This window comes from Thalassospira sp., from assembly GCF_048059015.1.
In the GTDB taxonomy this organism is placed as follows: domain Bacteria; phylum Pseudomonadota; class Alphaproteobacteria; order Rhodospirillales; family Thalassospiraceae; genus Thalassospira.
This window is the reverse complement of record NZ_JBLLNT010000015.1, coordinates 1-55,513: the sequence shown is the minus strand read 5'-3', so window position 1 is coordinate 55,513 and position 55,513 is coordinate 1. Positions and strand designations below refer to the sequence as shown.

Annotated in this window: 57 protein-coding genes and 1 pseudogene (1 of these 58 cut by a window edge); 32 read left to right on the top strand and 26 right to left on the bottom strand. The window is 53.5% G+C overall.

Annotation, left to right across the window (positions count from 1 at the left end; genetic code table 11):
- Positions 1-807: the 5' portion of a nucleoside recognition domain-containing protein gene (locus ACMZ66_RS18430; protein ID WP_416939437.1), read on the bottom strand. The gene continues 177 nt to the left of window position 1, outside the view; 807 of the gene's 984 nt are visible here — the first part of the coding sequence; the start codon lies at positions 805-807; its stop codon lies beyond the left edge, outside the window.
- 252 nt (positions 808-1,059) lie between these two features.
- Here ACMZ66_RS18430 and ACMZ66_RS18425 point away from each other — a divergent pair, with 252 nt between their 5' ends.
- The 9 genes from ACMZ66_RS18425 to ACMZ66_RS18385 all read left to right on the top strand — a co-directional run bounded on the left by ACMZ66_RS18425 (position 1,060) and on the right by ACMZ66_RS18385 (position 10,330).
- Positions 1,060-1,521 carry an Lrp/AsnC family transcriptional regulator gene (locus ACMZ66_RS18425; protein ID WP_416939436.1) on the top strand — a complete coding sequence of 154 codons (462 nt, stop codon included), beginning with the start codon at positions 1,060-1,062 and terminating at the stop codon, positions 1,519-1,521.
- Positions 1,522-1,620: 99 nt separating this feature from the next.
- Positions 1,621-1,962: a hypothetical protein gene (locus ACMZ66_RS18420; RefSeq protein ID WP_416939434.1), complete on the top strand. Its 342-nt coding sequence runs from the start codon at positions 1,621-1,623 to the stop codon at positions 1,960-1,962.
- A 137-nt stretch (positions 1,963-2,099) separates the two neighbouring features.
- On the top strand, positions 2,100-3,611 hold the full coding sequence (locus tag ACMZ66_RS18415; RefSeq protein WP_416939432.1) for a multicopper oxidase family protein: 1,512 nt from the start codon (positions 2,100-2,102) through the stop codon (positions 3,609-3,611).
- 25 nt (positions 3,612-3,636) lie between these two features.
- Positions 3,637-4,077 carry a DUF411 domain-containing protein gene (locus ACMZ66_RS18410; RefSeq protein ID WP_416939430.1) on the top strand — a complete coding sequence of 147 codons (441 nt, stop codon included), beginning with the start codon at positions 3,637-3,639 and terminating at the stop codon, positions 4,075-4,077.
- A gap of 375 nt (positions 4,078-4,452) precedes the next feature.
- Entirely contained in the window at positions 4,453-5,625 is a 1,173-nt protein-coding gene (locus ACMZ66_RS18405) for an acetyl-CoA C-acetyltransferase (RefSeq protein WP_416939429.1), read from the top strand.
- A gap of 251 nt (positions 5,626-5,876) precedes the next feature.
- Complete coding sequence (gene phbB / locus ACMZ66_RS18400) at positions 5,877-6,599, top strand: acetoacetyl-CoA reductase (RefSeq protein ID WP_416939427.1); 723 nt, start codon at positions 5,877-5,879, stop codon at positions 6,597-6,599.
- Between the two features lie 200 nt (positions 6,600-6,799).
- Positions 6,800-8,239 carry a mannose-1-phosphate guanylyltransferase/mannose-6-phosphate isomerase gene (locus ACMZ66_RS18395; protein WP_416939425.1) on the top strand — a complete coding sequence of 480 codons (1,440 nt, stop codon included), beginning with the start codon at positions 6,800-6,802 and terminating at the stop codon, positions 8,237-8,239.
- Positions 8,240-8,245: 6 nt separating this feature from the next.
- Positions 8,246-9,367 carry a GDP-mannose 4,6-dehydratase gene (gene gmd / locus ACMZ66_RS18390; protein ID WP_416939423.1) on the top strand — a complete coding sequence of 374 codons (1,122 nt, stop codon included), beginning with the start codon at positions 8,246-8,248 and terminating at the stop codon, positions 9,365-9,367.
- 3 nt (positions 9,368-9,370) lie between these two features.
- Positions 9,371-10,330 carry a GDP-L-fucose synthase family protein gene (locus ACMZ66_RS18385; RefSeq protein WP_416939421.1) on the top strand — a complete coding sequence of 320 codons (960 nt, stop codon included), beginning with the start codon at positions 9,371-9,373 and terminating at the stop codon, positions 10,328-10,330.
- 345 nt (positions 10,331-10,675) lie between these two features.
- Here the strand turns inward: ACMZ66_RS18385 and ACMZ66_RS18380 are convergent, their stop codons facing one another.
- The 4 genes from ACMZ66_RS18380 to ACMZ66_RS18365 all read right to left on the bottom strand — a co-directional run bounded on the left by ACMZ66_RS18380 (position 10,676) and on the right by ACMZ66_RS18365 (position 14,399).
- A complete protein-coding gene (locus tag ACMZ66_RS18380; protein ID WP_416939419.1) occupies positions 10,676-11,305 on the bottom strand; it encodes a nucleoside triphosphate hydrolase in 630 nt (209 codons plus the stop codon).
- Positions 11,306-11,336: 31 nt separating this feature from the next.
- On the bottom strand, positions 11,337-12,122 hold the full coding sequence (locus tag ACMZ66_RS18375; protein WP_416939417.1) for an ATP-binding cassette domain-containing protein: 786 nt from the start codon (positions 12,120-12,122) through the stop codon (positions 11,337-11,339).
- A complete protein-coding gene (locus tag ACMZ66_RS18370) occupies positions 12,122-13,204 on the bottom strand; it encodes an ABC transporter permease (protein ID WP_416939415.1) in 1,083 nt (360 codons plus the stop codon). The genes ACMZ66_RS18375 and ACMZ66_RS18370 overlap by 1 nt, the downstream gene beginning before the upstream one ends.
- A 166-nt stretch (positions 13,205-13,370) precedes the next feature.
- Positions 13,371-14,399, bottom strand: coding sequence for a sugar ABC transporter substrate-binding protein (locus tag ACMZ66_RS18365; RefSeq protein ID WP_416939413.1), 1,029 nt, complete (start codon positions 14,397-14,399; stop codon positions 13,371-13,373).
- A 226-nt stretch (positions 14,400-14,625) separates the two neighbouring features.
- On the opposite strand from ACMZ66_RS18365, the gene ACMZ66_RS18360 reads away from it, so the two are divergent.
- Positions 14,626-15,873, top strand: coding sequence for an ROK family transcriptional regulator (locus ACMZ66_RS18360; protein WP_416939411.1), 1,248 nt, complete (start codon positions 14,626-14,628; stop codon positions 15,871-15,873).
- Positions 15,874-15,886: 13 nt separating this feature from the next.
- On the opposite strand, the gene gloB is transcribed toward ACMZ66_RS18360, so the two are convergent.
- A complete protein-coding gene (gene gloB / locus ACMZ66_RS18355) occupies positions 15,887-16,657 on the bottom strand; it encodes a hydroxyacylglutathione hydrolase (protein ID WP_416939409.1) in 771 nt (256 codons plus the stop codon).
- A 153-nt stretch (positions 16,658-16,810) separates the two neighbouring features.
- Here gloB and ACMZ66_RS18350 point away from each other — a divergent pair, with 153 nt between their 5' ends.
- Positions 16,811-17,632 carry a methyltransferase domain-containing protein gene (locus tag ACMZ66_RS18350; RefSeq protein ID WP_416939407.1) on the top strand — a complete coding sequence of 274 codons (822 nt, stop codon included), beginning with the start codon at positions 16,811-16,813 and terminating at the stop codon, positions 17,630-17,632.
- A gap of 120 nt (positions 17,633-17,752) precedes the next feature.
- The gene (locus ACMZ66_RS18345; RefSeq protein WP_416939405.1) at positions 17,753-18,592 is read left to right on the top strand and encodes a substrate-binding periplasmic protein; all 840 of its coding nucleotides are present in this window, start codon (positions 17,753-17,755) and stop codon (positions 18,590-18,592) included.
- A 12-nt stretch (positions 18,593-18,604) separates the two neighbouring features.
- On the opposite strand, the gene ACMZ66_RS18340 is transcribed toward ACMZ66_RS18345, so the two are convergent.
- The 4 genes from ACMZ66_RS18340 to petA form a co-directional block, all read right to left on the bottom strand.
- The gene (locus ACMZ66_RS18340; RefSeq protein ID WP_416939403.1) at positions 18,605-19,237 is read right to left on the bottom strand and encodes a LysE family translocator; all 633 of its coding nucleotides are present in this window, start codon (positions 19,235-19,237) and stop codon (positions 18,605-18,607) included.
- 165 nt (positions 19,238-19,402) lie between these two features.
- Positions 19,403-20,176 (bottom strand): cytochrome c1, encoded by a 774-nt coding sequence (locus tag ACMZ66_RS18335; protein WP_416939402.1) that lies wholly within the window; start codon positions 20,174-20,176, stop codon positions 19,403-19,405.
- Positions 20,169-21,440, bottom strand: a complete 1,272-nt coding sequence (locus ACMZ66_RS18330; RefSeq protein ID WP_416939401.1) for a cytochrome b — start codon at positions 21,438-21,440, stop codon at positions 20,169-20,171. Before ACMZ66_RS18330 ends, ACMZ66_RS18335 begins: the two co-directional genes overlap by 8 nt.
- A gap of 8 nt (positions 21,441-21,448) precedes the next feature.
- Positions 21,449-22,000, bottom strand: a complete 552-nt coding sequence (gene petA / locus ACMZ66_RS18325) for a ubiquinol-cytochrome c reductase iron-sulfur subunit (protein WP_416939399.1) — start codon at positions 21,998-22,000, stop codon at positions 21,449-21,451.
- A gap of 441 nt (positions 22,001-22,441) precedes the next feature.
- Between petA and ACMZ66_RS18320 the strand changes: the two genes are divergently transcribed.
- The gene (locus ACMZ66_RS18320; RefSeq protein WP_416939397.1) at positions 22,442-22,915 is read left to right on the top strand and encodes a tRNA (cytidine(34)-2'-O)-methyltransferase; all 474 of its coding nucleotides are present in this window, start codon (positions 22,442-22,444) and stop codon (positions 22,913-22,915) included.
- Positions 22,912-23,775: an oxygen-dependent coproporphyrinogen oxidase gene (gene hemF, locus ACMZ66_RS18315; RefSeq protein ID WP_416939395.1), complete on the top strand. Its 864-nt coding sequence runs from the start codon at positions 22,912-22,914 to the stop codon at positions 23,773-23,775. Before ACMZ66_RS18320 ends, hemF begins: the two co-directional genes overlap by 4 nt.
- Positions 23,776-23,823: 48 nt before the next feature.
- Here hemF and ACMZ66_RS18310 read toward each other — a convergent pair whose 3' ends face one another.
- Positions 23,824-24,711: a choline sulfate utilization transcriptional regulator gene (locus ACMZ66_RS18310; RefSeq protein WP_416939393.1), complete on the bottom strand. Its 888-nt coding sequence runs from the start codon at positions 24,709-24,711 to the stop codon at positions 23,824-23,826.
- A gap of 270 nt (positions 24,712-24,981) precedes the next feature.
- On the opposite strand from ACMZ66_RS18310, the gene betC reads away from it, so the two are divergent.
- A complete protein-coding gene (gene betC / locus ACMZ66_RS18305) occupies positions 24,982-26,496 on the top strand; it encodes a choline-sulfatase (protein WP_416939392.1) in 1,515 nt (504 codons plus the stop codon).
- Between the two features lie 214 nt (positions 26,497-26,710).
- The gene (locus ACMZ66_RS18300; protein ID WP_416939390.1) at positions 26,711-28,339 is read left to right on the top strand and encodes a BCCT family transporter; all 1,629 of its coding nucleotides are present in this window, start codon (positions 26,711-26,713) and stop codon (positions 28,337-28,339) included.
- Positions 28,340-28,511: 172 nt separating this feature from the next.
- On the opposite strand, the gene ACMZ66_RS18295 is transcribed toward ACMZ66_RS18300, so the two are convergent.
- Complete coding sequence (locus ACMZ66_RS18295; protein ID WP_416939388.1) at positions 28,512-29,162, bottom strand: glutathione S-transferase family protein; 651 nt, start codon at positions 29,160-29,162, stop codon at positions 28,512-28,514.
- 123 nt (positions 29,163-29,285) lie between these two features.
- Positions 29,286-30,182: a branched-chain amino acid aminotransferase gene (locus ACMZ66_RS18290; RefSeq protein WP_416939386.1), complete on the bottom strand. Its 897-nt coding sequence runs from the start codon at positions 30,180-30,182 to the stop codon at positions 29,286-29,288.
- A gap of 113 nt (positions 30,183-30,295) precedes the next feature.
- Between ACMZ66_RS18290 and ACMZ66_RS18285 the strand changes: the two genes are divergently transcribed.
- From ACMZ66_RS18285 to ACMZ66_RS18275, 3 genes are all read left to right on the top strand, one after another.
- Positions 30,296-30,811 (top strand): MarR family winged helix-turn-helix transcriptional regulator, encoded by a 516-nt coding sequence (locus ACMZ66_RS18285; protein ID WP_416939384.1) that lies wholly within the window; start codon positions 30,296-30,298, stop codon positions 30,809-30,811.
- Positions 30,812-31,008: 197 nt separating this feature from the next.
- Positions 31,009-31,737, top strand: a complete 729-nt coding sequence (locus ACMZ66_RS18280; RefSeq protein ID WP_416939382.1) for a response regulator — start codon at positions 31,009-31,011, stop codon at positions 31,735-31,737.
- A 51-nt stretch (positions 31,738-31,788) separates the two neighbouring features.
- Positions 31,789-33,138 (top strand): ATP-binding protein, encoded by a 1,350-nt coding sequence (locus ACMZ66_RS18275; RefSeq protein WP_416939381.1) that lies wholly within the window; start codon positions 31,789-31,791, stop codon positions 33,136-33,138.
- 61 nt (positions 33,139-33,199) lie between these two features.
- Here ACMZ66_RS18275 and ACMZ66_RS18270 read toward each other — a convergent pair whose 3' ends face one another.
- Positions 33,200-33,895, bottom strand: coding sequence for a nitroreductase family protein (locus ACMZ66_RS18270; protein ID WP_416939379.1), 696 nt, complete (start codon positions 33,893-33,895; stop codon positions 33,200-33,202).
- Positions 33,896-34,081: 186 nt separating this feature from the next.
- A complete protein-coding gene (locus tag ACMZ66_RS18265) occupies positions 34,082-34,765 on the bottom strand; it encodes a GntR family transcriptional regulator (RefSeq protein WP_416939378.1) in 684 nt (227 codons plus the stop codon).
- Between the two features lie 305 nt (positions 34,766-35,070).
- On the opposite strand from ACMZ66_RS18265, the gene ACMZ66_RS18260 reads away from it, so the two are divergent.
- Positions 35,071-35,847 carry a ferredoxin--NADP reductase gene (locus tag ACMZ66_RS18260; RefSeq protein ID WP_416939376.1) on the top strand — a complete coding sequence of 259 codons (777 nt, stop codon included), beginning with the start codon at positions 35,071-35,073 and terminating at the stop codon, positions 35,845-35,847.
- 72 nt (positions 35,848-35,919) lie between these two features.
- Here the strand turns inward: ACMZ66_RS18260 and ACMZ66_RS18255 are convergent, their stop codons facing one another.
- From ACMZ66_RS18255 to ACMZ66_RS18230, 6 genes are all read right to left on the bottom strand, one after another.
- The gene (locus ACMZ66_RS18255; RefSeq protein ID WP_416939374.1) at positions 35,920-36,267 is read right to left on the bottom strand and encodes a tRNA-binding protein; all 348 of its coding nucleotides are present in this window, start codon (positions 36,265-36,267) and stop codon (positions 35,920-35,922) included.
- Between the two features lie 163 nt (positions 36,268-36,430).
- The gene (locus tag ACMZ66_RS18250; RefSeq protein WP_416939372.1) at positions 36,431-36,883 is read right to left on the bottom strand and encodes a phasin family protein; all 453 of its coding nucleotides are present in this window, start codon (positions 36,881-36,883) and stop codon (positions 36,431-36,433) included.
- Positions 36,884-37,083: 200 nt separating this feature from the next.
- Complete coding sequence (locus tag ACMZ66_RS18245; RefSeq protein ID WP_416939370.1) at positions 37,084-37,800, bottom strand: TetR family transcriptional regulator; 717 nt, start codon at positions 37,798-37,800, stop codon at positions 37,084-37,086.
- A 34-nt stretch (positions 37,801-37,834) separates the two neighbouring features.
- Positions 37,835-38,650, bottom strand: a complete 816-nt coding sequence (gene proC, locus ACMZ66_RS18240; protein WP_416939368.1) for a pyrroline-5-carboxylate reductase — start codon at positions 38,648-38,650, stop codon at positions 37,835-37,837.
- Between the two features lie 363 nt (positions 38,651-39,013).
- Positions 39,014-39,520, bottom strand: a complete 507-nt coding sequence (locus ACMZ66_RS18235; RefSeq protein ID WP_416939366.1) for a YbjN domain-containing protein — start codon at positions 39,518-39,520, stop codon at positions 39,014-39,016.
- Positions 39,521-39,725: 205 nt separating this feature from the next.
- Positions 39,726-40,040, bottom strand: coding sequence for an accessory factor UbiK family protein (locus tag ACMZ66_RS18230; protein WP_416939364.1), 315 nt, complete (start codon positions 40,038-40,040; stop codon positions 39,726-39,728).
- 208 nt (positions 40,041-40,248) lie between these two features.
- Here ACMZ66_RS18230 and rfaD point away from each other — a divergent pair, with 208 nt between their 5' ends.
- The 10 genes and pseudogenes from rfaD to ACMZ66_RS18180 all read left to right on the top strand — a co-directional run bounded on the left by rfaD (position 40,249) and on the right by ACMZ66_RS18180 (position 50,160).
- Positions 40,249-41,235, top strand: a complete 987-nt coding sequence (gene rfaD / locus ACMZ66_RS18225; protein WP_416939362.1) for an ADP-glyceromanno-heptose 6-epimerase — start codon at positions 40,249-40,251, stop codon at positions 41,233-41,235.
- A gap of 124 nt (positions 41,236-41,359) precedes the next feature.
- Positions 41,360-42,196, top strand: a complete 837-nt coding sequence (gene lgt / locus ACMZ66_RS18220; protein WP_416939516.1) for a prolipoprotein diacylglyceryl transferase — start codon at positions 41,360-41,362, stop codon at positions 42,194-42,196.
- 2 nt (positions 42,197-42,198) lie between these two features.
- Positions 42,199-43,326 carry a class I SAM-dependent methyltransferase gene (locus ACMZ66_RS18215; RefSeq protein WP_416939514.1) on the top strand — a complete coding sequence of 376 codons (1,128 nt, stop codon included), beginning with the start codon at positions 42,199-42,201 and terminating at the stop codon, positions 43,324-43,326.
- A gap of 56 nt (positions 43,327-43,382) precedes the next feature.
- A complete protein-coding gene (gene pgeF, locus ACMZ66_RS18210; RefSeq protein ID WP_416939360.1) occupies positions 43,383-44,204 on the top strand; it encodes a peptidoglycan editing factor PgeF in 822 nt (273 codons plus the stop codon).
- A gap of 104 nt (positions 44,205-44,308) precedes the next feature.
- A complete protein-coding gene (locus ACMZ66_RS18205) occupies positions 44,309-45,322 on the top strand; it encodes a hypothetical protein (protein WP_416939358.1) in 1,014 nt (337 codons plus the stop codon).
- A gap of 304 nt (positions 45,323-45,626) precedes the next feature.
- Positions 45,627-46,560 (top strand): annotated as a pseudogene (locus ACMZ66_RS18200) (ribose-phosphate pyrophosphokinase).
- Between the two features lie 121 nt (positions 46,561-46,681).
- Positions 46,682-47,305 (top strand): 50S ribosomal protein L25/general stress protein Ctc, encoded by a 624-nt coding sequence (locus tag ACMZ66_RS18195; RefSeq protein WP_416939357.1) that lies wholly within the window; start codon positions 46,682-46,684, stop codon positions 47,303-47,305.
- Positions 47,306-47,320: 15 nt separating this feature from the next.
- Positions 47,321-48,106: an aminoacyl-tRNA hydrolase gene (gene pth, locus ACMZ66_RS18190; RefSeq protein WP_416939355.1), complete on the top strand. Its 786-nt coding sequence runs from the start codon at positions 47,321-47,323 to the stop codon at positions 48,104-48,106.
- Between the two features lie 67 nt (positions 48,107-48,173).
- Positions 48,174-49,277 carry a redox-regulated ATPase YchF gene (gene ychF / locus ACMZ66_RS18185; RefSeq protein WP_416939353.1) on the top strand — a complete coding sequence of 368 codons (1,104 nt, stop codon included), beginning with the start codon at positions 48,174-48,176 and terminating at the stop codon, positions 49,275-49,277.
- Positions 49,278-49,422: 145 nt separating this feature from the next.
- On the top strand, positions 49,423-50,160 hold the full coding sequence (locus ACMZ66_RS18180) for a glutamine amidotransferase-related protein (RefSeq protein ID WP_416939351.1): 738 nt from the start codon (positions 49,423-49,425) through the stop codon (positions 50,158-50,160).
- 12 nt (positions 50,161-50,172) lie between these two features.
- Here the strand turns inward: ACMZ66_RS18180 and ACMZ66_RS18175 are convergent, their stop codons facing one another.
- From ACMZ66_RS18175 to ACMZ66_RS18160, 4 genes are read right to left on the bottom strand one after another with little or no spacing between them, the layout of a single operon-like run.
- Positions 50,173-50,685 carry a DUF2478 domain-containing protein gene (locus tag ACMZ66_RS18175; protein ID WP_416939350.1) on the bottom strand — a complete coding sequence of 171 codons (513 nt, stop codon included), beginning with the start codon at positions 50,683-50,685 and terminating at the stop codon, positions 50,173-50,175.
- A 3-nt stretch (positions 50,686-50,688) separates the two neighbouring features.
- Positions 50,689-51,729, bottom strand: a complete 1,041-nt coding sequence (locus ACMZ66_RS18170) for a zinc-dependent alcohol dehydrogenase family protein (RefSeq protein WP_416939348.1) — start codon at positions 51,727-51,729, stop codon at positions 50,689-50,691.
- 39 nt (positions 51,730-51,768) lie between these two features.
- On the bottom strand, positions 51,769-52,740 hold the full coding sequence (locus ACMZ66_RS18165) for a rhomboid family intramembrane serine protease (RefSeq protein WP_416939347.1): 972 nt from the start codon (positions 52,738-52,740) through the stop codon (positions 51,769-51,771).
- Positions 52,741-52,799: 59 nt separating this feature from the next.
- On the bottom strand, positions 52,800-53,723 hold the full coding sequence (locus tag ACMZ66_RS18160; protein ID WP_416939345.1) for a LysR substrate-binding domain-containing protein: 924 nt from the start codon (positions 53,721-53,723) through the stop codon (positions 52,800-52,802).
- Between the two features lie 167 nt (positions 53,724-53,890).
- Between ACMZ66_RS18160 and ACMZ66_RS18155 the strand changes: the two genes are divergently transcribed.
- Together ACMZ66_RS18155 and ACMZ66_RS18150 are read left to right on the top strand one after the other, a co-directional pair.
- Complete coding sequence (locus tag ACMZ66_RS18155) at positions 53,891-54,418, top strand: peroxiredoxin (protein WP_416939343.1); 528 nt, start codon at positions 53,891-53,893, stop codon at positions 54,416-54,418.
- Positions 54,419-54,579: 161 nt separating this feature from the next.
- On the top strand, positions 54,580-55,116 hold the full coding sequence (locus ACMZ66_RS18150) for a carboxymuconolactone decarboxylase family protein (RefSeq protein ID WP_416939341.1): 537 nt from the start codon (positions 54,580-54,582) through the stop codon (positions 55,114-55,116).
- An 84-nt stretch (positions 55,117-55,200) separates the two neighbouring features.
- On the opposite strand, the gene ACMZ66_RS18145 is transcribed toward ACMZ66_RS18150, so the two are convergent.
- The coding region (locus ACMZ66_RS18145; RefSeq protein ID WP_416939338.1) for an alpha/beta fold hydrolase at positions 55,201-55,513 on the bottom strand (313 nt) is incomplete at its 5' end.

Below are 55,513 nucleotides of genomic sequence, written 5' to 3'. Positions count from 1 at the left end.
ATGTGATAACGACAGCCAACTGAGCGACAGGAACAATGTTCTGGGCGGGTAGTTGTTCTTGCGCGCTTCATCAATGATCAGCGCCCCGCCAAATGTCAGCCCCAGTAAAACGCCGATCGTTGTTACCGGTGCGACATCACGCGACAGGCCCGAGACGCGCAGGATCGGCGACAGGGCTAGCGTGAACTTGTCGGTCAGTCCGGTGGCCTTCATGGCATCAAGAACCACCAAAAGGGCGGTGATGACGGCAAAGCTTACGATCAGCGACTTGATGGTCTGAATGGTCCAGTCCCACCATCCCGCCAAACCGGTTGCGGCCGCCATGACATCACCACCAGCCATCCATGAAAAATCAACCGGCTCGGACAGCCAGCCTGTCATATTGCTGATCCAGGTTACCAACGCGCCATAGCCAATCGCCGCCCCAACGCGAAGGGCGGTGGTGGCAATCAGGCTGGCCCCAGCGCGTTTGACAATGGCCTGTTCGACCGGAAGTCCGTGGGCAAACAACATCATGGCGCAAAGTGCGCTTAACTGTGCCGCTGTCATATCAAGATGACCGGCAAGCCCGATAAAGGCACCGACGGCACCATACATGCTGACCAGCGCACAGGTGGCCCAGATAAGGCCGGCTTCGGGTGGTAAACCGATCAGGGCCATGACCGGGGCAAGCCAGCCCGATACGATGTCGATCGCGCCGAATTCTTCGGCGATCCGCACAACGATCATGACGGGCAGCATCACCTTGATCAGGGTGACGAACAGTTTCTGGCTGCGATTGATCAGATCAAAAACGTAACGTTGCATGGCGCGGGTCATCGGGGTGGCGTTCCAGTCCGTTTGGCAATTCGGCAGTTGGGGCGACCGAATAGATCAGGCATGCACAGCATCTGTGGGGCAAATACTCTGGCATGTCCATCGGGTTCTTCGCTGGTGGGCGAGGGTGACTTAACGCCGCAGATATTGGCATGGCTTTAATCGTGTTGTGCGGCGTATTTGCGCAAAGAAGCACAATATGGCAGCGTATAGTGAGATTATGACGCTTAAGGATTGCGCAATATGGCAGAGCTGGATCAGATCGATACGAAAATACTGCGCCATTTGCAGAAAGATGCCGATATCGCCAATGCGGATTTGGCCGACAAGATCGGTCTTTCGCCGTCGGCCTGTCTTCGCCGCGTCGCCAAACTGCGCGAGGCGGGCATTATCCGCAAAACCGTTGCGGTGATTGATCCATCGCTTGTCGGGCGGCCGTTGCGCGCGGTGATCAATCTTGAGTTCCATCGTCACGGTAATCGATATCGGCAGGATTTCATCCGCAAGACCAGGGAACTTGAAGCGGTCCGGCAATGTTATCTGGTGACGGGTGAGGTGACCGGCGTGATGATTTTGCACATGCGCGACATGGCCGAATATACAGCGCTTTGCGACACGCTTTTTGACGCAGATGAGAACATCGTCTGGTATCGCACCTATATCGTAACCGAGACGCTCAAGGATGAAATAAGCTCCATCTTGTAGTCAGCATGGATGTTTTGGGTAATTACGCCATGCAATGGCCACAGTTGGATATGATCAGGATCATGGACGCCAAAACTTGATCGGTATAACTTCGTTTTCATGAGAAATGTCTGTCACATCGTTCTGACCCTGTGTCTGCTGATTGCATCAGTGGTTGGTGTTGCGCATATGCCCACCACCGCGAACGCAATGCCAAGCGGTCATTATGTGATGTCAGCAAGCAGCATGGATCAAATGATGGCCGAGTGTGAGGATTGCACAAGCCCCGGTCAGATCGACGCGTCCTGCGATGTTATTTGTGCCGTGCCGTTTATGGTTGCGCGCAATGACCTGATTGAAAACACCCTCACCGAAACGCGCCTGCATATCTTGCCGGTGGCCAATCGCGCCGATGGCATGACGCGTTCGCCTGAACTTTCTCCTCCCCGACTTCTTTCCTGATCACCCGATTGCGCGGCGACCATTCGGCTATGCCCTGTTCTGTCCGCGCGGGTGATTGATGTCCATTCGGCGTTTGCCGCGTGTTTGATCCATCCCGACCATGTGTCGGATGTATGTCATCTGTCAGGAAAGTCACCATGACAAAATCCAATACCGCCCGACATCCGTCGCGGCGCCAATTCCTTCAAACTCTTGCTGCGGGCAGTGCCACGGCAGCGATCATGACCACCGTTCCAAACATGATGCCGGGTGTTGTTACCGGGCGAGCACAGGCAGCCTCGCCGGCCAATCTGCGTAACCTTGTTGCAGCACCATCAAGCGCAAATCTTATTCCCGGTGGGGCAATTCAAACACCGGTCTGGACGTTTAACGGTTCCGTTCCCGGAACGCTCCTCCGGGTCAAACAGGGTGAGGACGTCAATGTCGCCTTTGAAAACCGGCTTGATGAACCAAGCAGTATTCATTGGCATGGCGTGCGTCTTCCCAATGCGATGGATGGTGTGCCGGGACTAACACAAAAGCCGGTCGCACCAGGCGAAACATTTGAATATCGCTTCACCGCGCGTGATGCGGGAACCTATTGGTATCATCCGCATATCAATGCACCGACGCAACTAGCTCGCGGGATGTATGGGGCATTGATTGTTGAAGAAGACGATCCGATCTCTGTGGATCGCGAATTTGTCTGGTTGATCGATGATTGGCGCCTTGGTGCCAATGGCGAGATCGATCCGACATTCAACGGTGGTCATGATGTTGGTCATGCTGGTCGCTTGGGCGAGTTGGTCACCGTCAATAGTGTGCATAATCCCGACATCGCTGTTCGCCCCGGCGAGCGGATCCGTGTTCGGATGATCAACACGGCCAATGCCCGCATCTTTGCGATTGATTTCGCCGGGTTGGCGCCACACCTGATCGCGCTGGACGGGCATCCGATCACCCCGCATGTGCCCGATGAACCTGTATTTCTTTTTGCGCCGGGCACGCGTGCTGATTTCGTCATTGATGTGCCCGTCGATGCCACGGGTGGTTTTGCCCTACTGGATCGCTTCTTTGATGGTCTTGAAAACCCGCTTGTGAACTTGCGGGTTCAGGGCGATCGCATGCGCGACGAAATATCGACGGCACGTATGGCCTTGTCTGCCAATCCGCTTCCTGAACCGGATCTGCAAAACGCGCGGCGTGAACAGTTGCTTTATACCGGCGGGATGATGGGCGGTGGCGTTTTGCGTCATCTTGTGGAAACCGGCAAGATTGATCAGGGCTTCCTGGGTGGGGTGCGCAGCATGGCGCAATCCATGATGGGGATGATGACCGGTGGTGGCGTCTGGATGGTCAATGGCCGTGATCCGGAACGTGATGACAACGGGCCACTATTTGACCTGAAGGCTGGTGAAAGCTGTGTCTTCACATTGACCAATGCAACCGCCTGGTATCACCCGATCCATTTGCATGGCCATGCCTTCCGCGTGATTTCACGCGATGGTACGCCAACCCGTTATCAGGAATGGCAGGACACCGTTTTGATCGCACCTGCTGAGCAGGTCGAAATTGCATTCGTCGCCGACAATCCGGGCGACTGGATGCTTCATTGTCATATCCTTGAACATAAATTTGGCGGCATGTCGGGCTTTGTCCGCGTCGCCTGATGCCCCGTAATTTCGGAGAACGAAAATGAAAAAACTGATGACCCTTTTGGTGATGATGGTGATGGTTGCCGTGACCCTGCCGTCCCACGCCATGGCAGCGCCAATGAGTGCAAAGGTTTATAAGGATCCCAATTGTGGATGTTGTGCGGTCTATGCCGATTACCTTGCCAAACGCGAGGTTGAGGTCGAAGTGATCGAAACCGATCAGGTGGTCGAGATGAGCCGCATGATGGGCATTCCCGATAATATGCAGGGATGTCATCTGACCATGATCGACGGATACGCAATTTCGGGCCACGTACCGTTTGAAACCATCGAACGGTTGTTGGCGGAACGCCCGGACTTCAAGGCGATTACACTGCCCGGCATGCCGATGGGCTCGCCCGGTATGGGCGGGATTAAGAACCAGCCCTTCGAAACCTATCAGATCAGTGGTGGTACGGCAGAAATCTACGACGTGCGTTGATCACGTTCGATTGTTCCACACCCCGATGCCTTTGGTGTCGGGGTGTGGGGGCAACATAAAAGCATCGTGATGCCGTTTCGTTTTCGGTGTCACTGTGTCTGGCAAAAGTACATTCTTGTGAAATATCGAATGTAAATGAGGATCGGGGGTTGCGGTCTGCGGCGCTAGGGCACAAACTCTAACCTGTAGGTTATTTTTTAGGGTGATTGGATCTGCTTTTTGGTTGAGGCAGCATAAGCCTGTCTGAAAGTGGTAAGTATCAAAGCTTGGCAAATTGTTGCAGTGCGATAAGATCATCTTCGGACCATACAAAGGCATAAGAATGATCGTTGCCCGGTCCGGGGAAAACGTAATCAAGATTAATCGGAGGGTTTCATGACCGACGTCGTAATTGTGGGTGCAGCACGTACACCGATCGGCGCATTCAGTGGCACGCTGGCAAACACGCCAGCACATGAACTGGGTGCCGTCGCCATCAAGGCTGCTTTGGAACGCTCTGGCGTAGAAGGTGATGCGGTTGATGAGGTGATCCTTGGTCAGGTTTTGACAGGTGGTCAGGGTCAGAACCCGGCACGTCAGGCTGCTATTGGCGCGGGTATTTCCGATCGCGCAACCGCGTTTCTGATCAACCAGGTTTGCGGTTCAGGTCTTCGGACCGTGGCACTTGCTGCTCAGCAGATCATGAGCGGGGACGCCAATATCGTTGTTGCCGGTGGTCAGGAAAACATGTCGCTTTCCACCCATGTCGCGCATCTGCGCGCCGGTCATAAAATGGGCGATGTGAAATTCATCGACAGCATGATCAAGGACGGCCTGTGGTGTGCTTTTAACGGCTATCACATGGGCAACACCGCGGAAAACATCGCCAACAAATGGGGCATCTCCCGCGAGGAGCAAGACGTTTTCGCTGCTGCTTCGCAGAACAAGGCAGAAGCCGCGCAGAAGTCCGGTCGTTTCAATGATGAAATTGCCGCTGTAACCATCCCGAACCGTAAGGGCGACATCGTCTTTGATGCCGATGAATATCCGCGTCATGGCGCAACCCCGGAAGGCATGGCGAAACTGCGCCCGGCATTCGATAAGGAAGGCACAGTTACCGCAGGTAACGCATCTGGCATCAATGACGGTGCCGCAGCCCTTGTTGTCATGTCCGCAGCCGAGGCATCCAAGCGCGGCCTGACCCCGCTTGCGATGATCAAAAGCTGGGCAACTGCGGGTGTTGATCCGGCGATTATGGGTTCCGGCCCGATCCCGGCTTCGAAAAAGGCACTTGAGAAAGCCGGTTGGTCGGCTGCTGATCTTGACCTGATCGAAGCCAACGAAGCATTTGCGGCTCAGGCTATTGCGGTGAACCGTGACATGGGCTGGGATACTGATAAGGTTAACGTCAATGGTGGCGCGATTGCGCTTGGCCATCCGATTGGTGCTTCTGGTGCACGTGTCTTCACCACCCTGCTTCATGAAATGCAGAAACGCGATGCCAAAAAAGGTTTGGCGACGCTCTGCATCGGCGGCGGGATGGGGGTTGCGCTGTGCGTAGAACGCTGATCAGCGTCTTTTCTCTGAATATCTGAACGTGCGGGGCGTCCTCTTGAAGGGGGATGCCCCGTTTGCGTATCTGCAATCTCTGTTGCAGTGCGACGAAAGAATACACCACACGACTGACATAGATCATGGAGAAGAAATAAAATTACATATATAAGGCTGTTTGTGGATTAAAATTACGCTAGTCGTAGAAGGGCAAACTACGGATATCGTTACGATGATACGCTTGATGAACGAAGTTTAGGGAGGCGACCATGACAAAAACAGCACTGGTAACCGGTGGTACACGCGGGATCGGCAAGGCAATCAGCCTGTCACTGAAAGATGCGGGTTACACGGTTGTTGCGAACTATGCTGGCAACGACGAGGCCGCAAAGGCCTTCACCGATGAAACCGGTATTGCGGCTTACAAATGGAGTGTCGCGGATCCTGATGGCTGTGCTGCTGGCATTGCCAAGGTCGAGGCAGAAGTGGCCCCGATCGATATTCTGATCAACAATGCCGGGATTACCCGCGACGGTTTCATGCACAAGATGGATACCGAACAGTGGGCGGCCGTGATTGATACCAACCTCAGTTCCCTTTTCTATATGACCAAGCCGGTCCTTGAAGGCATGCGCGCACGTGGCTTTGGCCGCGTTGTGAATATCTCCTCGATCAATGGCCAAGCCGGTCAGTTTGGCCAGACCAACTATTCGGCGGCGAAGGCCGGCGTGCACGGCTTTACCAAGGCATTGGCCCAGGAAGTCGCGCGCAAGGGCATTACGGTAAACACCATTGCACCGGGCTATATCAACACCGACATGGTGGCGGCTGTGCCAGAAAAGGTACTTGAAGGCATCATCGCCAAAATCCCGGTCGGTAGACTGGGTGAAGCCGATGAAATCGCGCAGGCGATCCTTTATCTTTGCGGCCCGAATTCGGGCTTCATCACCGGCTCCTGCCTGTCCATCAATGGTGGACAGCATATGTTCTAAGCATCCCTGCTTGGAAATCGCCGTCAAAGCAAACGCCCCGCATGTCGCGGGGCGTTTTTGTTTCATCTGCTTGCAGCAAAGCTATAATTTTTTCGACAAAACATCGCCTCGTTTGGTAGCTAGTTGTTGGAGGAGATGCGACGTTTGATTTATAAGTAAAATCAATTCTGTGATGTCTGTATTCAAGAGTGAAGAGTGCCATGCAAGAGAACACCAAGATCCAATCTGTAATTATGTGTGGCGGATCCGGCACAAGGCTTTGGCCTCTTTCTCGAAAATCACTTCCGAAGCAGTTCATTCCACTCTATCGCGGAAAATCACTATTCGAGCTGACGCTTGACCGATTGGCGCCATTGGGAAATGTGCTGGCTGTTAGCGGAGAAGATTATCGGTTTTTTGTTCAGGAAGTCGCCGAAAAGTCTTCACTAGAACTGATGCAGATTTTGGAACCGAGTGGCCGGGATACGGCACCAGCTATGGCACTTGCTGCTGCGTTTAACGGTGACGTAGGCGACCTTTTGTTATTTTGCCCGGCGGATCATTTTATCCCGGATGATGATGCATTCCGCGAGATGGTAAAGGATGCCTCTCCAATTGCTTCGCAGGGGTATATCGTCACTTTTGGTGTGCAACCAGGCAGTCCAAGCACTGCATACGGCTATATTGAAGCTGGCGAAGTTGTCCAAGGTGATGCCAGAAAATCTGTCCAGTTCCACGAGAAACCAGATCGACAAAAGGCGGTGGACTTCTTGGCTTCTGGGAAGTTCTTATGGAATGCAGGCATCTTCTTGGTAAAGCGCTCAGTGTTGCTTGACGCATTGAAAAAGTTTGAACCAAAAATCTTTGAGAGTTGTGCTTCGGCAATGGCAAACGCTACGCAGGATGGTACTTTCTGGCGGCCGAGTTCCGAATTTGATCAGGCGACCAAGAAAAGCATCGATTATGCTATCATGGAGCGTGCTTTGAACATTGTCGTTGTTCCCTTCAATGGCGTTTGGAGTGATGTCGGAAGTTGGGATGCCATGTTTGCACTAAGTGATGTTGATGAGAAACACTGTGGCAAGCTCGGCAAAACAACCAACATTTATAACATAAACTCAGAAAACACCCTTGTGCATGCGTCAGAACGACGCTTCGTGGTGACAATCGGCACTAAAGACCTGGCAATTATTGACACCCCGGATGCGCTGATGGTCAGTGCGCTCGACCAAGTTGATAAGGTAAAGAACGCTGTTTCTGAGTTAGATGCTGCCGGCCGATGCGAAGTTCACGACCACCGTCGCGTGGCAAGGCCTTGGGGAGCATATGATAGCATTGATCACAGTGAACGGTTTCAGGTAAAGCGGATTACAGTGAAGCCTGGGGCTAGGCTTTCTTTGCAACGGCACAACCATCGAGCAGAGCATTGGATTGTTGTGAAAGGAACGGCTCTGGTTACCTGTGACCAAGAGACGTTTTTGTTGAAAGAAAACAAGTCTACCTATATCCCACTTGGATCAGTCCACCGTATGGAAAATCCTGGAAAGATTCCTCTAGAGATAATTGAGGTGCAATCGGGCAGTTATCTGGGAGAAGATGACATCGAGCGGTTCGACGATGAGTACGGACGTCAAACAGAAGCAAAGAGAGAACTGGGATAATTTCGGATGGCTAAACGGGCGCTCATCACAGGTATTACTGGGCAGGATGGCAGCTACTTGGCAGAGTTTTTGCTGCAAAAGGGGTATGAAGTACACGGTATCAAGCGGCGCAGTAGCTCACTAAACACGGATCGTATAGATCACTTGTATCAGGACCCCCATGAGCAGAATCGCAAGTTGGTGCTCCACTATGGAGATTTAGCTGATAGTAGTAACCTGACTCGCATCGTCAATGATGTGAAACCAGATGAGGTATACAACCTCGGTGCACAGAGCCACGTTGCGGTAAGTTTTGAAGCGGCAGAATATACGGCAGATGTTGATGCTTTGGGAACACTGCGTCTGCTGGAGGCAATCCGGTTTCTTGGGTTGGAAAAAACAACCCGCTTTTATCAGGCCTCGACCAGTGAGCTATACGGACTGGTTCAGGAAATTCCGCAGAAGGAAACCACCCCGTTCTATCCGCGAAGCCCTTATGCTGTCGCAAAGCTCTATGCGTATTGGATCGCTGTGAACTACCGTGAAGCATATGGCATGTATGCTTGTAACGGTATTCTGTTTAACCACGAGAGCCCGCGTCGCGGTGAGACCTTCGTGACCCGCAAGATTACCCGTGCACTGGCGAACATCTCTCAGGGACTGGAGCCTTCCTTGTATCTTGGTAACATGGATGCACTACGCGATTGGGGGCATGCAAAAGATTATGTCCGTATGCAATGGATGATGCTTCAGCAGGAAGAAGCCCGCGACTATGTCATTGCAACGGGTCGCCAAGTGACTGTGCGTACTTTCGTCGAGTTATCTGCGAGGGAGCTGGGTATCAACCTTCGCTTTGAAGGTGAGGGCGTAAACGAAAAGGGTGTCGTTGAATCTGTTGATAAGTCGGTTTCGCCTGCAGTCTCTGTCGGTGATGAAATCGTACGTGTTGACGAGCGATACTTCCGTCCAGCAGAAGTGGAAACACTTCTCGGAGATCCGTCAAAAGCCAAAAATGAATTGGGTTGGGAACCGGAAATCACAATGGAAGAAATGATTTCTGAAATGGTGGCTCATGACCTAAAAAAGGCCCGTCAGCATCGGTTGCTGAAGGATAATGGTTACCAAGTTGCAATTAACGCGTCACAGTAAGTCATGACAAGAAAAGTTTTCATCGCGGGACACAGAGGCATGGTTGGCAGTGCGATTGACCGTCAGCTCCGCTCGCATTCCGATGTCGAACTGATTCTTGCGCCTCGCGATGAATTGGATCTTGAAAGCCAAAGCGAGGTAGACTTATTCTTCGCTAAGAATGACATTGATGAAGTGTATCTTGCCGCTGCAAAGGTCGGGGGGATTCACGCCAACAATACTTATCCCGCAGACTTCATTTATCGAAATTTGCTGATTGAGACCAATATCATCGGTGCGGCTCACAAATCAGGGGTTCAAAAACTTTTGTTTTTAGGCTCAAGCTGCATTTATCCGAGGGCGGTGGCGCAGCCGATGCGTGAAGATGCCCTTTTGACAGGGGTACTTGAAAGCACCAATGAACCGTATTCAATTGCAAAGATTGCAGGCATCAAGTTATGTAAATCTTTCAATAGACAGTATGGTCGCGATTATCGGAGTGTGATGCCGACGAACCTCTATGGTCCAGGTGATAACTATCACCCAGAAAATAGCCATGTTATCCCAGCTCTGATTAGGCGATTTCATGATGCCAAGGTGGCTGGGAGACTTCAGGTCATTGTTTGGGGAAGTGGCAAGCCGTATCGAGAATTCTTGTTCGTTGACGATATGGCCGCTGCTAGTATTCATGTAATGAACCTAGAGAGTGATGTGTATAAGGCAAATACACAAGAAATGTGTAGTCATATTAATGTAGGATATGGTTCAGATGTAACCATTTCTGAGTTGGCCGGTGAGATTGCACACACTGTCGGCTACCAGGGAGAGGTCATTTTCGACATTGAGAAGCCGGACGGTGCCCAGCGCAAGTTGATGGACAGTAGTCGCTTGATAGCAACTGGCTGGAAGCCGAATGTTGATCTTAGAAGTGGTTTGGCGATTGCTTATAAAGACTTTTTGAATGGTGCGTTCAGAGAGGTTTAATGAAGTAGAAAGTCGATTTCACGTTCAGCTTGATTGATTAAATAGCTATTGTCTAAATATCTCGTAGATATGGACACTGGAGGCTATGTCATTTCGGCCCCGTATGAACATAATGGCGATAGTAATGGAATAGGGCTCTGGAAGGCACAGTGTATCACACATTAGTCGGTCGACTGGACGTAGCCGATGAAATTGCGCAGGCGACCCCTTATCTTTGCGATCCTAATTCGGGCTTCTTCACTGACCTCTGCTTGATCATTACTGCTCGGAAATCACTGTCAAAGCAGCCCGCCGCATTTAGTATGTCTTTATGAGGGACTAGTGAGTTTCCCGATGATCGGACAATCAGGCGTTCGTAATCCGGATGTCTGGATCGATGGTCAAGCGCACGACTGTTTGCGCATTGGGAATGTCGTTGCCCATAGCTTTGCGGGTCGCTGTTTCCTGGTCAAACCCAAATCCTGTCCAGCGTTCGATCAATCGATCCCGCAGAGTTTCCTCGGGGACGTCGAGATAGATCGACAGATCAAACAGATCATGTAGTTGTTTCCAAGGTGCCTGACCCAGCAGAAGGTAGTTGCCTTCAACAAGTATGATCCGGTGGTGCTGCGAAATGGCCCTGGCCGACCCGCGCGAGATTTCAAGGTTTCGATCAAAGACCGGGACATAGACATCTTCAGGCTGGTCATCGCGAAGGGCGACCAGGGTACGTTTCAGCCCGCCCACATCAAATGTGTTGGGCGCACCTTTGCGCGGCAAAAGATCGCGTTCCTTCAGGATTGCATCATCAAAGTGAAATCCATCCATTGGCACAACAGCAGCACCGGCTTTATCACCCCCCAGATGGTGATAAAGCCGGTCAGACAAGGTCGACTTGCCTGATGCTGGTGCCCCGACGATCGCGACGAGGATGCGTCGATCGCCAGATTGCTTTACACGGATTTGATCCGCGAGGTCGTCAATGTCAGGTGTCATCCGGGGTATTCGATCTTCTGTGTTTTGTTATTCAGGCTGCCGCATCATGGGCCGGTGGTTCCTTGGCCCCGGTCATGAAGGCAACCGCATCTGACATGCTGTAATCATCAGGCTTAATCGTGCACAGGCGTTTGCCAAGGCGATGAACGTGAATGCGATCAGCAACCTCAAACACATGCGGCATATTGTGCGAAATCAGGACAATCGGCATGCCGCGCGCCTTCACATCGGCAATCAGATCAAGCACACGTCGGCTTTCCTTTACCCCAAGTGCAGCCGTCGGCTCATCCATGATCACGACCCGTGATCCGAACGCAGCCGCACGGGCAACGGCAACGCCCTGGCGCTGACCACCAGAGAGTGTTTCAACCGCCTGATTGATGTTTTGAATGGTCATCAGGCCAAGTTCAGTCAGCTTTTCACGGGCAATGCGCTGCATTTCCTTGTGATCAAGGGCACCGAAATATTTGCCCATGAAGCTTTGTTTGCGAAGTTCGCGCCCCATGAACATGTTATCGGCAATCGATAGGGCCGGTGACAGTGCAAGGTTCTGATAAACCGTCTCGATCCCGGCTTCGCGGGCCTCCATCGGCGAGGTGAAGGAAATCGGTTTGCCATCAAGCTCAATGGTGCCTTCATCAACCGTCACTGCCCCGGAAAGAGCCTTGATCAGTGATGATTTACCCGCACCGTTATCGCCGATAACAGCCAAAATCTCGCCCGGATACAGATCAAAATCCGCATGATCAAGGGCGGTGACACGGCCATAACGCTTCACGATCCCGCGGGCTTTTAGAACAGGTGTCTGTTGGGTCATTATGCCGATACCTTTCTGATCCACTGGTCAATCGCAACCGCAATGATGGTCAGCCAGCCAATGGCAAAAACCTGCCAAAGAACATCAACGCCCGCCAACCGCAGGCCAGAGTTAAATACCCCAACGATCAATGCACCAATCAGCGGACCAATGATCGATCCACGCCCGCCAAATAGCGAGATACCGCCAATCACAACAGCGGTAATGGATTGCAGGTTGGCTTCCTGGAAGCTCTGCGGCGAGACGGATCCAACACGGCCAATTGATGCCCAGGCACCAATGGCGCAGACCAGTCCGGCCAGGCCATAAACCATGATAAGGGTTCGGTTGGTGCGAATACCGGACAGCTCGGCGGCTTCCTTGTCATCGCCAATCGCATAAACATGGCGGCCCCAACTGGTGTGGTTGAGGATGTACCAGAGCACCCCGAAAATCACGAGCATCAGGATCGAGCCATAGGTGATGCGCGCCCCGCCAAGAGCGATGCTTTCGCCGAAGAATTTCAAAAGCGGTGCGATTTCATCAAGCGTCTGGCTTCGGATCGACTGCGCGGCTGAAAGCCAAAGGTTCAGCGCAAAGAAGATGTTCCAGGTGCCCAGAGTCACGATAAAAGGTGGCAGTTTGATGCGGGTCACAAGGAACCCGTTCAACGACCCGGCGGCAATACCACCGATACAGCCAGCAACAATCGCAATCGGGGTCGGAACGCCAAGCGTGATCGCCAATTGCCCCATGATCACGGACATCAAGACCATGATCGCGCCAACCGACAGGTCAATACCCGCGGTCAGAATGACCAGGCTTTGCGCGGCGGCAAGGATGCCGATGATCGAAACCTGCTGCATGATCAGCGACAGGTTGAACGGCGAGAAAAACTTGCTGCCGGCAACAAAGCCGAAAATAACAATGGAAAAGACCAGAACAATTACCGGCACCATGGTCGGATTGCCGTGCAGGAAGTGCTGGACGGAATCAAATGCACTGCGGTGTTTATGTTCGAATTGGGCGACATTCTTGTCGCTGGAATCAAGCGTTTGCTCGAAATCCTGTTTCTGGCGTGACGGTTGAGCAGTTTCGCTCATCGTTTCCTCCCGACTTGGTCGTAAACGCGATCAGGGGTAAGGCCCGATCAGTTACCAAACATTGCGCCGGTTCTTCTGACCGGCTTTGGAATGCCATACCAAGTGTAAGTCAAAGTGGGACAAGGAGGGCAGGGGAAACCCGCCCTCCTTCGGATTGGATCGGGAGTTAACCCCAGCAGCGATCAGTGCCTTCGGCAACGTCAATCGACGGAACGCCGTCAACCGGCTGATCGGTTACAAGGTTCACACCAGTGTTATAGAAGTTAAGACCGTCAGAGTTTTTGGGCTTTTCGCCGCTATCTGCCCATGCCTTGATCGCCTCGATGCCTTTGGATGCCATCAGAAGCGGATATTGCTGCGAGGTCGCGCCAATCACGCCATCCTTGACGTTGGCAACACCCGGGCAGCCGCCATCAACAGATACGATCAGAACGCCTTCTTCCATGCCAAAGGACTTCAGCGCTTCATACGCGCCGGCCGCAGCAGGTTCGTTGATGGTGTAAACCACATTGATGTCAGGATCGCGCTGCATCAGGTTTTCCATCGCCTTGCGGCCGCCTTCTTCGTTGCCGCTGGTGACGTCATGGCCAACGATGCGGGCGTCATCTTCGTCGCCGATTTTATTCGGGTCCTTGATGTCGATCCCAAAGCCTTTCATGAAGCCCTGATCGCGCAGAACGTCCACCGACGGTGCACTTGGCGAAAGATCGAGAAGGGCGATTTTGGCATCTGCTGCCTTGTCACCCAGCTGGGCTGCTGCCCACTGACCAATCAGCTCGCCAGCTTTGAAGTTATCGGTCGCGAAAGTCGCGTCCGCGGCATCAATCGGCTCAAGCGGGGTGTCGAGTGCGATAACAATCAGTCCAGCATCACGGGCCTTTTTGACGACCGGAACGATCGCCTTGGTGTCAGATGCGGTCAGAAGAACGCCCTTGGCACCCGATGCAATGCAAGACTCGATCGCCTGAACCTGAGTTTCATGGTCGCCATCAATCTTGCCGGCATAGGTGGACAGATTAATGCCAAGTTCTTCTGCCTTGGCAGTCGCACCTTCCTTCATTTTCACGAAGAACGGGTTGATGTCGGTTTTGGTGATCAGGCAGGCGCCGATTTCATCGGCTTTGGCAGCGTTCGGTGCCATGGAAAGGCTAAGAGCAAGCGCACCAAGGGTTGCGCCAAGAAGTGCTTTTTTCATTTGTTTCCTCCCAGGATTTGACCTGAATGTTCGGCCATTTTTGGCCGCTGATGTTTGTTTTCCCAACAGATCGTGGCGCGTATTTTGGCTTGGGCCTTCAACCTGTCTTGGTCCTAGGACACACCAATTGCCAAAATCTGTCAATTAATAAATCCGATTGATTTATTAATTAATCCTGTCACTCTTATCAGCAATCGGGCATTAAAGATCCCGAGTGGGAGGACAAATGACGGAAAGCAATTCAACCAGCCCCGATCCAACAGGGGCGGAGGATTACGCTACGCGTCCACTGCATCCGGGCGGTGGTGCGAACCAGCTGCGCGTGCGCGCCTATAACGAACGGCTTGTATTGTCGTTGGTACGCAGGAATGCAGGTCTTTCAAAAGCAGATATCGCAAGGCTTTCGGGACTGTCGGCACAAACCGTCTCAGTCATTATGCGTGCGCTTGAAAAGGATGGGTTGCTAAAGCGCGGTGATCCGGTGCGCGGCAAGGTCGGCAAGCCAAAAGTCCCCATGGCGCTTAACCCCGATGGGGTGTTTTCATTTGGCCTTAAGATCGGGCGACGCAGTGCCGAACTGATCCTGATGGACTTTGTTGGTGAAGTCCGCTTTAGCCTGAAAGAAGCTTACAAGTACCCGACTCCCGATAGCATCCGCCAGTTCGTCCGGGACTCGGTTGATCAGATCACAGCCGATCTAAGCACGGATCAGCGCAACCGCATCGCCGGGATCGGGATCGCCGCTCCGTTCGAGCTTTGGAACTGGGTTGATGAAGTTGGTGCGCCGGTCGAAGATATGAATGCGTGGCGCGATGTCGATCTGATTGAAACCATCGGTATGATCGTGCCTTTCCCGGTATTCCAGCAAAATGATGCAACGGCTGCCTGCGGGGCGGAACTAGTGTTTGGTCTGGGGCCAAGCTATTCCGACTTCGCCTATTTCTTCATCGGTTCATTTATCGGCGGTGGGGTGGTACTTAATCAGGCGCTTTATACCGGACGGACCGGGAATGCCGGTGCGTTTGGCTCCATGCCGGTTTCGTCGCGCAGCGGGCATCCAAGCCAGCTTATCGATCAGGCATCAATCTTTGTCCTTGAAGATATGCTCGCCCGTGATGGTCGAGACCCGGCCAAGCTTTGGCGTGATCCTGACTATTGGAACGAGCTTGGCAACACGCTTGATATCTGGATCAGCCATACCGCCCAAAGTCTGGCAGTCGCCATCACCTCGGTCTGTTCGGTGATTGATTTCGAAGCGGTGATTGTTGATGGCGGTTTCCCGCCCGATGTTTGCGCAAGACTTGTCGCAGCCACACGCGAGGCAACCTCAAAACTTGATCTGCAGGGCATTGATAAGCCCCATATCGAGCAGGGCCAGGTCGGCAGTGCCGCGCGCGCAATCGGTGCGGCGAGCCTGCCCTTATTCTCGCGCTATCTGCTTGATCAGAACGTTCTGTTCAAGCAGATGCAATAAGGTCCGATACGGATCAGAAATTGTCTTTGCGTTTGCGGATCTCGGTAAAGACTTCCACGGCACTTTTAGTGCTCATGCCGAGCGCCTCGGCAACCGATGGCTCATCGGCACGCAGGAACGGGTTGGTCGCCAGTTCCACATCAAGGCGCGATGGAATGGTCGGAAGGTTGCGTGCACGCAGGCCATCAATATCCTGACAGCGCGCCATCAAAACCGGATTGCTGGTTTCAATCGTTTTGGCAAAGCGGGCATTGGCCTGGGTATATTCATGGCCGCAATAGACCTGTGTGCTGTTTGGCAGATTGCGGAACTTGCAAAGTGACGTCCACATCTGTTCAGGTGTGCCTTCAAACAGGCGACCGCATCCAAGGGCAAACAGGCTATCACCGGAAAACAGAGCAGTAATTGCCGGGAAATAAAAGGCGATATGACCGGTCGTGTGGCCGGGCACGTCAAACACGCGTCCTTCCAGCTCGCCAATCAGAACCTGATCACCCTCGGCACAGGTTTCATCCATATTGGGAATACGTGCGGTTTCCGCAGTCGGCCCCAAAAGCTTGGCGCCGTACTTTTCCATCAGTTCCGCATTGCCGCCAATATGGTCATGGTGGTGATGGGTATTGATCACCAGATCAAGGTTCCATTCGCGTTCTTCGAGCTCGGCAATCACCGGGGCTGCTTCACCCGGGTCAATGATGGCGGTGACGTCGCTGCGGTGGCAGCGCACCAGATAGGTGTAGTTGTCTGAAAGACACGGAATGACGATCACTTCGCCCGCGGCCATGGCGTACCTCGAAACTGGAATTGCGCAATTGGATCAAGACTATCAGCAAGCATGGTGGTGTCACAATCATGCAAAGCGCAAAGTATGTGACATTCTTCAGCGATGCGTTGCAAAGATATTCCCGTGTCGGGATCGGGATGATAGGTTTGTCTTATGCGTCAGGATGTTGTCGACTTACACCGATTTTATGCCAGCAGCATCGGGCAAGCAGCCCGTCGTCTGATCCGCAGGCGTTTGCGCGTCATGTGGTCGGATGTGCGTGGCATGCGCGTGTTGGGCTTTGGCTATGCCACGCCTTATCTGCGCCCTTTCATCGGTGAAGCTGAACGCGTGATGGCCTTTATGCCTGCGCGCCAAGGCTGTGTGCATTGGCCCGCAGGCGAAGACAACAAGGTCGCCCTGACCGAAGAAACCATGCTGCCGCTGCCGGATAGTTCGGTTGATCGCATTCTTCTGGTGCATATCGTCGAACATTCCGATTCCATGCGTCGTCTGATGCGTGAATGCTGGCGGGTCCTGACCCCCAATGGCCGGATTGTTGTGGTGACACCTAACCGAAGCTCGCTTTGGAGCTGGTCGGAAAAGACGCCGTTTGGCTATGGCCATCCCTATAGCGTGTCACAGCTCCAAAACCTGATGCGCGAAAATATGTTTCTGCCGGTCCAGCATAGCCGTGCGCTTTTCATGCCACCGACCCAGCGGCGGTTCCTGCTGCGCTGGTCGCAGATGTTTGAAAATATCGGATCGCGCCTGTTTAAGGCCTTTGCAGGGGTTTCGATCGTTGAAGCCGGCAAGCAGCTTTATGCCAGCAGCGGCACCCCGTCGCGCAAACGACGGCTTGTGCATATCCCGGTAACCGTACCGCCGCTTCGCCCGGCAGAAGGCAATCATCAGCATCCCAGCAACCTTGGCACCACCAATCCATGCGATGCTGCGAAGGGTACTGTTTCCAGTGATGAGCCGCTTGGGAACTAATTTCCGCCGCTAAGCCCACTTTTCGAACCGCCCCGCACAATCAACTGATGGCATCCCAATTGACATATGGCTGTTGTCTGTCGACATAATGTTGATAGGTACTTTGAAAAAACGGACGGCATGAATTTTAAGCGCGCTTTGAAAAACATCATCAAGACCACCGGATGCTTGGCCATCGGGTGTGTTTTCGCATGGCCTGTTGTCGCCAATGCGCAAACAGTTCAAAGCAGCAACATCCCCGTCACGATTACCCTTTATGCCGAAGACAGCAATATCCCATATGCGTTTCTGGACGGGGCGGACCCGGACGGGATTTATGTCCGCATCCTTGAAGAAGCCTTTGCCCGCATGCCGCAATACCGGCTTGAGATTGTTAATGTTCCGTTCCGGCGCGGGATGGAGCTTTTGAAAGATGGGCAGATCATGGGGTTCTTTCCGCCCTATGAACGCAAAGACCGTGATTGGATTGAACGATACTCAATCCCGATCTTGCGTGAAACCGTGGTGGCCATCTGCAGCAATGACTATGCACGGTCAAACAACCTGTTTCAGTTTCCTGATGACTTCGCGGGTGCGCGCTTTGCCAATAATGCGGGCTATAAACTTGCCGGAAACGCATTCTTTGAGATGGTTGAAGCAGGCGACATCGTGCTTGAAGAAGCCAACACCACGGCAAGCAATCTCCGTTTCTTGATGGCAGGACGGGTGGATTGTTATGTTAATGAACGCATGGCGATTTTGGCCGGCATGCGCGAACTTGGTGTCGATAAGGATCTGTCGCGCCTGTTTAACGAAGCCGCGATCATTGGTCAGGAGTTTGGCTATGTCGCCTTTGGTCCAGACCCGGACAATCAATGGCCGGAACGTGATCAGTTTGCCGATGCGCTTGATGCGACATTGCGCCAGATGCGTGACAGCGGCGAAATTGACCGACTGGTTGTCGATTATTTCGCCTACTGATCACATGATGGCTTAGCGCGCCGAGGCGGCAAGACCAATCCCGAAGCTGACAAAGATACTGCCGGAAATGCGCTGGAACCATTTCTTGCCATTGCCGATCAGGAAGCGGCGTGAACGCGCGGCAAACAGCGAATATCCCATGATCGATGAAAACGACATGATGATGAATGTCGTATCCATAATGGCAAACTGCGTTGCCAGCGGTTTGGTATGGTCAATGAAAAGCGGGAAGAGTGCGGTGAAAAAGGCGATGGCCTTTGGATTGCTCGCCGATACGATCAAACCCTGCGCATAAAGGCGAAGCGGACTGGGCCGACGGGTCGGGGCAACTGCTGCCCCGATGTCATTTGTGCCTGCCACACGGCTTTCACGCCAGAACATGATACCAAGCCAGATCAAGTAGGCGGCACCGACATAATGGATGATCGAAAACAACAGACCCGATGTCATGATCAGAGCTCCCAGCCCCAATGCGGACAAAAGCCCCATCAGACCGGTACCAGTGACACAGCCAAGTGCACCCAGAAATGATGCGCGAATGTCAAAGCGGATGCTGTTGGTGATGCCCAGCATGATTGCAGGACCAGGGGTGAGGGTTGATATCAGAACGGCAAGGAAATAAAGGGCGAATTCATCAAGTGTCATGGGGGCGCGCTTCAATTGGTTCATGGGGCGGTGGAGCAACTGCCACCATAGAAATCCAAGCCAAGTATTTGGTCAATCAGCAAAAACGCGTGACACATCTGCAAAACTAAACAGGCCACCGAAATTCGGTGGCCTGTTTGAAAGATCGTACGAAGATGCCCGAACTTAGTGTTCGATATCCCGCCAGATTTTACGTTTCACCGCGTAAAGCATCGCGGTCAGAACGATCAGGAACAGGATCACCTTGATGCCCAGTGCTTTACGGGCTTCAAGTTCCGGCTGTGCCGTCCAGTTCAGGAAGGCAACAACGTCACGTGAATGCTGTTCCAAAGTCATCGGGGTACCATCGCCATATTCAACCGCTTCATCATAAAGCGGCGGTGCCATGGAGATCTGATGACCCGGGAAATAATCGTTGTAGTATTTCCCATCTGACAGGTCGAAGCCTTCAGGTGCTTCTTCCTGGTAGCCGGTCAGAAGGCCGAATACATAATCCGGACCAGCAACACGGGCCTTGTTGATCAGCGAAAGGTCCGGCGGAATTGCCCCACCGTTCGAAGTAGCCGCAGCTTTTTCGTTCGGGAAGGGTGACGGGAAGTAATCAGACGGCTTGCCCGGACGGGTGAACATGTCACCGTCATCGTTCGGACCGTCTTCAATGTCATATTCCGCAGCAATCGCTTTGATCTGGTCTTCGTTAAATCCAATGCCTTCAAGGTTACGGAAGGCAATGAACCGCAGGCTGTGACAGCCCGCACAAACGTTTTTATAGACCTGGAAGCCACGCTGAAGCTGTGCACGGTCATAGGTGCCGAAAATACCACCCCAGCTCCATTCCTGTGCTGCAGGCTTTGGCGTATCGCCAGCAGCCTGTGCACCACCAGTGAATGCGGTTACCGCGAAGGCGGCGGCAATTGCGGTCAGTGCTAACTTACGCATTTGCACCCTCCTTCAAAACAGATTCGCTGATGCTTGCCGGAAGCGGTTTTGTCCGTTCCATTTTTCCAACCAATGGCATGACCACAAGGAAGTGCGCGAAGTAGTACAGCGTTGAAAGCTGACCCATCACGATAACCTTCAGGCCAGGGATACCCATGAAGTAGTCATCCGGTGCCTTCGCCCCGCAATAGCCGAGGACGAAGGTGTCGATGACGAACAGCCAGAAGAACCATTTGTAAACCGGACGGAACTTCGAGCTGCGAACCTTGGAGGTATCAAGCCACGGAATAACGAACAGGATCACGATCGATGCAAACATCGCCAGGACGCCAAGCAGTTTTGCCGGAATGCCGAAGATGGTGAAGTCGATCGAACGCAGGATCGCGTAGAACGGCAGGAAGTACCATTCCGGAACGATGTGCGGCGGGGTGACCAGCGGGTTCGCCGGGATGTAGTTATCCGGGTGACCAAGATAATCCGGTGCGAAGAAGACAAACGCACAGAAGAAGATCAGGAACACGCCCAGACCGAACAGATCCTTGATCGTGTAGTACGGATGGAACGGAATGCTGTCCTGCGGGGTTTTGATTTCAACGCCGGTCGGGTTGTTCGAACGTACGCTATGCAGTGCCCAGACATGCAGGACAACAAGGCCCAGAATGACGAACGGCATCAGATAGTGCAGCGAGAAGAACCGGTTCAGCGTCGGGTTATCAACCGAGAAACCACCCCAGAGCCAGGTCACCAGCGGATCGCCAATGATCGGGAAAGCAGAGAACAGGTTGGTAATAACCGTTGCACCCCAGAAGGACATCTGGCCCCACGGCAGGACATAGCCCATGAACGCGGTTGCCATCATAGCCAGCAGGATCAGGATACCAATCCACCAAAGCACCTCACGCGGGGCTTTGTATGACCCGTAATACAGGCCACGGAAAATATGAATGAACACGCAGATGAAGAACATCGATGCGCCGTTCATGTGGATATAACGGATCAGCCAGCCATAGTTCACATCACGCATGATGCGCTCGACCGAATCAAACGCCATATCGGTATGCGGGGTGTAGTTCATCACCAGGAAGATCCCGGTGAGAATCATCGTCACCAGAACGAAACCAGCCAGCGAACCGAAGTTCCACATGTAAGACAGGTTTTTCGGGGTCGGATATTCGTATGCGGAGTGGTGCAGCATGGAGATAACCGGAAGACGGTCATCGACCCATTTCACCACTTTATTATTCCAGACAGGTGCGCTCATCATACAGCTCCTTAGCCGATCCGGACGGATGTGTCGGTGAGGAAGGTGTAGGTCGGCACCTCAAGGTTCTTCGGCGCAGGACCACGGCGGATACGGCCCGACGTATCATAGTGCGAGCCATGGCACGGACAGTACCAGCCATCATAATCACCACGGGCTTCACCCGTAGCGGTGCCCATCGGGATGCAGCCCAGGTGGGTACATACACCGACAACAATCAGCCACTCTTTCTTTTCGACACGCGCGTCGTCGGCTTGCGGATCGACGAGTTCATTCAATGCGACGTCGTTGGCCTCATTGATTTCGCGCTCGGTACGATGGCGGATAAAGACAGGTTTGCCTCGCCACATGACCTTTACTGCCTGACCAACCGGGATGTTGGCCAGATTAACCTCAACCGAGGCAAGTGCGAGAACGTCCTTGGACGGGTTCATGCTGTCCACGAACGGCAACAACGCACAACCGACGCCAACTGCGCCGACTGCTGTGGTCGCCATGGTCAGGAAATCCCTGCGGTTCTCGTCCGGCTGATGTTCGCCGGAGGAATGCACCGTTTGCGACATAATTTATCCCTCTTTCTGCCCCCAAAACAGGCATGCGGAATGCCCAAACCAAGACTTAAGCCATTCATGTTTGACTTCCCTTGATGAAAATCAAACTTCCTGACTCCAAAAGCCTTTAGGCCTGTTTGAGGGTCCGTATACTAACAAAAATTGGGTTTGTTAAGGAGAACTTGGAGTTGCAATTTGTTTGCATTCAATAAGATCAATTGGTTTTGCAGTGCACAAATTGGTAAAACCTAGCGTATTTGCAGGTATAGCGCCCTTTATCAACCAATGGGTTGCGGCTCTGGCTTTTCTTATTCCAAATAAGTCTAATAGGGCTATTAACGGGTAATTATATGTCTTTTGCGAACTGATTCGACATCGCGTCGCTAACGATTCTAAAAAGGCGTCCCAACGCGTTGCGAATTGCGCGATCCAAAGCCACCATGAGAAACCCCGATGAGAATTTGTTTGTTTGAACCCGACATCCCGCAAAATACCGGCACAATCCTGCGGATGGCGGCCTGTTTCGGGGTGCCGGTTGATATTATCGAACCGTGTGGATTTCTGCTGACATCTGCGGCGCTTAAACGGGCCGGGATGGATTATCTTGGCAAGGCTGATTATATACGCCATGCCGATTGGCGTGGCTTTGTCGAAGCGCGGCAAAATAGCACGGTGCCCGGTCGTCTGGTTTTGCTGACGACAAAGGGGGCTGAGCCATATTGTGATTTCGAATTTCGGCCTGACGATATCTTGATGTTGGGATCGGAAAGCAGAGGTGTTCCTGAGCAGGTGCACAATTATGTTGATGCACGTGTCGTGATCCCGATGCAGCCGGAAATGCGTTCGCTTAACGTTGCCATGGCAACAGCAATGACACTGGGCGAAGCGCTCAGACAGACCAACAGCTTTCCAAAGAGGGTGGAATGACCAGCACAGATGAAAAACTGATCGAAACGCGCAAAGAAACGGCCAAGGCATGGTTCCGTCAGCTGCGCGACGAAATCTGTGCAAAGTTCGAAGCACTCGAAGACAGCTATTCCGGTCCGCTTTCCGATCGCCCGGCTGGCCGGTTTGAACGCACCACCTGGGAGCGAGGCACTAACGAAGGCGGCGGCGAGATGTCGGTCATGAAGGGCCGCGTCTTTGAAAAGGTCGGTGTGAACATCTCGACTGTACATGGCGAATTTTCCGAAAAGTTCCGCAAGGAAATCCCGGGTGCGGATGAAAATCCGAATTTCTGGGCCGCAGGCATTTCACTGGTCGCACATCCATGCTCGCCACATGTGCCAGCGGTCCATATGAATACGCGCCATATCGTGACGACCAAGGCATGGTTTGGCGGTGGTGCTGACCTGACCCCGGTCTTCGCGCAGGAAAAAGACACGGCTGACTTCCATGGTGCTTTGAAATCGGTCTGTGATGCGCATGGCGATGATTATTATGACCGCTTCAAAAAGTGGTGTGACGAGTATTTCTGGCTGCCGCACCGCAATGAGCAGCGTGGTGTAGGCGGGATTTTCTATGACTATCTAGAAGCCGATTGGGAAAAGGATTTTGCCTTTACCAAGGATGTAGGCATGGCGTTTCGTGACATTTATCCCAAACTGGTTGAACGCCATTACAACAAGGCGTGGAGTGACGACGAACGTCGTGCCCAGCTGATCAAGCGCGGCCGCTATGTCGAATTCAACCTGCTTCATGACCGGGGTACGCGCTTTGGCCTAATGACCGGGGGCAATACCGAAGCCATCCTAATGTCACTGCCGCCAGAAGCAAATTGGCCATAACACCAAGCAAAACGCCCGCCTGAGAAAATCTGGCGGGCGTTTTTGTTTTCAGGTCTCGTTGATCAGCCAATCAAGAAGCTTTGATGTCGTGCTGCTTGCCGACGGGCTTGGTACCAGCCAATAACCGCAATCATCGCGCTTAACTTCCGGGCCGACAGCGACAAGGCTTCCTTGTGCCAGATGATGGTCAACCAATCCAAGCCACCCCAATGCCACACCCTGTTCGGCCAAAGCCGCCTGAATAACAAAGCCATAGGTGTTGAGGCCAAGATCGCCTTGGGCCGGTTTGCGTTTCACCCCGTGATCGGCAAGCCATGTGGTCCAAGTCACCCAGCGTGACTTGCCAGTGACTTCCAGATGTAACAGGGGTGTATTGGCAAATTGTTCCGGACTGTCGAACGGGCCGTAACGTTCAAGAAATCCCGGTGTGCAAACCGGCACGACCCGTTCGGGAATCAGAAGCTGCGCGTGATCGGGGAAGTCTTCCTTTGCGCCAAACAGCATGGCCGCATCGGTATCTCGTTCAAGCGCGTCATCAAGGCCTTGGGATGCGACGATATGGACTTCGGCCTCTGGATGCAGGCGCCGAAAATCGGTCACACGCGGCATCAACCATAATGCGGCAAAGCCAAAATCGGTGAAAATCCGAATGGCGGGAACTTGTGTGCTCCGCCTGGTTTCCGCAACCGCCTTGTCAATGCCATCGACCCCGGCCTGCACCGCCTGAAACAGTATCTCACCGGCTTCGGTCAGTTTGCTGCCACCTTGTGATCTGTGCAGCAGGGGTGTGCCGACCTGCTCCTCTACCCGCTTGATCTGATAGGTCACGGCGGGTTGGGTCAGGCCAAGCTCGGTCGCTGCACGGGTCAGGCTGCCCAGCCTGCCAACAGCTTCGAATGTTCTGAGCCAGCCAATGTCGAGTGCGCGGTGTGACATAAAAAATCTTTATGTTCGTGATTAAAAAACAGCGGGTTTCGAATGATTATGATTTGTGGATTTAATGGGAGACAGATGGCCAACGTCAAGTGGAATGAAGACGCAGTCTTAAATCATGGGCGTGACGATGACGCGAAAACGGTTATTGAGCCTTGGCATCTCCGCTTCGAGCGATTGGCAAATGCATTCAGGCAGGCTGCCGCAAATTCAATGCCGCATCAGAAATGCGGACAATGGGCAGCCTGAAGCGATTTAGGAGTAAACCTGTTCATGACGGCCCCGAATATTTTGATCCTGATGGCAGACCAGTTGAACGGGACATTTTTCCCCGATGGTCCGGCCGATTTTTTACATGCCCCTCATCTTAAGGCGCTGGCAGAACGTTCTGCGCGGTTCCGCAATTGCTATACGGCGTCGCCACTTTGTGCACCGGGTCGTGCATCCTTCATGGCTGGTCAATTGCCCAACCGCACACGTGTTTACGATAACGCAGCAGAGTTTTGTTCAGACATTCCGACCTATGCGCATCATTTGCGCCGTGCGGGCTATTACACTTGTCTTTCGGGCAAGATGCACTTTGTTGGTCCCGATCAGCTGCACGGGTTTGAAGAACGCCTGACCACCGATATTTACCCGGCCGATTTTGGCTGGACGCCGGATTATCGTAAACCGGGCGAACGTATTGACTGGTGGTATCACAATCTTGGTTCCGTCACCGGTGCCGGTGTGGCCGAGATTTCCAATCAGATGGAATATGATGACGAGGTCGCCTATCACGCGACCAGCAAGCTTTATGATCTGTCGCGCGGGCATGATGAACGCCCCTGGTGCCTGACGGTCAGCTTTACACATCCCCATGACCCTTATGTCGCGCGCAAGAAGTTCTGGGACCTTTATGAAGATTGCCCGGAACTTGAGCCCGAGATTGAAAGCTTTGCCTTTGAGGATCAGGACCCGCATTCCCAGCGCCTGATGAAGGCCAGTGACTACACGGCCTTTGATATCACCAAGGAAGATGTCCGCAAGTCTCGGCAGGCCTATTTCGCCAATATCTCCTATATCGATGACAAGATCGGTCAGATCATGGATGTGCTTGAACGCACCCGTCAGGCTGACAACACCATCGTCATCTTTGTGTCCGATCACGGCGACATGCTGGGCGAACGGGGCATGTGGTTTAAAATGAGCTTCTTTGAAGGATCAGCACGCGTCCCTTTGATGATGGCGGGACCGAACATCAAACCGGGGCTTTATACCGATCCGGTCTCAAGCCTTGATGTCACGCCAACCGTTGCCGACCTTGCCGGTATTTCCATGGCCGATGTGCAGCCATGGACGGATGGTACATCGCTTTGTTCGATACTCGATGGCAACAAACGCGAAGAGCCGGTTCTGATGGAATATGCCGCCGAAGGATCCTATGCGCCGTTGGTCTGTATCCGCGAAGGCAAATGGAAATATGTCTTCTGCGATCTCGATCCGGAACAGCTGTTTGACCTTGAAGCCGATCCACATGAGCTCACCAACCTTGCAGGTGATCCTGCCTATGCCGATCAGTTGGAAGACTTCCGCGCCAAACGTGCCAAGCGTTGGGATATGGCGGCCTTTGATGGGGCAGTGCGCGAAAGTCAGGCACGACGCTGGATCGTTTACGAATCACTTCGCAACGGGTCCTACTTCCCGTGGGATTATCAGCCGCTGCAAAAGGCATCAGAGCGCTATATGCGCAATCACATGGACCTGAACGAGGTTGAGGAAAAGCAGCGCTTCCCGCGTGGGGAGTAATGCTCAGTGGTGGCCAGCTCAGTGGGACGGGCTGGCCATCACGCAACGTTTGCCGTGCTCATGAATTCGCCCTGCATAAGCCGCCTCGCAGTCCGGATCGGGTACGGACTGCATTTTTGATCATTTCATGTTCGGGAGATCCCCGACGCTGATCAGGGGCATACACAACGAAAAGTTGGATACCCGAAACAGTGAGGTAAGCATGAATGACAAAATGAAGGTGGGGCCCCTTGGCCCGTTCCCTCGTGTCAGCAAGCCGGTGTTTTCGATATCGGCATTGCTGATACTGGGGTTCATTATATTTGGTGCGTTCTTTACCGAAACAGCCGGTGCGCTGTTCTCGTCCGCACAATCGATTATTGGCAACTACTTTGGATGGTTTCTGATCATCGTTGCCAACCTGGCCGTGGTAGTCAGTCTTTATCTTGCGATTGGTCCATATGGCCGGGTGCGACTTGGCCGTCAGACAGACAAGCCGGAATACGGTCTGTTTTCCTGGACGGCGATGCTGTTTAGCGCCGGCATCGGGATCGGGTTGCTGTATTGGGGCGTTGCCGAGCCGCTATATCACTATTTCGCACCACCCATGGCCGAACCTGAAAGCGTTGCAGCCGCTGAACAGGCGATGACGATTTCGTTCCTGCACTGGGGCATTCATGGTTGGGCGCTTTATTGCATCGTCGGCTTGTCCCTTGCCTATTTCCACTATCGCAAAGGTTTGCCGCTTTCGATACGCTCGGCACTCTATCCAATCATCGGTGAACGGATTTATGGCACATGGGGCCATGTGGTCGATATTCTGGCCGTGTTCGGCACAATGTTTGGCATTGTCACGACCCTTGGTCTTGGTGTGATGCAGATCAGCTCGGGCCTGAACTCGTTGTTTGGTATTGCTGATACGCTCGTCGTTCAGCTTATCCTGATTGCCATCATTACCATGTTTGCCACCATTTCGGTTATGGCCGGACTTGACGGCGGCATCAAGCGCATCAGTAACCTCAATATCCAGCTGAGCTTTGTGCTGCTGGGGTTTGTCCTGATCTTTGGTCCGACCCTGTTTGTTCTCGACAGCTTTGTTGAAAACGTCGGCAACTATATCAGCAATCTGGTCTATTTCAGTTTCTGGTCTGAGGCATATACCGACACCAACTGGCAGACCGGCTGGACGATTTTCTATTGGGCCTGGTGGATTTCCTGGTCACCGTTTGTTGGCATCTTCATCGCCCGTATTTCGCGCGGCCGTACCGTGCGGGAATTCACGCTGGGCGTGCTTTTCATTCCGGTCTTTATTCTGTTCTTCTGGTTCACCGCTTTTGGCGGGGCAGCTATTCATATGGAGATGCTGGGTAATCCGGGATTGATCGAGGCCACCAAGGCCAGCTATGGCGGCGCAATCTTCAAGTTGCTTGAATTCATGCCGTTGACCAAGTTCGTCTCAACCGTTGTCATCGTCATGATCGTCATCTGGTTTGTGACGTCCTCAGACAGTGGCTCGTTTGTTATCGACATGCTGACCGCTGGCGGTGATGCCGACCCGCCCCGTATTCAGCGCCTGTTCTGGGCAACGACCGAAGGCATTATTGCTGCCGTTCTTTTGGTAGCAGGCGGGCTATCGGCGTTGCAAGCCGCAGCCGTGGTGGCGGGCTTCCCGTTCGCGGCCGTCATCCTTGTAATGATGTATGGGCTGCTGCGTGGTCTTGGTCGTGATTCGCTTGTGCTGTACCGCTACAAGCAGTGGTATGAGACCGAACATGAAGCTGATCACAACCTGCCAGATGCCTACGTGGATGAAACCGAACTGCCCGATGTTCATCCGGGGCCGGTTCCGGCACAGGCTGAATAACCTGACGGTACTTTGATTTTGTAACGTACGGACCGCCCAATGTGTTTTGGGCGGTCCGTTTCGTTTGCGATGACATGAAGCAGCAGATGCCATCAGGGATTAGTCTGATGAATGAAAGCCCGCGATTCTTGAGTTGTGCGGCCTGAAGGTGGCTGATTTCTAGGGTTTCGGATCAGTCGTGTGTTTCACCGGAGAACCGTGTTGCGGTCATGGAAGGGCGCGCGCAGAAATCCTCATACCATTTTGTCAGGGTCGGACGACCGGTCTTGAAATCGACCAGATCACGGAAAGCAATCCATTCCAGTCCGGTGGCAAGGGCGATATGGCCGATTGTTACGGGCGTTTTTGGATCGAGGTTGCCTTCAAGGTAATCGAATGTCTCGACCAGCTTGGACTTCTGCCCGGCAGCAAGCGGCGGATAGCGTAGCTCTTCCGGGCGGCGTTCGGTTTCCCAGCGATACAAAACACCCGCATCACACATGCCTTGCGCAAGGGCATGAAGGCGCAGCGCATGCAGCCGTCTTGGCAACTTGTGCGGGATCAGTTTGCGGCCTTTGTGAAGGCGGTCCAGATAGTCGCAAATCACCAGTAAATCATAAAGTGTCAGGCCATCCGGCAAAACCAGAACCGGGACTTTGCCAAGCGGGTTGGCCGCAAAAATCGCATCATTGCGGTTGGTTGGGCTGGTTTCGTGATGGACGACCTCTATCCGGTCACGCAGGCCTGCCTCAATTGCAAAGACAAGTGCTTTGCGGGCAAAGGGCGAGTGCGTTTGATATAGAAGCGTATGGTCAGCTTGGGGCGTTGATTGGGGCTTGGGCATGATGGTGGCTCATGGTTGGGGCGAAAATAATCATGCAGATCAAACGCATGCCCCGGCTAATCGCGCAATAAAAAACCCGCTCTGATCAGAGCGGGTTTTGAATTTGGCAGGCAGAAGGTCGGGTTACTCGGCAGCAACAGCTGCCTTCTCACCGCGAACAAGTGCCATGTAATCTTCCATCATGGTCTTGCAGACCTGACCCGGGGTGAAGGTGTACTGACCGATTTCAGCAACCGGAGTAACTTCAGCAGCGGTACCGGTCAGGAAGCATTCCTCAAACCCGGCCATTTCTTCTGGCATGATCGCACGTTCGATGACGTCATAGCCGCGTGCCTTGGCAAGGCCGATGACGGTGCGGCGCGTAATACCATCGAGGAAGCAATCAGGCTTCGGCGTATGGATCTGACCGTCCTTGATGAAGAAGACGTTTGCGCCAGTCGCTTCGGCAACCTGACCACGGTAATCGAGCATCAGGGCATCAGCATAACCTTTGCGCTCTGCTTCGTGCTTGGACAGCGTGCAGATCATGTAAAGGCCCGCTGCCTTTGCATTGGTCGGTGCGGTGTTCGGTGCCGGACGTGCCCATTTGGACAGATCAAGACGAATGCCCTTCAGGCGCTCTTCCGGCTTGAAGTAGCTTGGCCATTCCCAGCAGGCAATCGCGACATTGATGCGCGTGGTCTGGGCGGAAACGCCCATCATTTCACTGCCGCGCCATGCAATGCGACGGATATAGCCATCGGTGATGTTGTTGGCAGCCAGGGTTTCAACAACAGCGTCATCAAGCTCGGCAGCGCTGTATGGAATTTTCATATCCAGGATTTCACCAGACTTGATCAGGCGTTCGCCATGCTCAGCCAGCTTGAAAACCTTGCCATTATAAGAACGTTCGCCTTCAAAAACCGCACTACCATAATGGACAGCATGGCTTAGCACGTGCAAAGTGCTTTCACGCCAAGGTTTTAGTTCGCCATTATACCAGATAAAACCGTCACGGTTGTCGAAGGTCGAAGTCGTCATTTGCCAAATTCCATTTCAAAAACGTTCCCGGACGTAACTTTATGTCCTTATTTGTCTGGTCGAAGTAACATTCATAGATTAATATGTCAACAAAACTGACATAACGGATAAGCATGGCAGATATCTCTACACGCAAGGTCAACCCGCTTTTCCTGCGGGAAGAAGAGCTTAGGCAGGGCATTGAATTACTGTTCTATGCCTATCGTGATTTCACGGCAGTCGCCGATCAGATGCTTGAGCAATATAATTTCGGCCGGGCCCATCACCGGGTCATTTATTTCGTAAGCCGCAACCCCGGCATTACCGTCAGTGACCTGTTGTCGATTCTCAAGATCACCAAGCAATCCCTGTCACGTGTTTTGGGCCAATTGGTCCGCGAAGGCTTTATCGAACAAAAGACCGGTCTGCAGGATCGTCGTCAGCGTTTGCTGACCCTGACTGATAAGGGCGAAGCGCTTGAGCGTGAGCTGACCGAAAAGCAGCGCGCCTTGATTGCCGCGGCCTACCGCGAAGCCGGTGCGGAATCGGTTGAAGGTTTTCGTAAGGTCATGCTGGGCATGCTTGAAGAAGAAGACCGCAAACGGTTTGAGGATGATGGCCCGTCCGGTGTTCGGCGGCGTGCAAGCTGATCATTGGAACCAATTGCGTTCGGTTTGATCAAGCGCGCCTGCTTTTGCTTTCCAATTTTCGCCGCAAAGTGAACGGTAAATGATGGGTGACGCCGATGTTGGCGTTGCCGTCCTTATGGTTGCTTACGGTTTTGAAACACTTATCGCCCAGATTAGTGCGCTTAAGGCCAAATTGATTTTCGTGTTGGGGGATTTTCATGACCGGTGCTGATCAGCCACATATTCTTGTGGTCGATGATGATGACCGTTTGCGTGATTTGCTGACCCGTTATCTGGGTGAGAACGGCTTTAATGTGTCTGCGGCACGCGATGCGCTTGAAGCCCGCGCAAGCCTTGCCGGACTTCAATTTGATCTGATTGTGCTTGATGTGTTGATGCCCGGCGAAAAGGGTGTCGATCTTGCGCGCAGCCTGCGCGAAGAGGGGGCAAAGGTGCCCATCCTTCTTTTGACGGCACTTTCAGAAACCGAAGACCGAATTGCTGGTCTTGAGGCCGGTGTAGATGATTACCTTGCCAAACCGTTTGAACCGCGCGAGTTGGTCTTGCGGATCGAGGCGATCCTGCGTCGTTATGGCGAGTTGCCCGAGGTTGCGTCCGACGAAGTTGTGGTTGCCGAAAGCAATGCCGTGTCGTTTGGTCAGTTCCGCTTTGATAGTGCCAAAATGATCCTGCAACGAGGTGATGAGCATATCTATCTGACAACAGCAGAACAGGCATTGCTGGCAGCGCTGGTCAAACGTCGTGGACAGACAACATCACGCGAAGAGCTGCATGGCATGATTAGCGGGAATGCAGTTGATCCGGCGGCGTCACGTAGCATTGATGTGCAGGTTACGCGCCTGCGCCGCAAATTTGAAGAAGACCCTAAACAACCAAGATACTTGCAGACGGTACGTGGTCGGGGCTATGTCCTTTATACAGACTGAGTTTCATGATCGGGGTATCCCGGCAATGGATAGTGAACAGGAATAGGCAGCGTGGGTAGCGAACAAAACGGCTGGTTCAAATCATGGATGCCGACGGGGCTTTTGGGCCGGTCGCTTCTGATCCTGATGACGCCAATGCTTCTGTTGCAGATCGTCACTGTTCTGATCTTCTTCGAGCGGCATTGGGATACAGTTGCCCGCCAGCTGAGCCGTGGCTTGGCCGGTGATGTGGCCTATGTCATTGATTATCTTGGCCAGTTCCCGGATGAAGAACATTATCAATGGATCCAGCATTCGGCACGGGGCCGCATGCAGCTTGATATCGTGTTCGAGCCAAATGAAATCCTTGAACAGCAAGTGATCGAACCACCCCTTGGGCTGGTGTCCGAGGAGCTTTATGTTGCGCTCAATGAACGCCTGCAGCGCCCGTTCTATTTCGACATGGATCTGGATGACCGCAATCTGGAAATCCGGGTTCAACTTAAGGAAGGCGTTCTGTCGATCGTTGCACCGCGCAAGCGTTTGTATAACTCGACGACCTATATCTTCTTTATGTGGATCGCTGGTTCGGCATTGATCCTGTACGGGGTTGCTGTGATCTTCATGCGCAATCAGGTGCGCCCGATCCGTCGTCTTGCCAAGGCTGCTGATCAGTTTGGCCGCGGTGTGAATGTTGATAGCTTCAAGCCCGAAGGGGCAGCCGAAGTGCGCCTTGCGGCAAGCTCATTCATGTCGATGCGGGATCGTATCGGGCGACATCTGTCACAGCGCACAGCGCTTTTGGCGGGCGTGTCACATGATTTGCGCACACCGTTGACGCGCATGAAGCTTGAGCTTGCTATGCAGCAATCATCACCCGGTGTCGATGCGCTGAAGCAAGACGTGATTGATATGGAACGCATGGTCGATGCCTATCTGGCGTTCGCGCGCGGGGAAGAAGGCGAAAAAGCTGTTCCGACCGATATTGGCAAGCTCCTGACCGATCAGGTTGGCGAAGCACTGCGTGATGGTCAGCAGATTGATCTTCATATCGAAGACAGCCTTGAGATGGAATTGCGCCCGCAATCGCTGCGCCGTTGTGTGTCAAACATCATGTCCAATGCGGGGCGCTATGCCAATAACCTCTCGGTCCGGGCAGGCCGCCGCGGGCATGATTACGAGATCGTCTTTGATGATGATGGTCCGGGCATTCCGGCCGATAAGCGCGAAGAGGTGTTCAAGCCGTTTTACCGTCTTGAAGAGTTGCGCAATCAGGCGACCGGTGGTGTCGGCCTTGGCATGACCATCGCGCGTGATTTGCGCGTGGGCATGGCGGTGATGTTCATCTTGAAGATGCGCCGGGCGGTGGTCTGCGTGTGCGTCTGGTTCTGCCGATCGGGCATTAATCAAAACCAAATCTGACAAAAAAGCCCCGCGCGATGCGGGGCTTTCTTTTTGGTGGTGCGAGGTTGGGGCGGATTTCTCAGAAGAAGGTCGCGATTTCCGAAAGATCCTTTTTCTCGGTCGCATGGGCCGGGATGGTGGCATCTGATGCCGGGTAGCCGGTCACAAGAAGAATATAGGGCTTGTTGTGGTCGGGGCGGCCACAGATGTCGGTCAGGAAGCTCATCGGATTTGGCGTGTGGGTTAGGGTCGCAAGACCTGCGCGATGCAGGGCGGCAATCAAGAAGCCCGTCGCAATCGAAACGGATTCCGGCACGTAATAATTCTTGCGAAGCTTGCCGTCCGCAGACGCGCTTTTACGTTCACCAAAAATGCAAATCAGCCAGGGTGCGGTTTCAAGGAACGGTTTGCTGTCATCCGTTCCAAGGGGCTTGAGTGCTTCAAGCCATTCTTCGCCTGCGCGTCCTTCGTAGAAGGCGCGTTCTTCTTCTTCGGCGGCATCGCGGATTTTCTTTTTCATTGCCGGATCGCCAATCACCGAGAAATGCCATGGCTGATGGTTCGCGCCATTCGGCGCAGTCCCCGCAGCCCGAATACAGGTTTCAATAATGTCACGCGGCACGGGGCGATCAGAAAACTCGCGTACGGTGTGGCGTGTTTTGATCTCATCATAGAAGGCCTGCGCACGGGCGCGCATTTCGGCGACGTCATATTCCTGATAGTCGGGCAGGGGAATGGGCAGGAATTCGGTGGTGAGTTCTTTTGGGGCAGACATGGCGCTTCCTGATAGGTTTGTTATGTTAAATTGTCAGACAATCCTACGAGTTAAATTGAAGCTGGGCAAGTGGGAAATTGCGGGCTTGTGGTTTGAGGTAGAGAAGGGAGGCGCATTTCTTTGCGAGGTTGGCGGTGTCGCAAGGAGCCTAAGGGGATTGCGTAGCACGGAAATCTTGCTTGCCGGTTAGCCCGAACTGTTATCGGCGAAGTGATCGTCGGACAGGGCTTGAACCATCTGACGGGATTGATCGACATGATCGATCATGATGGCTTCAGCCAGTTTGGCGTCATTTGAACGCACGGCATCAACAATTGCGCGGTGGGCGGCATTGGTGCCAAGAACCTTTTCATCCGCGACCAGAACGCGGAATTGCAGCCAATAGACATTATTGGCAATCCGGCGCAGCTGTTCGCAAAGAAGCGCGTTTCGGCTGGTCTCGGGAAACAGCATGTGGAAGGCAAGGTTTTCGCGCGACATGGCGTTCAGATCGCGATGGGACTCGGCCACATCGAGGGCGGTCTGAATATCTTCCAGCGGTTTGATGGCGCCAGCCAGGAAAGGTGTTGCCAATCTTACGGCCAGGCCTTCCAGTGCGCCGCGCACCGCAAACAGGTCATCCACTTCGCGGCGGGTCATGTGACGAACACTGACGCCGCGATAGGGTTGGGATAGCAACAAGCCGTCCGAGCTGAGTTGACGGAAAGCCTCGCGCACTGACGGGCGGCTGACACGGAGTTTCTTGGCGAAATCAACTTCTGTCAGGCGCTGACCCGGTGCCAGCCGACCTTCGCGGATCGCGTTCGTGATCGCATCAGCAATCTGCTGAACGGTCAGGCTCTCAGACGTTTCGGCATTTGTTTGCGTCATATATCACCGGATTGAGATGTATCATTGTATGGCGGCGAAGCACCGTATATCACCCTGATAGAATAACTTGCCAAGCAGGTGTGATCTGCCTACTGTGCCTGATTGTCAGACAATATTCTACATTTAATTTGTATGGATTTGTGTAAATTACACAAAATGACAAGAAATATGGATTGTTTTCTTGCGATATACGTTTGATTGATGTTAAATCGCGCCAACTTGGCATGGATTGTGTGCCGGGATATATATCCGTGTTTCCCGCCACGGTTCCAACACAGACAGACGAAACGGATTGATGTAGCGTTATGGCCAGCAATTTAAATGAAGAAACAGTCACTTATGTCCATCACTGGACTGACACTCTCTTCACGTTCAAAACCACCCGTGATCCGGGCTTCCGATTCATCAATGGTCAGTTCGCAATGATCGGACTCGAAGTCGAAGGCAAGCCGCTTCTGCGCGCCTATTCGATGGTGAGTGCCAATTACGACGAAGAACTTGAATTCTTCTCGATCAAGGTGCCGAACGGCCCGCTGACCTCGCGTTTGCAGCATGTGAAAGTAGGCGACAAGATCCTTGTCGGTCGTAAACCGACCGGTACGCTTATTCATGACAACCTGCTGCCGGGCAAGAACCTGTGGCTGCTGTCGACCGGTACCGGTCTGGCACCGTTCATGAGCGTGATCCGCGATTACGAAACCTATGAGCGTTACGAGAAAGTCATTCTTGTTCATGGTTGCCGCGAAGTCCGCGAACTGGCGTATCAGGAATTCATTCACAGCGAGCTGCCGAACAACGAATTCTTCGGCGAAGATGTTCAGAACAAGCTTCTGTACTATCCGACCGTGACCCGTGAAGAGTTCAAAAACCAGGGCCGCATCACCGAGCTGATGAAGTCTGGCAAGATCTATGAGGATCTTGGCCTGCCGCAGCCGTCGCTGGAAAATGATCGCTTCATGCTGTGCGGTAACCCGGAAATGATTGCTGACACCCGCCAGATGCTGGTCGAATGGGGTGGCAAAGAAGGCAACATGAACGAGCCGGGCCACTTCGTGATCGAAAAGGCCTTCGTCGAAAAGTAATCGGCGAAACCAAGGCATTCAAGAGGGCGCAGTCAGATGGCTGCGCCCTTTTTGTTTGTCAAAACCAGATGCCTAAAACAGGCGTGCCCCATTGGGCACATCCTGATCCGGGCGGATCAAAACGATGCCCTTATCATCTTCGCCATCGGGGAAGCCAAGGCAGAGGAATTCGGACATGAATGGCCCTACCTGTTTTTTGGGGAAATTGACCACGCCTGCGATCTGACGGCCGATTAGCTTTGCGGGGTCGTAATATTTGGTGATCTGAGCCGATGTTTTCTTGGTGCCAAGTTCAGGACCAAAATCCACCCAAAGCTTAAGCGCCGGGCGGCGGGCTTCGGGGAATTCCTGTGCGTCGATTACGGTGCCGACGCGGATATCAACTTTTAGAAAATCATCAAAACTGATTTCGTCGCTCATGGCTGTCTCCTTGTTATGAGATCAGCTTATCGCGCGCATGTCTGGCTGATAAGTCCAAAGCCGGGCAGGCGACGAAATCCGGAGTTTGGGCACAAAAGAAAATGGCAGGACCATAAAGGCCCTGCCATCGAGTAGATTACGGGAAGTGATCAGCTAGAAGCTGTTACTTCGCAGCTGCGCTCTTTTCGATAGCAGCTTTGAACTCATCAAGAGATTCGGTAAAGCGAGCCTGCAGAAGAGTAAGAGCTTCTTCCTGAGACTTGGTTACCAGACCAGACAGTTCCTTGGCGTTCGAAAGTGCTTCTTCGTATGCAGCTTTCGCGGCTTCGGTCTGCTTAGCAGCCGTTGCCATCGGATCGTCAGCGGTAGTAGCAGCGAAATCTTTGCCCTGGGTCTGAACTTTATCCAGCAGCGTTTTGAAGATTTCGCTCTGACGCTGAGCGACAGCCTGGAAACCGTCGAAGGCTACCTTGTTGGCTTTGGTGAGGGCTTCCACGTTTTTACGCTGGAAAGCCATCATTTCGTTCACGTCAACACCCGGAATTTTGAAATCCGCGGTGAATTTGGTGAAGTCGAGGTCAAAGAACGGGTTGGTTGCCTTTTTTGCGGCGGTCATGGTTTGCACTCCATCAACAATTTGCAACAGGTGTGGAATGAGGCGCTATTGTGCGCCGCACAAATTCAACTGCAATATGCCGGAATGGATGATTGTCGTCAAGGGTTATTTTGCACTGCACAAAAAATTTAAGGTTAATGTTTTGTGTCCATAGTATAACCTTGGGTAGGGTTGTGGAAATCTTGATCCAGAACAGATGGTTAGCTGTTTTCTGCTGCTGGCTTGCCCGTTGAGCCGCCTGCATCAATATCGGGGCTTTCAACATCTGATGTCGATTTTTTTGTCGAGAATCGACGACAGGTCGAAGAAATTTTTCCGCACAGGCGCGATGCTTTTACCAGTCCCTTTTCAACCTTTCCATCCCAATCTGCCGCACGTGAAAGTTCACGATCAAGCAGCGCCATGGTCGGCGAAAAGTCATTGGTCTCGTCATCAAGCCATTGGCGAAACGCCTTGGCATAAACGCCAACAAGCCCCGCAACCCGAAGGCTGCCATGAAGGCCTGCAGTTTGAAAACCAGCCGCCTCAAGCATCCAGCGCATTGATCCGAAGTGGGTTTTGATCGCACGCAAAGAATTGGTCGGACCCATTCCACCATGATCGGCAATGATGGATTTCAGGGCCGGGCGGTATTCCGAAAGCGCATCAAAGCGTGCCATGATCACCGCGATCAGGCGGTCATGACCGGGTTCGCTGAAATCTTCGTCATCAAGGTCGGCCAGAACTTCGCGGTCGATCTGTTTGACGAACCGGCGAAGGATATCGCCCTTGCCACTGCAATGGTCAAAGCAATCGGCAACGGATAGGCCAGCTTCCTGGGCGATATCGATCATGGTGACGTCATGCCATGGTTTCTCGGCCGCCAGTTTCATGGTGGCCTTGATCAGGGCGTTTGGGACATCCTTTTTGGATGGCATGACTGTCTCCATCAATGGTGGGGAACTGTTGGGTTTATCCGGCCAGTTCCACTGAACGTTTACGGGCAGCTTCGATCGCGCGCGTCATCAATTCCGGAAGACCGGTTTTCTGATCCATCAAAACATCAAGGGCGGCTGCCGTTGTACCGCCGGGGCTTGTAACATTCTGGCGCAAGGTCGCAGCGGTTTCTTCGCTGGCATCAAGAAGGAAGCCTGCACCTACAACGGTCTGACGTGCCAGAAGCATTGCCTGATCTGCCGGAAGGCCTGCAGTCTCGCCGGCCTGTGCCATCGCTTCAACCAAATGGAAGATGTAAGCCGGGCCACTTCCCGAAAGGGCGGTGACTGCATCCATCAGGCCTTCATCTTCGACCCAGGAAACCAGACCCACTGTCTTAAGCAGGGTTTCACACATGTCGCGCTGTGCGATGCTGACATTATCGGTCGGGCACATCACGGTCATGCCCCGCGATACGGCCGCCGGGGTATTTGGCATGGCGCGAACAATGCGCGCGGTTTCGCCAAGGTGACTTGCAAAGAACTCGATGGTTTTACCTGCGGCAACCGAAAGGAATACGGTCTCGGCACGGGCAAGCGGCTTATAGGCGTCAATCACATCGGGCAGGACTTGTGGTTTGACTGCAAACAGAACAACCTGCGGAATGAAGTCTTCTGGAATATCGGCAACATTGGTAACGCCATTGACGCCATAGCTTGTCTCAAGCTTCTCGGCGGCTTCGGCCTGTTCAACGATATAGACATTGGCTGCCTTAAGACCCTGAGCAAGCCAGCCTTCGAGCATGGCGCTTCCCATCTTGCCACAGCCGACCAGCAAAAGACGCGTATTCATAAATTCTGCTCCGCTTTAACCATCGGGTTCTGTCGATTTTTGTATGATCAACAGTCTTGATGTAATGCCGTAGCCATCTTCTCAAGGTGGGTCAAGTCGCGCGATAGGGCAAGGGTGTGCTTTGAAACACCGGGTGAAATCACACCGCAATCCGATCACGTTGACTTTGGCTGTCAGGATGATATCGGGCGGAGTTTTGTTTTGTCGACCCATCCCGATCCATATATATCGCGGGATTTATGTTGTCTGGTGCAAATCTGCCGCAGTCTGAAAAAAACTGCCCAAAAACAATAAAGGACGGCGATTATGCCGTCCTTGATATGCATCTGCAGAAGTTCTGCCTGCGAATGATGTGCTGTTGGCTTATGCCTGACCAGCGGGTTCAAGCATCGCATGGGTCAATGCTTCGTCGGGTGATTTGCCCTGACCCAGAACGAAGTTGAAAGCCGGGAAGAAGCGTTCGCATTCGGAAATGGCGATATCGATCAGTTCTTCGAACTGTTCGACCATCGGCGGAACGTCTCCCCCGAACAGAAGGGTATGACGGAACAGCGGCATGTTTTCTTCAAGCCACAATCCGAAATGACCAATCCAGAGCTGTTCATTGCATTTGGCAACCAGCTCATAGATGCGCGGGCGCAGGGGTTCTGGCACGAACAGGTCAAAGCAGCATGCGATATGCAATGCTTCAGCATCATCACGCCAGGTGAAATAGACGAGATAGGTGCACCAATGGGCGGGGATCTCGACCACCACCTCGTCGGTGCTGCGTCGTTCCACGTGCCATTGGTTGGTGCGGGCGATATCCTCGACAAGCAGCAACGGGTTTTCGTCGCCCATGTCTCCGATATCTTCCAGTTGGTCGTCCATATATTACCCAGCCTGTTTAAGCATGTGCGAAAGGGCGCGCACTATATGCCGGTGCCCGCCGTCTTTCAACCGTCCCGCAACGCAGGACTGCAATGAATTTTGGATAACCGCCGTGTTACCCGTCCTGATCGACCTTTCAGCGATCCTGTTTGTGACGGTTAACGAGGGTCGTGACCCTATCCCTTATGTGGGGATTATTTGGCGCTTAGGAGTCCTTTTTCGCAGCAGTTTTTGCTGTGGTGCGCTTTGCGGCCGGTTTTGCGGTCGCATCTGCTGCTTCAAGACGCTTTTCCAGATCAGCAATTTTCGCTTCAAGCGCGTCAATGCGTTCGGCCGCGCGAATGGCGACATCATGAACGACATCGAATTCTTCGCGGGTTACCAGATCCATATTCATCAGGATTTTTTCAAACTGCTGACGAACGATGGCATCAACTTCGCCTTTGACGCCCGTCATGGTGCCCAGTGCCGAATTGGTCACGCGGGTAAGGTCATCAAGGATGCGGTTGTTGATTTGCATAATGGTCTCCGGCTTTCTGGATCAAGGTGTTGCGCATAATATGGTCGCTTTGGCCCATAGAGCAAGCTGATCGTCATCTGATCTTCTTCTTGCGGGCTGTCGTGACGATATCGTTATTTTGCTTTGCTTTTCTTGCTCCAGATCAGGGGCGGTCCTATAAAGTGACGATAAATTTTGATCATCGGGTTTGACCCGCCAGGAGAATGCAATGCTTATCGTCACCGGTGGCGCCGGATTTATCGGTTCCAATATTGTCGCGGCCCTTGAAGAACGTGGTGAAACCGACATCGTTGTGGTCGATCGTCTGCGTGATGGCATCAAATGGAAAAACATCGCCAAGCGTAACCTGCGCGACATTATCCATCCCGACGAACTTCCGGCCTTTCTTGAAAAGCATTCCGGTGATGTTGATGCGATTTTCCATATGGGCGCGATTTCCGCGACCACGGAAACCGATGCTGACAAGATCGTTGCCAATAACCTGAAACTGACGACCTGGCTTTGGGAATGGTGTTCGCGCCATTCAGCACGTCTGATCTATGCGTCTTCGGCGGCGACCTATGGGGATGGCAAGCAGGGCTTTGATGACAGCTTTGACGAAGCTGACATGGCAAAGCTCGCACCGCTGAATGCCTATGGCTGGTCCAAGCATGCGACCGATCGTCGTTTCCGCCGCATTCTTGATCAGAACGGCTTCCGTCCGAAACAGTTCGCGGGTCTGAAGTTCTTTAACGTCTATGGCCCGAATGAATATCATAAGGGCGGTATGCGCTCGGTTGTCTCGCAGCTGTTTGACAAGCTGTCTGCTGGTGAAACGGCGACCCTGTTTAAATCGCACCATCCCGATTACGAAGATGGCGGTCAGCTGCGTGATTTCGTCTGGGTTGGCGATGTCGTCGATATCATCATGTGGCTTTATGACAATCCGCAGGTCAGCGATCTTTTCAATATTGGCACAGGCAATGCACGCAGCTTCAAGGACCTTGCAATTGCGGTCTTTAACGCGATGGGTAAGGAGCCAGTGATCAATTACATCCCGACCCCAGAAGCCATCCGCGACAAGTATCAGTACTTCACCGAAGCCAACATGACCAAGCTGCGCAAGGCTGGTTACACGACCGAGATGACCTCGCTTGAAGAAGGTGTCCGTCTTTATATTCAGGACTATCTCGCGACCGAGGATGCCTTCCGCTAAGGATAAATGGGGCAGTTATCGGGGTAAGGTGGTGCGTATTGCCAACTTGCCATGATGCTGCCCATATCCTTTGCGACTTGGACAGGACCCAAGAATTTAACCACCCTGCTGATGCGGAGTTTTCCTGATGCTGAGCCTTGCCTTTCCGGCGATAGACCCGATTGCGATTTCCATCGGCCCGATTGCTATTCGCTGGTATGCGCTGGCTTATATTGCCGGTCTGCTTTTGGGCTGGAAATACGTCGTTTATTACTGCACCAAAACCCCAAACATCATGAGCAAACGTGATGTCGATGATCTTCTATTTTGGGCAACGCTTGGTGTGATCCTTGGCGGGCGGTTGGGTTATATCCTGTTTTACAATCTGGATTATTACCTCGATAACCCGGCCAATATCCTTAAGGTTTGGCAGGGCGGGATGGCCTTCCATGGCGGGTTCATGGGCGTGATCGTTGCGATCATTTTGTTTGCGCGCAAACGCGGGATTTCAACACTCGCGGTACTGGACGCAGCAGCCGTGGCAACCCCGATTGGTCTGTTTTTTGGGCGCATTGCCAACTTCATCAATGGCGAGCTGTTTGGTCGCACGACCGATGTCGCATGGGGTGTTGTGTTTCCCAACGGTGGGCCGCTGCCGCGCCATCCAAGTCAGCTTTATGAAGCCATCCTTGAAGGCTTGATCCTGTTTATCGTTATGTTTGTTATGTCGCGAAACGCCTATATTCGCCATCGCCCGGGTATTCTCGGTGGCACCTTTGTTGCCGGTTATGGCATTTCGCGCATCATTGTCGAATTCTTCCGTGAACCGGATGCGCAGCTGGGCTTTCTTGCCGGTGGTGCGACCATGGGACAGCTTCTGTCGATCCCGATGGTGTTGTTCGGGATTGGCTGCATTGTCTATGCGATGAAACGCAATCCGATTGAAACCCGCGTTCACCCCAAAGAGGCCGAAGCCGCGTGACGATGACGCCTGATACCGATAGCCCGCTTCTAACCCATATCAAACGGCGGATTTCCATGTCCGGGCCGATCAGCATCGCCGATTTCATGAGCGAAGCCTTGGCCCATCCCCAACATGGTTATTACCGTAAACAGGACCCGTTTGGCCGTGCCGGTGACTTCATCACCGCACCAGAAGTCAGCCAGATGTTTGGTGAACTGATCGGTCTGTGGGCGGCTGTGACCTGGCAGCAAATGGGCTGTCCGCCCAAGATGGATCTGATCGAAATGGGGCCGGGGCGCGGGACCCTGATGTCAGATGCGTTGCGTGCTGTGCGTAATGTGCCAGGATTTGGCGATGCGCTTACCGTGCGGTTTGTTGAAACCAGCCCGGTTTTGCGCACCCATCAGCAAACGGCGATCATGGCCTATGGCATTCCGGCCACTTGGCATGAGGCATTTGATGACATTCCGACACGTGCAAATGTGCCTGCCATTGTCATTGGCAACGAGTTCTTTGATGCTCTGCCGATCCGCCAGTTTGAGCGTGGCGATAACGGTTGGGTAGAACGGCTTGTCGGCATGGATGCCAATAGTGGCGAGCTTGGCTTTGTTCGTGGACGCGAAACGCCTGTGACCGATGCGCTTATTCCGGCAACCCTTCGCGGTTCGGCCAAGAAGGGTGACATCTTTGAAAGCTGCGCACCGGCAATCGCCATTGCCGATCAGGTCGCCCGCCGTCTGAATGAAACGGGTGGGGCTGCTTTATTCATCGATTATGGCCATCCAAGCAGCGCCTATGGCGATACGCTTCAGGCATTGAAAGGCCATGAATATCATCCGGTTCTGTCCGAGCCGGGCGATGCCGATATCACGGCCCATGTTGATTTCGCCGCCATCGCACGCGCCATGACCGAGGCCGGTGGACGAACCGGTGCGGTCCTGACGCAGGGCACGTTCCTTAAGATGCTGGGGATCGAACAACGCGCAGAACTTTTGAAAACCAGTGCGGACGAACATCAAGCAGCCGCAATTGATCAGGCATTGGCACGGTTGGTCGATGCTGATCAGATGGGAACGCTTTTTAAAGTTCTGATCGGCTATGGTCGCACAACAACACCGCCACCCTGCATCAGCGGCGTATCAGGATAACCCGGATCACGATTATAGTGATGTGATCGCGACACCAAGGACGGAGCAGTTCAGTCATGACCCACCCGATTACTGACGGTATCGAACGTTCGTCAAACGGGCTGACCTGGTTTGAAGCCGAACGTTTGTCGGGCAATGACGGTTTGCGTCACGGGTTTCTAAGCCGCAAGGGCGGTGTCAGCGACGGTATTCATGGTGGTCTGAATGTGGGCTTCGGGTCCGATGATGATAAGGACCGGGTGGCAGAAAACCGCGCGCGTGCTGCATCGGCATTTGAAACCACTCCGCAAAACCTGACCACGGTGTATCAGGTGCACGGCATTGATGTGGCGGTTCTTGATAAGCCGCTATCGCGCGACGAAGCACCCAAGGCCGATGCGATGGTCACAGACCGTCCGGGCATTATGCTTGGTATTCTGACGGCTGATTGCACACCGGTTCTGTTCCATGATCGGGTTGCCGGTGTAATTGGTGCCTGCCATTCAGGATGGCGTGGATCGTTTGGCGGCATTTCGGCCAGCACTGTCGATGCGATGGAAAAACTTGGTGCCAAACGTGAAAACATCACAGCCGCCGTTGGCCCCTGCATCGCGCGTAAATCCTATGAAGTCGATGGCACCTTCCGCGACACGATCCTTGAAGGGCCAGGCGGCTCAGAAGACCTGTTTGATCTGTCGACCCGTGATGGGCATTTCATGTTTGATTTGCCGGAATATGTACGTCGTCGCACCATTGCCACCGGTATTGCATCGGTCGAACTGGTCGCGCGTGACACGCTTGCCGAAGAAGACCTTTTTTACAGCTACCGCCGCACGACGCTTCGCAAGGAGCCGGACTACGGTCGGCAGCTTTCCGCGATCATGTTGACAGAAGCCTGAGGGGGAATAGGCGATGCCACACATGATCATGCTGTTTTTCTTTATGATCATCGCGACCATGGTTGGTTGCGTCATGATGTGACGTATAGAAGTAAGTATCCTTGATGACTTCATTCCTCCGTTCCCTTGTTCTGACTGTGTTTCTGGTTGGCCCACTTGCGGCTTGCGGTGATCTTCCGCGCCCGTTTGAAGGGGCAGGTCGCGAAGGCGATCCTGCATTGCTGGAACTGCGCGACACCGGAACCGTCCGGGTCGAGGCAAGTGACGATCTGCCCGAAGGCGCATCTGCCCATCTGGCCCGTGCGATGGCGCGCGCGCTTCGTAAGCGCGACATCCCGGCCTATAGCGACAGCATGGAAGGCGGGGATTACATCTTGCGCCCAAACGTGACAGCTAGCCTGATCGAGCAGGGCGCGGCACTTGATATCACCTGGGTTCTGATGCGCCCGGATGGCTTGGCAATTGATACCGCACGTGCCAAGGGCGAGCTTGCCGCTGATCAATGGTTTGCCGATCAGCCAACCGGACCCGAAGAAACCAATCTGGCGATCCCCGAAGAACTGGTCGACAAGGTCCGTGAACTTGAAGGTAAAGCCGATGATCCACTGGCCAAAACCTATGACGGGTTGGTCGCCACTCCCGCCGATCAGATTGCCTTTTTGATCACCGGTGATCGATCGGCCATTCAGGCCGCGCCATATATGAAGGTGGCATTGCTTGATTTCGCCGGTGCGCCGGGGGATGGCAACACGGCCCTTGCGCGATCAGCCGGTGCGTTGCTTCAGGCCAAGGGGATCACGGTTGATAACAAGGAAATCGGTGATCAAAGTGTGATCTTGTCCGCGACAATTGATGTCAGCCCGGTTAAGGAACAAACCACCCAGCCGCTGGACGGTGTATCGATTGAATGGATCATCATGGAAGTCGATGGGACCGAACTTGGTCAGATGAACCAGAACAACGTGGTGCCGCGCGGTCGTCTGGATGAAAGATGGGGATCCATCGCATCCCTTGCCGCCCAAGCAGCCGTTGATACGCTTGAAGGTGTTTTGGGCCAGATCGCGACCAAGAAAAAGCTTCAGCTTAAAGACGACAAAAAGACGGTATCGATCCGTTAAAACAGCCATATGGGCCGGGTTTGGCAGCCTATGCATGACAGCCTTGTCGTTATTCGGCACCGGCCCCATTTACAGACTGTTAACGGCTGGTTATAAAGCCGCCGCGATCTGCCAAGATGCGGATTCGCCGATGAGTGGTCTTTGAGTGTCGTGAACATGTCGTCGAACCGGGCGGGGTTTCCCCGATTTCCGGGCACTTGGGCGACAGGGGCGAGCGGGACCAATCCCGGCTGATCTGTACTGGCTGGAGTGTACAGGATTTAGTATTTTCGCTTTCCCGGCACCCATTAACCGAGGCCCCGCTATGAAGATCCTCGCTGGTAACAGTAACCGCCCTTTGGCTGAGGCTATTGCTGACCATCTGAATCTGCCGCTTACCCGTGCAGATGTTAAGCGTTTCTCCGATGAGGAAATCTGGTGTGAAATTCAGGAAAACGTCCGCGGTGAGGACGTTTTTGTCATTCAGAGCACCTCTTTCCCCGCAAACGACAACCTGATGGAACTTCTGGTGCTTCTCGACGCGCTGCGTCGCGGGTCCGCACGTCGTATCACGGCTGTCATTCCGTATTTCGGTTATGCCCGTCAGGACCGTAAGTCCGGTCCTCGTACCCCGATTTCGGCGAAACTGGTTGCCAACCTGATTACGGTTGCCGGTGCAGACCGCGTTCTGACCATGGACCTCCACGCCGGTCAGATTCAGGGCTTCTTTGACATTCCGCTTGATAACCTGTTTGCATCGCCGGTTCTGACCAGCGACATCCGCAACAAGTTTGAAGGCCAGAAACTGGTTATCGTCAGCCCGGACGTTGGTGGTGTGGCGCGCGCACGTTCCGTTGCAAAACGCCTTGATGCCGAACTGGCCATCATTGACAAACGTCGCCCGCAGGCTGGCGTTTCCGAAGTCATGCACGTTATCGGTGATGTTAAGGATGCTGCCTGCATCCTGGTTGACGACATCGTTGATTTCGGCAGGTACGCTTTGCAACGCTGCTGGCGCACTTAAAGAACGCGGTGCTTCGTCGGTTGCGGCTTATGTTTCCCACGGTGTCCTTTCGGGCCCGGCGGTTGAGCGTATTGCCAATTCCCCGATGACCGAAGTTGTCACCACCGATTCGATCAAGGCATCGGATGCGGTACGTGACTGCGCAAAAATCCGACAGCTTCCGATTGCGCCGCTGATGGCCGAAGCCATCCGTCGTATCTCGGAAGAAAAATCTGTTTCCGTTCTTTTCGATTGAGGGTATAAGGCCCTCGTCGCGGTGGCACCCCTGGAGGCCACCGCGCTTGTTTTCGTGGGCTTTCAGCGGTGATTTTCACCAACCTGCGAGAACAAATTTTTTAGTTCAAGGAGATTTTCCGATGGCAAACACTGTTATCACTGCGGAAATCCGTGAACGGGCCGGAAAGGGGGCCGCCCGTGCCGTGCGTCGTGCCGGTATGGTCCCTGGTGTCATCTATGGTGCAAAACAGGAAGCTGTTCTGTTCCAGATTGACCCGCGTCCGCTTTGGAAACTTCTGCATAAGCCGGGCTTCTATTCTCACGTTCTGACTGTTGAAGTCGGAAAAGAGAAATATGACGTTCTGCCGCGCGACGTTCAGTTCGACAAAGTTACCGATGCAATCCTGCACATTGACCTTCTGCGCTTTGCTAAAGGCCAGACCATCAATGTGGAAGTTCCGGTTCGCTTCGTAAACGAAGAGAAATCCCCGGGCCTGAAAAAAGGTGGCGTTCTGAACGTAGTTCGTCACGATGTTGAAGTTATCTGCGCTCCGAATGCAATTCCGGAAGAGCTGGTCTTCGACCTTTCGGGTGTTGAAGTTGGTGACTCGATCCACATCTCGGCAATTACCCTGCCGAAAGGTGTTGAGCTTGCGATTACCGACCGCGACTTCACCGTTGCGACCGTTGCTGCTCCGTCCGCTCTGAAATCGGAAGAAAATTCCGCTTCGGGCGAAGACGAAGAAGAAGCAACCGAAGAATAAGATCGAGGTCTTACGATGTTTTTGGTGGTTGGATTGGGAAACCCGGGATCGGGCTATGCCGCCAATCGCCACAACATTGGCTTCATGGCGGCGGACGAACTCGTCCGCCGCTATTCTTTTGGCCCCTGGCGCAAGAAGTTTCAGGGCCAGATTTCCGAAGGTGAATTGAACGGTCAGAAAGTTCTGGTTCTTAAACCGGAAACCTTCATGAACCTGTCGGGCCAAAGCGTTGGCGAAGTGCTGCGCTTTTACAAGATTCCGGTCGAAGACGTTATTGTCCTGCATGATGAGCTAGACCTGCCGCCCGGCAAGCTGCGTGTAAAGCGCGGTGGTGGTCACGGTGGTCATAACGGCTTGCGATCCATTGATGCCCATTGTGGCAAAGAATATCGCCGCGTTCGTTTGGGAATTGGTCATCCGGGGGATAAAGCCCGTGTGCATGGCCATGTTCTTGGGGATTTCTCCAAGGCCGAACAGGATGGCTGGCTGATGACCCTTCTGGATGCGGTTGCAGCAGAATTTGCGCGACTGACCAAAGGCGATGACGGTGGCTTCATGAGCAAGGTCTCTGCCATCGTTTCCCCGCCCAAGCCAAAGGCGCCGAAAAAAGACAAACCGGCAAGCCAAAAGGCCAAGGGCGATACCAATAAAGATGCCGATACCCAGCCAACATCCGGGGACAGCATCGATGACCTTTCAGGGGCTGCCAAGGTTCGCCTTGAACGCGCAGATACCCCGGTCAGCAATGCAGCTTCGGCCATGGCCGAAGCACTTGCCAAGGCATTTGGCAGAAAGAAATAGTCGTTCGGTCTGGGATGACCCAAGCCGATCCTGATGAACAGAAATTCAAGTTACGGAGCCCGGAAAGATGGGATTTAAATGCGGTATTGTCGGTCTGCCGAACGTTGGTAAGTCGACCCTTTTTAACGCCCTGACCCAGACGGCCGCTGCAGAAGCAGCAAACTTCCCGTTCTGTACCATTGAGCCGAATACCGGCCGTGTCAGCGTTCCTGATGAACGTCTCGACAAGATCGCAGCAATTGGCAAATCGGCAACCATCATTCCGACCCAGCTCGAATTCGTTGATATTGCCGGTCTGGTCCGTGGTGCGTCCAAGGGCGAAGGTCTTGGCAACCAGTTCCTGGCAAACATCCGTGAAACCGATGCAATCGTTCACGTTCTGCGTTGCTTTGAAGATGGCGACATCACCCACGTAGAAGGTTCTGTGAACCCGGTTCGCGATGCGGAAACCATCGAAACCGAATTGATGCTGGCCGATATGGACAGCCTTGAAAAGCGGATCACCGGTCTTCAGAAACGCGCCAAAGGCAACGACAAGGACGCCAAGCTGACGCTTGAGCTGGTTGAACGTACCCTTGAAGTTCTGCGCGAAGGCAAGCCGGCCCGCGTTGTTGAAGTAAACAACGAAGACGAAGCCAAGGCATTCCGAATGCTGCAGCTTCTCACCAGCAAGCCGGTTCTGTATGCGTGCAACGTTGATGAAGACAGTGCTGCTGACGGCAACGAACTTTCGGCCAAGGTTGCCGAAATGGCTGCTGCACAGGGTGCGCGTTCGGTTGTGATTTCAGCAGCGATCGAAGCCGAAGTGGCCCTTCTTGAAAGTGCTGAAGACAAGCAGGAATTCCTTGAAGGTCTTGGTCTTTCCGAAACCGGTTTGGCCCGCATCATTCGCGAAGGCTACAAGCTTTTGAACCTGCTCACCTTCTTTACGGTGGGTCCGAAAGAAGCGCGTGCTTGGACCGTGCATGAAGGTGCAACTGCTCCGAATGCAGCAGGCGTGATCCACACCGATTTCGAACGTGGCTTCATTAAAGCTGAAACCATGGCTTATGACGATTTCGTCGAGTTTAACGGTGAAGCTGGCGCGCGTGATAACGGCAAGCTCCGTCAGGAAGGCAAGACCTATATCGTCAAGGACGGCGATATCTTCCACTTCAAATTCAACGTCTAAGCTTTTGCTTTTTCGGATCGAATTCAAAGGCCGTCACACAGAGTGTGGCGGCTTTTCTTTTGGGGCATAGTGTTTGTGATGACGGGGGGCTTGTCAAAATGCCAAGGGACAGTCTAGCATTCGCTCATGCAGCAAAGAGGACCTGATGAACGAACTTAGCCCCGCCAATCGTATCTTGCTTGTTTTCAATTCTGCCACCGGCCAGCCCGGTCGGTTAGGAGCGGTGCTGAGCAAATATGGCTATGAGTTCGATATTCGTCGTCCGGGCGAAGGCGATGTGCTTCCCACTGATCTGGGTGGCTATCATCTGGTTGTTGTCTTTGGCGGACCGATGAGTGCCAATGACGATCATCTTGGCAATGTCGATGCGATTTTGAAATGGCTGCCCCATGTGGTCGCCAGTGACGCGATGTATCTTGGCATTTGCTTAGGCGCGCAATTGATGGCGCGTCATCTGGGTGCTGATATCGCCCCACATCCCGACGGCATGACCGAGATCGGCTATTACCCGGTTCAGGCAACTGATGCCGGGCGTGATCTGTTTCCCGATGAAATGATGGTTTATCACTGGCACAGCGAAGGTTTCGGTTTGCCAGACGGGGCCGAATTGCTGGCGACCGGGTCGGTTTTCCCGCATCAGGCCTATCATATTGATGAACGTATCTGGGGCATTCAGTTCCACCCGGAAGTGGATGGTGAAACCCATGAACGCTGGCTATCAAACTCCGAAGCCAAGACCGATCGTCCAAACGGGCAGGGCCCGGATGAGCAACGTCTGGGACGTCAGAAATTTGATGCGGCCTTTGGTGAATGGTTCGAACGGTTTGCCGCCAAGGTGCTGGCAAAGGACCGTGCATCGGCTGATATGGGCTGTGGCAACTAAGCTGGTCTAAAGCTATACAGTTTCAGTCGCGACGCATTCGGTGCGCAGCCAATCCAAAATCACATCGCGATCAAGCGGCAGGCTTTTGGCAAAGCCACCATGAAATGCATCCCACGCATCGGCATATTCATCGCGCACACCGACCAGAACCGGGATCTCCAGTTCCATCGCGCGTGAAATGACATCGCGCAGGCCACGGCCGTCGGCCTCGCTCCGGCCAAAGCGCGCAACGATCAAAAGATCACAGCCGTTTTCGACATCACGTTCAAGCTGCTCTGACAGGGTGGACAGCGCATCGCCATCAAGCTTGCAGCCCTTTGCCATAGCGCCACGGTTTTTGGTGATCGACATTTCATCGCCACTGCGCAGATTGCGGACATAAACCAATGTCCCGCAATCGCGGTCCTTGCAGCGTTTTTGCACATAGCCTGCGACCGACTTGCCGTCATCGATCATTGACTGGGTGATGTCGGAAAACAGATCGTCAATCGGGTCTTTGGGTTTGAACGGGATACCAATGATCATGGATCAGAACCGATCAATTACGGTAACGCCGGTTCCGGCGAAGTGGTCCATATTCATCAGTGCAGTTGCCCCTTCGGCCAATGTCACATGATCACCGATCAGTTTTTGCGGGGCGAGTTTGCCGGTCATGATCATGTCGATCATTGCGTCATAGCGAAATGCCTGCATGCCATGGCTGCCAAGAATTTCAAGTTCATGGGCCACTACGCGGTCCATCGGAACCTTGGCATGGGCGTGATCGCCGGTCATAAGGCCGATCTGGATATGCTTGCCGCGTTTGCGCAAGGATGCGACGGAGTTAAAGCACGTCACCGCACTGCCAAGCGCATCAACAGATACATGAACACCACCCCGGGTGATGTCCTTGATCGCGGTCGGGATGTCATCAACCTTGCTGGCATTCAGAACCGCGTTGGCACCCAGTTCTTTGGCAAATTCAAGTTTGGTGTCATCAATATCAACCGCAATGACATAGGCACCGGCTGCCGCGGCAATCATGATGGCTGATAGGCCAACACCACCAGCACCGTGGACCGCAACCATCTGACCCGCTGTGACCTTTCCCTGATCAATTACGCCACGGAAGCTTGTGGCGAAACGACAGCCAAGGCTTGCGGCCGTGGCAAATTCCATTTCATCAGGCAGGCGGACAAGGTTGGTATCGGCATAATCAATGGCGACATATTCGGCAAAGCTGCCCCAATGGGTAAAGCCCGGCTGGAATTGATGATCGCAGACCTGATGATTGCCGCTATGACATTCCGGGCAATGACCGCAGCCAGATACGAACGGGACCGTGACGCGGTCACCTTCTTTCCAGCGTTTGATATCCTTGCCAACGGCAACAACGGTTCCGGCAAATTCGTGGCCGGGAACATGGGGAAGCTGCACATCGGAATCATGTCCCATCCAGCCGTGCCAGTCACTGCGACACAGGCCCGTGGCCCCCACCTTGATTACCACACCATCATTTGTCGGTGTCGGGTCATCGACCTTTTGTACTTCGATCGGGCCCTGATATTCGGTGAAGTAGGCGGCGCGCATGATGTGGGATCCTCCGGGGCAACTTATTGGACTTGGGGATCAATTATCATCTTTGTTGCGGTCCGGATGCAAGCGAACAACTTTGGGAACGCCCACAGATGGTTTGGATTTTGGTTTGGGCTTGTCCGATGGCGGTTGATAGCGACCCCATGGCGACTTATCACCCATTTCATCTTCCTTGCCCCACGGGCCGCGCTGATTGCGGCGCATATTGGCATGTTTGGCAGCACGTTCCGCCTCGTAGGCCGCAGCCCAAGGCGGGATGTTCGATGAGCTGCCATCGCGTGCCTTGCGGCCGGGGCGATAAACGCCAAAGGCCGGTGCCGCCGATCCGTCATGCCAAAGCGGCACATTGCGATGCTTGAAAAGCGGAATAAGTGCCATGCCAGCAATGAAGCCCGCGATATGGGCAACCCACGCAATGCCGCCCCCGGCACCACTGCCAAAATTGATCACCTGTGTGACAAACCAGAAGCCCAGAACAACGACCGCTGGCACATAAAAGATAAACACCCAGAAGAACCAGACCAGCACGCGGGCCTTGGGATACAGCAGGAAATAGGCCCCCAGCACGCCCGCAAGCGCACCGGACGCGCCGATCATCGGGATTTCTGACTGGGTATCAAGAATGCCGTGACCAAAGGCCGCCGCAACACCGCAAATCAGATAGAACATCAAAAACCGAAAATGCCCCATCGCATCTTCGACATTGTTCCCGAATATCCAGAGATAGAGCATATTGCCGCCCAGATGCATCCAGCCGCCATGCATGAACATGGCCGAAAATACCGACAGGAAACCAAAGCCAGGCGGGAAGGGCGAGAATTCCGGTGGCAGGTCCGCATGACCAAACAGGATTGCCGGGATCGCACCATATTGCAGATTGACCAGATGGGCTGATCGCGGATCAAGCGATACGGTAAACAGGAAAACCGCCACATTGATCGCAATGATGGCGTAGGTGACCCAGGGCGTTATGGTCGTCGGGTTGTTATCCTTGATCGGTAGCATCGGCTATCGGCCCGTTCCTTGGTGCTGCCTATGGAATACGGTCGTACCAGCTGGCCCGATCAGGCAACATCCGCCTGATGGCGGGGTGCCAGACGATCACGCAGATAAGACGCCAACTGGCGATACTCGCGTTTGCGCGCGGAACTGCGACGCCAAACCATGCCAATACGACGGATTGGCACCGGGTTTTCAAACGGCATGATTTTCAAAAGGTCCGGGCGACGTGCCTCAACCTCAAGCGACATTTCCGGAAGCAATGTCGATCCAACACCGGCTGCGACCATCTGAACCAGGGTGGACAGGCTGTTGGCCTGGAAGTCTGCAGATTTGCTCCAACCGGCTTTCTGGCAGACCTCAAGCGCTTGATCCCGCAGGCAATGGCCGTCTTCAAGCAGCAAAAGCTTTTCATCCTTGATATCAGCGATCTCAAGGCGGGGCTTTTGGGTCAACGGGTTATCAGGCGTGCAGGCAAAGACAAACTGATCTTCAAACAGATCAAATTCTTCAAGCCAGTTTTCCTCGATCGGAAGCGCAATCAGGGCCAGGTCGAGTTTTCCGGCAGATAACAGCTCGATCAATTTACTGGTTTGATCTTCGCGCAGGAATGGCTGCAGTTTCGGGAAGCCGGACTTAATCTGCATCATCACGTCAGGCAAAAGATACGGGCCGATCGTCGGGATCACGCCGATATGGATCGGACCCGAAAGCGGTTCGGTCGCGGCCTGTGCCATGGTGGTCAGTTCGTCGACTTCCTGAAGGATGCTTCGCGCGCGCAAAACGACTTCTTCGCCGAGCGGGGTGATCAGTACCTGTCGCTTGTTGCGTTCGACAAGCTGAGCGCCAAGCAGGTTCTCAAGTTCGTTAATTGCTGCTGACAGGCTGGGCTGGGTGATGAAGCACGCTTCAGCCGCGCGGCCGAAATGGCCACACTCGGCAAGGGCAACCAAGTACTTGAGTTGCTTGATGCTCGGTTGGGCGGCCATAAATTTTTCCTATCACAATGTGAGGTTTTATCTATTTGTCTTAGTTAGTCCATTTAACTACAAATCGCTAGCAGTGAGTGCATTTTTTGCACTTGCACAATAGATTAAGCGGCCTGTCGGGGGCCGTGGATTGGGATTTTAAACTGGGTTATGGAGTAACCAAACTAATGCTTACCGTTGGTGATACGCTTCCTGAATTTAATCTGACTGGTGTTTCGGGCAAAACCCCGGATAGCTTCGCACCGGTGACCGACAAGTCCTATGAAGGCAAATGGAAGATCCTGTTCTTCTGGCCGAAAGACTTCACCTTTGTTTGCCCGACCGAGATCGTTGGTTACGGCGAGCTGAACGGTGAGTTCGAAGACCGCGACGCGGTTCTCCTGGGTTGCTCGACCGACACCGATTTCGTGCACGCTGCATGGCGTACCCACCACGAAGACCTGGGTGACAGCCCGTTCGTATGGCTGGCTGACGAGAAAAAAGAACTCTCGGCTGCTCTGGGTGTTCTGGCGAAAGACGCCGGTGTTGCTCTGCGCGCGACCTTCATCGTCGATCCGGACAACATTATCCGTCACGTTCAGGTTAACGACCTCAATGTTGGTCGTAACCCGCAGGAAGCACTGCGCATCCTCGATGCACTGCAGACCGACGAACTCTGCCCGTGCAACTGGACCCAGGGTGACGCAACCCTCTAAGTCGCTTTTTCGCGATTTAGTCCAGACGATTTTGGGGTCGGGCATCCGCCCGATCCCGTTTCAGCCACTCATATCTTAACGTGCGTTTTGCGCTGGCTTTGCCGGGGTAAGCGATGGCTGATCTGTTTTCGTTTTTGCATTTTGTATCAGGGGATACCCACATGACTTCGATTACCGAAATCAAGGACGCAATGCCGGCCTATGCCAAGGATCTGAAACTGAACCTGTCGAGCATGGCAAACAATCCGGGCATGACCGACCAGCAGGTTTACGGCACCGCCCTTGCGTGTGCATTTGCATCGCGCAACGCCAAACTGATCAAGGCCGTTGCTGCCGAAGCCAAAGCCAAGCTGTCCGAAGAAGCGATTGAAGCTGCCAAGGGTGCCGCGGCAATCATGGGCATGAACAACATTTATTACCGCTTCGTGCATCTGGTATCGGATGCGGAATATGGTTCGATGCCAGCACGCCTTCGCATGAACATCATTGGCAAGCCGGGCATTGATAAGGCCGATTTCGAGCTGTTTTCGATCGCAGTTTCAGCGATCAATGGCTGTGGCATGTGCATCGATTCCCACGACAAGGTACTTAAAGGTGCTGGCGTTAAAAAAGAAACCATCCAGAACGCAATCCGTATTGCTTCTGTGATCCATGCGGTTGCTGTTGTCATCGATGCCGAAGACGCATTGGCTGAATAATCAAGCCAACAGAATTCGGGCAGTGGCCCACAAAAAAAGCCCCGGTGCAGATGCATCGGGGCTTTTGTTTGGGACAACTCGACCTTAGCCGTCGACCAGTTCGTTTAACCCAAGATGCGTCATGCTGGCTGCGATCACTTGATCAGGTTGATCGAAATGCGGGATGTGGCCACACTCCTTGATCAGCAATTTTGTGGTCTGGCCGCTGGTGTTGGCACAAATGGTATGGACCTGCTCGTCACTGCCGAATTGATCATCATCGCCCTGAATAACCAGAAGCGGGCAGGTGATGTTGGCAAGCTCATCCACCATGTTCCAGTCGCGGAATGCCGGTTGGCGCCAAGTATCGACCCAGGCGCTAAAGACAGCATCGGTCTGGAAGAAATGATGACGTTCG

What these genes read in the sequence shown, in the direction of transcription:
- ACMZ66_RS18425 (WP_416939436.1), top strand. Translation starts at nt 1,060, where the DNA reads ATGGCAGAGCTGGATCAGATCGATACGAAAATACTGCGCCATTTGCAG.
- ACMZ66_RS18420 (WP_416939434.1), top strand. Translation starts at nt 1,621, where the DNA reads ATGAGAAATGTCTGTCACATCGTTCTGACCCTGTGTCTGCTGATTGCA.
- ACMZ66_RS18415 (WP_416939432.1), top strand. Translation starts at nt 2,100, where the DNA reads ATGACAAAATCCAATACCGCCCGACATCCGTCGCGGCGCCAATTCCTT.
- ACMZ66_RS18410 (WP_416939430.1), top strand. Translation starts at nt 3,637, where the DNA reads ATGAAAAAACTGATGACCCTTTTGGTGATGATGGTGATGGTTGCCGTG.
- ACMZ66_RS18405 (WP_416939429.1), top strand. Translation starts at nt 4,453, where the DNA reads ATGACCGACGTCGTAATTGTGGGTGCAGCACGTACACCGATCGGCGCA.
- phbB (WP_416939427.1), top strand. Translation starts at nt 5,877, where the DNA reads ATGACAAAAACAGCACTGGTAACCGGTGGTACACGCGGGATCGGCAAG.
- ACMZ66_RS18395 (WP_416939425.1), top strand. Translation starts at nt 6,800, where the DNA reads ATGCAAGAGAACACCAAGATCCAATCTGTAATTATGTGTGGCGGATCC.
- gmd (WP_416939423.1), top strand. Translation starts at nt 8,246, where the DNA reads ATGGCTAAACGGGCGCTCATCACAGGTATTACTGGGCAGGATGGCAGC.
- ACMZ66_RS18385 (WP_416939421.1), top strand. Translation starts at nt 9,371, where the DNA reads ATGACAAGAAAAGTTTTCATCGCGGGACACAGAGGCATGGTTGGCAGT.
- ACMZ66_RS18380 (WP_416939419.1), bottom strand. Translation starts at nt 11,305, where the DNA reads ATGACACCTGACATTGACGACCTCGCGGATCAAATCCGTGTAAAGCAA.
- ACMZ66_RS18375 (WP_416939417.1), bottom strand. Translation starts at nt 12,122, where the DNA reads ATGACCCAACAGACACCTGTTCTAAAAGCCCGCGGGATCGTGAAGCGT.
- ACMZ66_RS18370 (WP_416939415.1), bottom strand. Translation starts at nt 13,204, where the DNA reads ATGAGCGAAACTGCTCAACCGTCACGCCAGAAACAGGATTTCGAGCAA.
- ACMZ66_RS18365 (WP_416939413.1), bottom strand. Translation starts at nt 14,399, where the DNA reads ATGAAAAAAGCACTTCTTGGCGCAACCCTTGGTGCGCTTGCTCTTAGC.
- ACMZ66_RS18360 (WP_416939411.1), top strand. Translation starts at nt 14,626, where the DNA reads ATGACGGAAAGCAATTCAACCAGCCCCGATCCAACAGGGGCGGAGGAT.
- gloB (WP_416939409.1), bottom strand. Translation starts at nt 16,657, where the DNA reads ATGGCCGCGGGCGAAGTGATCGTCATTCCGTGTCTTTCAGACAACTAC.
- ACMZ66_RS18350 (WP_416939407.1), top strand. Translation starts at nt 16,811, where the DNA reads ATGCGTCAGGATGTTGTCGACTTACACCGATTTTATGCCAGCAGCATC.
- ACMZ66_RS18345 (WP_416939405.1), top strand. Translation starts at nt 17,753, where the DNA reads ATGAATTTTAAGCGCGCTTTGAAAAACATCATCAAGACCACCGGATGC.
- ACMZ66_RS18340 (WP_416939403.1), bottom strand. Translation starts at nt 19,237, where the DNA reads ATGACACTTGATGAATTCGCCCTTTATTTCCTTGCCGTTCTGATATCA.
- ACMZ66_RS18335 (WP_416939402.1), bottom strand. Translation starts at nt 20,176, where the DNA reads ATGCGTAAGTTAGCACTGACCGCAATTGCCGCCGCCTTCGCGGTAACC.
- ACMZ66_RS18330 (WP_416939401.1), bottom strand. Translation starts at nt 21,440, where the DNA reads ATGATGAGCGCACCTGTCTGGAATAATAAAGTGGTGAAATGGGTCGAT.
- petA (WP_416939399.1), bottom strand. Translation starts at nt 22,000, where the DNA reads ATGTCGCAAACGGTGCATTCCTCCGGCGAACATCAGCCGGACGAGAAC.
- ACMZ66_RS18320 (WP_416939397.1), top strand. Translation starts at nt 22,442, where the DNA reads ATGAGAATTTGTTTGTTTGAACCCGACATCCCGCAAAATACCGGCACA.
- hemF (WP_416939395.1), top strand. Translation starts at nt 22,912, where the DNA reads ATGACCAGCACAGATGAAAAACTGATCGAAACGCGCAAAGAAACGGCC.
- ACMZ66_RS18310 (WP_416939393.1), bottom strand. Translation starts at nt 24,711, where the DNA reads ATGTCACACCGCGCACTCGACATTGGCTGGCTCAGAACATTCGAAGCT.
- betC (WP_416939392.1), top strand. Translation starts at nt 24,982, where the DNA reads ATGACGGCCCCGAATATTTTGATCCTGATGGCAGACCAGTTGAACGGG.
- ACMZ66_RS18300 (WP_416939390.1), top strand. Translation starts at nt 26,711, where the DNA reads ATGAAGGTGGGGCCCCTTGGCCCGTTCCCTCGTGTCAGCAAGCCGGTG.
- ACMZ66_RS18295 (WP_416939388.1), bottom strand. Translation starts at nt 29,162, where the DNA reads ATGCCCAAGCCCCAATCAACGCCCCAAGCTGACCATACGCTTCTATAT.
- ACMZ66_RS18290 (WP_416939386.1), bottom strand. Translation starts at nt 30,182, where the DNA reads ATGACGACTTCGACCTTCGACAACCGTGACGGTTTTATCTGGTATAAT.
- ACMZ66_RS18285 (WP_416939384.1), top strand. Translation starts at nt 30,296, where the DNA reads ATGGCAGATATCTCTACACGCAAGGTCAACCCGCTTTTCCTGCGGGAA.
- ACMZ66_RS18280 (WP_416939382.1), top strand. Translation starts at nt 31,009, where the DNA reads ATGACCGGTGCTGATCAGCCACATATTCTTGTGGTCGATGATGATGAC.
- ACMZ66_RS18270 (WP_416939379.1), bottom strand. Translation starts at nt 33,895, where the DNA reads ATGTCTGCCCCAAAAGAACTCACCACCGAATTCCTGCCCATTCCCCTG.
- ACMZ66_RS18265 (WP_416939378.1), bottom strand. Translation starts at nt 34,765, where the DNA reads ATGACGCAAACAAATGCCGAAACGTCTGAGAGCCTGACCGTTCAGCAG.
- ACMZ66_RS18260 (WP_416939376.1), top strand. Translation starts at nt 35,071, where the DNA reads ATGGCCAGCAATTTAAATGAAGAAACAGTCACTTATGTCCATCACTGG.
- ACMZ66_RS18255 (WP_416939374.1), bottom strand. Translation starts at nt 36,267, where the DNA reads ATGAGCGACGAAATCAGTTTTGATGATTTTCTAAAAGTTGATATCCGC.
- ACMZ66_RS18250 (WP_416939372.1), bottom strand. Translation starts at nt 36,883, where the DNA reads ATGACCGCCGCAAAAAAGGCAACCAACCCGTTCTTTGACCTCGACTTC.
- ACMZ66_RS18245 (WP_416939370.1), bottom strand. Translation starts at nt 37,800, where the DNA reads ATGCCATCCAAAAAGGATGTCCCAAACGCCCTGATCAAGGCCACCATG.
- proC (WP_416939368.1), bottom strand. Translation starts at nt 38,650, where the DNA reads ATGAATACGCGTCTTTTGCTGGTCGGCTGTGGCAAGATGGGAAGCGCC.
- ACMZ66_RS18235 (WP_416939366.1), bottom strand. Translation starts at nt 39,520, where the DNA reads ATGGACGACCAACTGGAAGATATCGGAGACATGGGCGACGAAAACCCG.
- ACMZ66_RS18230 (WP_416939364.1), bottom strand. Translation starts at nt 40,040, where the DNA reads ATGCAAATCAACAACCGCATCCTTGATGACCTTACCCGCGTGACCAAT.
- rfaD (WP_416939362.1), top strand. Translation starts at nt 40,249, where the DNA reads ATGCTTATCGTCACCGGTGGCGCCGGATTTATCGGTTCCAATATTGTC.
- ACMZ66_RS18215 (WP_416939514.1), top strand. Translation starts at nt 42,199, where the DNA reads ATGACGCCTGATACCGATAGCCCGCTTCTAACCCATATCAAACGGCGG.
- pgeF (WP_416939360.1), top strand. Translation starts at nt 43,383, where the DNA reads ATGACCCACCCGATTACTGACGGTATCGAACGTTCGTCAAACGGGCTG.
- ACMZ66_RS18205 (WP_416939358.1), top strand. Translation starts at nt 44,309, where the DNA reads ATGACTTCATTCCTCCGTTCCCTTGTTCTGACTGTGTTTCTGGTTGGC.
- ACMZ66_RS18195 (WP_416939357.1), top strand. Translation starts at nt 46,682, where the DNA reads ATGGCAAACACTGTTATCACTGCGGAAATCCGTGAACGGGCCGGAAAG.
- pth (WP_416939355.1), top strand. Translation starts at nt 47,321, where the DNA reads ATGTTTTTGGTGGTTGGATTGGGAAACCCGGGATCGGGCTATGCCGCC.
- ychF (WP_416939353.1), top strand. Translation starts at nt 48,174, where the DNA reads ATGGGATTTAAATGCGGTATTGTCGGTCTGCCGAACGTTGGTAAGTCG.
- ACMZ66_RS18180 (WP_416939351.1), top strand. Translation starts at nt 49,423, where the DNA reads ATGAACGAACTTAGCCCCGCCAATCGTATCTTGCTTGTTTTCAATTCT.
- ACMZ66_RS18175 (WP_416939350.1), bottom strand. Translation starts at nt 50,685, where the DNA reads ATGATCATTGGTATCCCGTTCAAACCCAAAGACCCGATTGACGATCTG.
- ACMZ66_RS18170 (WP_416939348.1), bottom strand. Translation starts at nt 51,729, where the DNA reads ATGCGCGCCGCCTACTTCACCGAATATCAGGGCCCGATCGAAGTACAA.
- ACMZ66_RS18165 (WP_416939347.1), bottom strand. Translation starts at nt 52,740, where the DNA reads ATGCTACCGATCAAGGATAACAACCCGACGACCATAACGCCCTGGGTC.
- ACMZ66_RS18160 (WP_416939345.1), bottom strand. Translation starts at nt 53,723, where the DNA reads ATGGCCGCCCAACCGAGCATCAAGCAACTCAAGTACTTGGTTGCCCTT.
- ACMZ66_RS18155 (WP_416939343.1), top strand. Translation starts at nt 53,891, where the DNA reads ATGCTTACCGTTGGTGATACGCTTCCTGAATTTAATCTGACTGGTGTT.
- ACMZ66_RS18150 (WP_416939341.1), top strand. Translation starts at nt 54,580, where the DNA reads ATGACTTCGATTACCGAAATCAAGGACGCAATGCCGGCCTATGCCAAG.